We start from the raw sequence: 55,339 nt of genomic DNA on the forward strand, positions 1-55,339 counted from the left end.
GACAAAATGAGATTGCTGGCTCTCTTGGCTGCAGCCCTTTTGCTGACGGCCTTTCAGGCCCAAGCCCAGGTTTACGGGCCTTATGATGGATACGACGACTATGGTGGCTACGGNTATGACGACCCGTACAGCCCTTATCCGCCACCGCTGGATTACGAGCCAGTGCCTCGCTATCGGGAACCTTGGCAAGAACGTCGGGAGCCATCGACGCGAAGCGCAAGGGGAACCATCGTCATCGCCACGCGTGAGCACACCCTTGTTTACATCACCTCACAAGGCGAGCAGTTCGCCTACCCCATCGCAGTCGGCCGCGAAGGCAAGCAATGGTACGGAACCACGCGGGTAGTGTCGAAGCGAGAGCATCCAGAGTGGCGGCCAACGGCGAGCATGCGCCAGAAGAACCCAACGCTTCCAGCCGTCGTGGAGCCTGGCCCCTCAAATCCGCTTGGAACCCGCGCGATCTACCTTGCCGACGGGCTACTTCGCATTCACGGCACCAACGATCCCTCCTCCATCGGCACCAATGCGTCGAGCGGCTGCTTTCGGATGTACCGTCAGGACGTCGAGGAGCTTTACGAGATGGTACAGCCGGGAACGCAAGTGATTGTTCAACGGTGACCGAGACCGATCGTCGCCTACCGATTGATCGTGCTACAGCGGTTCCCGGCACCCCGAAGAACGGTCCCTCGCTTGTCGAGGGGCTGCCGGTCAAGAAGATCCATGGGGTTGGACCGGCAACGGCCGAGAAGATGCGCCGTCTCGGCATTGAATCCGGTGCTGACCTCCGCAGCAAGACGTAGAGTTCCTGCTCGAACACTTCGGAAAGGACTATACTTTTACGGCATGGCGCAGGCGCATCGCAAAGACAAGTCAAACCGGACCAGGTCCGCAGATCGGTCGGGGCGGAGGATACTTTTCCCGAGGACATTCGTGCCTATTGAGCTTGCTCGCAACGGCGTCCAACCCCTGATCGAAAAGGTCTGAGCTACTGTTAGGCAAACGGAATCTAGGCAAACGGAATCGCCGCGAAGACGGTGACATCAAAAGCGAATTACTCCGACTTCGCGAAAATTACCCGCAGCAAGACAGGGCCTTCTCCGCTTGCCAACTGCCGAGCTCGAGCGAACAATTGATTTCATCGGGCATTCGGCTTCTCGCCGTTCCGCTGGCTTCGCTCGTACTTAAGACGCCGGCGGGCCATACTGATCAACAAAAAAGCCGATCTGCTCAGAGGCGCTGTTTTTTCCCCGCGCTCTTGCCGTCGGAGCTTTTCGACCGCTCCTCAAAGCGTTCTGCCCCCTTTGCAAGATCAGAACCCTTTTGGGCTTCGACTTTCTTTTCTTCTTTTGCGGTGCTCTTTCTCAGTCCGCGTGCGGCTTGCCTACCCTTTTCTGTCGGGGCTTGCTCGATACCCATTGTGTTTCCTCCGCGTCTTGCTGCCGCAAGTTCAACGGTTGAATTCTGACTTCGTTCCACCGCCCTCCCTCGGCTAACTTATGCGACTGCACCCTGAGAGCGGCGCTGGAGGGATGAGCCGCCTTGCCCGCCAGATCCAGCGCGAAAAAGCCAGCATCTGAGCTGTAAACGTGGATCGTTATGACCCTTCGCCGCGCGCAAGCGCGGCTGCCTGTTCCAGGCTGACGCCGTTGACAAGAGGATCGGCATGTCGATGTGCCAGCCGCCATTCGACGCCTTCGCGGCAGTAGACCAACGTAACACGCAGCGGCCAATCCTGGGATGGCAGGCCGCCGACCTCGACATGGCATCGTTCGATGATCACAAGAACCGCCATGTCGACTGAACCGTAGGTTTCGACCACTTCCTGCTCGAACGTGCCGTTCCTGAAGAAGCGGCCGACCGACTCCCAGCGCTCATCCGTCATCTGCGAACCGTGCGTGGGTGTGCCGCCGAATGGAGACATCAGCACGTAGTCGTCGGTGTGAGGGTTCAGCGCACGATATCCGTCGATGTCGCCGCGCATGAGCGCGGTGTTCGCTTCCGCGGATTGTCGGACAAGCTCTGCGATCGCCTCACCGGGATCGCATCCTTCACCATCCTCGAGGGAAGTGCTCCTGGCGATTTGCGAGAACGCGGGGCCGTTGCCGTGTGCGTCGAGAATGGGACGTCGCGTGGCTGACATGCGGGTCACTCCTGTCTGTTTCCACCAGTGCGGGGCAACCGTATGCCGCCTCGCCTGCTCAGGAGAACACTTCAAGGATACTGAATCTAATGATATTATTTCACCGATATGCTGAAGCTGGTTGACCTATCGCGCACAGATCTCAACCTTCTCGTCCTCTTCGAGGTCGTGCTGGACGAACGGCATGTCGGTCGGGCCGCCGATCGGCTGAACCTGTCGCCTTCGGCGGTGAGCCACGGACTCGGCCGACTGCGCCGGCTTCTGAACGACCCGCTATTTCTTAGAACGCCTAAGGGTGTCGTGCCGACGGCGCGCGCGGTAGAGCTTTCCGCGCCGATCGCAGAGGTCTTGGCCCGGGTAAGGAGCGTCATTTCGACAGCTGAACCGTTCGATCCCGCGAGCTCCGCTCGCCGGTTCACGATCGGCGCTCCCGACGGCGTCTCGGCGGTGTTCCTGCCCCCGCTTCTCGACGAGCTGCGGCGTACCGCGCCCAATATCGACCTCGGCGTGCGTCAATTGCTTCCTGTTCCGGGAGAAACGTCGCCCGAGCGCGCATGGCGCAACGCCTTCGCTGATCTGGAGGTTCGCGCGATGGACATCGCGGTCGTCCCCTCTGAGCACATCCCGACGCGCTTTCATTCACGCGGCCTCTACGAGGAGGATTTTGTCGTCGCCATGCGCGCCGGACACCCGTTCGCAGTTGACCCTACTCCGGAGCGATATTGCGAGATGCAGCATCTGGTGGTCTCACTCACCGGCGATCCTCATGGCTTCGTCGATGAAGCTTTGGCGAAGCAAGGCTATTCACGGCGCGTTGCACTGACGGTTCCGAATTTTATGTTCGCGCTCGCTGCCATTGCCGGGACCGACCTGATCTCTGCGCTGCCAAGGCGGTTTGTCGCGATCCATGCGGCACATTTCGGAGTCGTCACCGTCGAAGCTCCTTTGCCACTCCCGCGCTTCCGGCTCAATGCTGTCGCTCCCAAAGTCGCGATGATGGATGCCGGCCTGGCGTGGCTCTTCGGGATCCTTGGAAAAGCGCAGGCGTCCGAATCGGAGCAGTATAGGCATCCACCTCGACGAACTCCAATATCGTAAGGTTCGAGACCTGCGAGCCTAAAAGGGCGGCCTTTAACTTCGGCCAACTGGCGCAGACTGTGAGACATCCAAACAAAAAGTATAGTAGATTCGGTGACTGTAAAATTGTCCCCATCTTTCTGAAAATCGTTGATTTCTCACGCTTTCCGAACCTCTTCTGGGCACCGTGAATCCAGGGCCTTTAGACTCTGATCGTAATATCGGAATCTAGCTTTCGTAGAGGTTCGGAGGTCTTTGCTTTTTGGTCGTTCAGGCAGCGCTAGGGGACCGATGGGATCAACCAAAAGGCGTACCAAAGGGAACCAAGAGCGAACCAAAACGGTAGCTTTTTAGTCCATGCTAACTGACCTAATGTGTTCCGTGGGCGTCGTTTTGGCGTGTTCATTAGGCGCAGCTAACCGTCTAACCTTAACGCCATGGAATGGATACGGGCAAAGGGGCAGACATGGCAGACATTCAATCTGCGAGCGTAGGTGGCGTCACTCTCCGGAAGGACTGGCTATCGGCCATATCCATTCTATTCGTTGCGGGCTCTATCGCTCTGTCCTTGTGGGGGCATGGCAGGAACGAGCCGGGTGAGGGTAATGCGGTCCTATCGATCGCGCCTAAGACGTCGATAAGCGCACCATGACGGGAGCCGAACCGCTCGTCTCTTACTGCCGCCTTAATCGCTTCCTCTTTCTGGCGAAGGCATCCTTGATGACAGCAATTATGGGTACGAGCGGCAAACCACTTTGGCTAACCCCTACCCTATTCAACTGACTTCGTCTCCCCTTCGCACGCTCTAGTACGGTGACGAATGGCGGTTTTCTTAGATTTGCGTCCGGATTGCAGAGTTTCCGCGTCACCCTACTTTGCGGTAGGAACCTTGAAGGAAATAGGTGCAGCTGTCATGACCCACATCACCGAAATCGAATGTGTGACCGCGCGGGAATGTGACACCGCGGTGGGTACTTATGCAAGGTTCTAGAGTGCATCATTCAGCCTCGTTCGAAATGTCCAATTCTTCTGGCGGCGACCCGTGGTCGCGGCTTAGAAGCGGAATGCTATGCCCAGGATCGGACCCTGCTCGACGACGTCGAAGACGAATCCATCGTTGTCGTAATTCACGCCCAGCGCGCGGTAGCCCGCGACTGCCGAGATCGCATCATTGAATTTGTAGCCGACCCCCAAGGCCACGTCCCAGTCAACGTCGGCGCCGCCTCCACCGACGAGTCCCCATCCGGTGAGATAGATCTCCGGTGTGAAGAAGTAGTTGCCCCTGATGCCGACGACGGCATCGGCCCAGGTCGCATTGTCGTTCGCTTCGATCCCGCCGAGGAGGCCGCCGTTGAATGAGATGGTTGTGTCGACCGACCACACCTTGATCCCGCCGACGACGTCCAGGTGCCCTGTTTGATCTTCGAGAACCGAGTAGCCCACACCCACAAGGCCAGAGAACACCTTCGACGTCACATCGACGCTGTCGGCCAGGATGCCGTTTCGGGTGTTCCCGTCTGCTCCAAGCTTGGTGTAGATAATGTCGCCGAAGATGCTGTACCGCTCGTACCGGGCTTCACCCGCCCCCATGAAGGCGAAGTCCAGGTTCTTCAAGAGGTCGCCGAAGTCAGCATCCACCTGAACTTCCGGCAATCCGAACTGCGCGATGTCGCCGGAAATTCCGGCGCCCCAGAAGTAGGGCGCGACGGTGAACGTCCATCCGCTAGGGCTTTCGATCGCTTTGGCTCCCGGCGCTAGCGGCGTGATGTCCGCCGTGCGACCGGGCGATGCGATTCCTAAGCCCGCGCACAGAATGGCCGTACATACCAAAGCTGCCTTCATGATCATCCCTCACTCATCGGCGATGGACTTGCCCCTGGATGTCCGGCCGAGATTCCCCTACGACACAAGCTGCCCGAATATCAGTAAAATGCTAAGTAACTTACTGTTACATCAGTCGTGGGAAATTGTACTGCGCGACCAATGCAGCTCTTGGTAGCTTGATCAACCGTCAAGGCCGCCAGCTTTCGGGAGCCGGCTGCGTTGCTGTTTTTCAACATGGCGGGCTGTGGTCGATAGGTCGCGCCATTCATTTCTCCCACGAACCCTCCCCTCATCGAAGCCCCGTGATGCGGTTCGTCGTCGTTGGGGACTATCGTCTTGCCAAACACAGCAAACAGTATCAGTATTTCAGCGGATTTGAATATTCTCGATCCCGCCTCTGACAATGCCTCGTGAGCAATCCTGCATCTGAAGGGATGTCCTGTGAACCTCCTCAGGGAACCACTGCTCCACTTCGTCGTCGGCGGCGTGATGTTGTTTGCCGGATACGCATGGCTGGACCGTGAACAGACCGATGCCAGCGGCCTCGAACCGGTCCGGATTGGTGAAGGCGAGCTACGGTGGTTGAAGGAGACCTGGGCCAACCAGTGGCTTCGCGCACCGAGTTCTCAGGAGCTGCAAGAGCTTGTCGCCGATCTCGTGTCTGAGGAGCTGCTCGCCCGCGAGGCGCGGGAAATGGGACTTGACAGGAACGACACGGTCGTGCGCCGCCGTCTCGCACAAAAGCTGAAGTTCATAGTCGAGGATACCTCGCGTCTCGTCGAGCCAAAGGAAGCAGAGCTTCGACAATTCTATGAGGCCAACGCCGCCCGCTTCCAAGAGGGCGCGCGGGTGTCTTTCACGCAAATCTTCTTCAACCCGGCGCTGCGCAACGACGCCTCCTCGGATGCGAAGGCGGCGCTTGTGGAGCTCAAGAGCACGCGCGATACCGACCTTGCGGCGATGCTTGGCGACAGATTGTTGCTTGACGCCGAAGTCCGCGATGCAGACGAGCAGGCAGTAGCCGGCATGTTCGGGCCGGATTTTGCGCGGGCGGTTTTCGCCCTCAAGCCCGGAATGTGGAGCGAGCCGGTCAAATCTGGATACGGCTTTCATCTCGTCTCGATAGCTAACAGCAGCGCCGGGAGGCAGGCCCCCTTTGAGGAGGTTCGCGATGAGGTCCTGCAGGAATGGCGACTTGAGAAAGAAAAAGGCGCAAATCGGGACTACATTGCTCGACTTCGGGAGAAATACGGAGTCGTGCTCGATGATAGCGTGAAGGAATTGCTCGGCGCGGACCGTGTCGCTGACACGGCAGCAGCACCATGAGGCGGATCTGGAACTCCAGCGCCGTGTTAGTGCTGTTGACACTCAGCATTGGCCTTCTGTCCCTAGTCGCTGCCTCCGCACATGAAGTACGTCCCGCCTACCTCGAACTCCGCGAGGAGATGCCCAACGAGTACAGCGTTCTACTCAAGACGCCAATGCGTGGCGACGCACGGCTGGCGCTTTCTGCGGTATTCTCGGGCAAGATTGAGAACATCACGCCGATCGTCTCGCGCCCGACTGGCAACGCTATGGTTCAGACCTGGCGCATGCGAACGATCGAGCCGCTCCAAGGCCAACAGGTCTTGATCGACGGGCTACGGAGCACCATGACAGACGCGCTGGTGCGGGTCGAGTTTGCCGCGGGCAGGGCATGGATCGCGCGGCTAACGCCCAGCGCGCCGGAAGCCACCATTCCTGTGGCACAAACCCGCGGGATGGTGGCCGCGACTTACCTCCAGCTCGGGATTGAGCATATTCTGCTTGGATTCGATCACCTGCTATTCGTGCTTGCCCTTCTCATCATCACGCAAGGGAGCTGGCTGCTCGTAAAGACCGTCACTTCATTTACGGTTGCCCATAGCATCACGCTGGCGCTGGCGACACTCGGCTTTGTTCATGTACCCTCGCCGCCCGTGGAGGCCGTGATCGCATTGTCGATCGCCTTTGTCGCGGTCGAGATCGTTCACGTTCGCCAGGGGCGCAGACGTCTTTCTGCCCAAGCGCCTTGGCTGGTGGCTTTCGCCTTCGGGCTTCTCCATGGTTTCGGCTTTGCCGGTTCCCTGAGTGAGATCGGATTACCAGTGGGACAGATTCCATTGGCGCTGCTTTTCTTCAACGTCGGGGTTGAAACCGGTCAGCTTCTTTTCATCGGAGCAGTGCTTGCACTTGTCGCGCTCATCCGATTGGCCAAGCGGCCTTTGCCTACCTGGCTTAACCTCGTGCCGCCATACGCCATCGGCACGATCGCTATGTTCTGGGTCATCGAAAGGGTCGCGGCGTTCTAAGGTCATCAGGGGGATGGCACATGGACATCTCATTCGCGTTAGTTGCAGCTCGCGGGCCAATGAGCGCCATCCTGGCCCGGCTGATGCCCATGATTGCTGCTGCTTTCCTCGTCGTCCAGACGCCCGCTCACGCTTGCGTGCTCTGCTTGCCCTATCCTCAAGAGACGAATGCCGATCAGGTCATTGGAAGTGGTACGGCGGTTTTCGCCGGCGAGAATCCGGTAAAGCCTTTCTCCTACGTGGTCCAGGAAACGTTCAAGGGACATTACGACGGCAGCGCGATCCCTCTGTTCCTCGATTCGATGACGGGCCGCGCCCTCAGGCTCAATCCGACGCTTCGGGTCATTCTCGTTCAAAACCACCCCGGCGGGATCTGGACGGGCCTAGGGCTGGCGGGAAGTGAATATCAAGGTGTGATGCGCCAGCTCGCTGATTGGTATGCGGACTCGAAGACGCCAGCCGAACGCGCGATATTCTTCGCCCCTTACCTTCGGCACGAAGATCGCAGGCTCGCGGAGCTGGCTTTTCTGGAGGTCGGGCGCGCGCCCTACGCAACGCTGCGCAATCTCAAAACAAATGTGGGGCGAGATGATATTTATCGGATCGTCAACGACTTCTTTCATGTCGAATGGCATGGGCTTTACATCCTCATGCTCGGCACGTCGGACCGACCGGACGACGTCGCTTTCGTGCGCGCAAAACTGAAGACCGCGGCGAAGTATAGGCTGACGACCAATCTCGCTGCTTACGCCACGGCGCTCATCGAGATGACAGGCGCGGACGGTGTGACGCGGCTTGCGGAAGAATATTTCGTTAAATCGGGACGAAGTAACGGTGAGTTGCTCGAAATTGTGAAGGCGCTGTCGGTACAGGGAACAGGCGGGGCAGTCGAATTGCAGCCCTCGATCATCGACGCATACGGACGTTTGCTGGCGGTTCATCCCGAGCTTGCCGGCTATGTCGCAAATGATCTGTTCGCCTGGAAAGTGACGCGTTTCGTGCCCCGGCTGCGTGAAATCTTGAATACTGGCATCGGGCTCGACGAAGCATCGCGTTTTGCAGTCGCCGCATACCTTTCAAGGTCCGATGAAGGCGGGAGCTCCAAGGGTGGGCTCGCTCCGCCCGATGATCTCCGATGAGCAGTTTCCAGGAAAAAATTGGCTTGGCATGCACCAACCGAATAAAATGGAGGAAACAATGAAAACCTATCACCTATTGCTGCTTGCTTCGGCCGCCATCCTTGTTGGAGCCCTGACAGGCATTTCTCCTGCCGTGTCGCAGGACGACACGCCAGCCCTCGATTCTGGAACTCTCAACAAGGATACCGCCGACCAGCTCTATCCGACCAAGCGGCCCTACTCGCCCTATGCGGGCCGTAAGTTCCCGACCCGGCCGCTTTTCGGCGACACGCATCTGCATACGTCCTTCTCAATGGACGCGGGCGCCTTTGGCGCCCGGCTGGGACCAAGGGACGCCTATCGCTTCGCCAGGGGCGAGGAGGTCACATCGTCCACTGGCCAGCCCGCAAAGCTGTCGCGACCACTCGATTTCCTCGTCGTTGCCGATCATTCCGACAATATGGGCTTCTTCCCCGACCTGTTTGCCGGCAAGCCCGCCATGCTCGCCGATCCGACCGGCCGCAAATGGTACGACATGATTCAATCTGGCAAGGGGGCCGATGCAGCGATTGAAATCATCGTCGCTTTTTCCCATGGAACCTTCCCCAAGGATCTGATGTATTTTCCCGGCACGACCGCCTATCGGGGCGCCTGGCAGGAAACTATTGCAGCGGCAGAGGAGTACAACGATCCGGGCCGTTTCACCGCTTTCATCGGCTACGAATGGACATCCAATACTGGCGGTAACAATCTGCATCGCAACGTCATCTTCCGCGACAATGGCGACAAGGCGAGCCAGGTTGAACCGTTTACGGTCTATCCTCCCATGGGCAGCGACAATCCGGTCGACCTCTGGAAGTGGATGGAAGCCTACGAAAGCAAGACAGGCGGAAACGTGCTGGCCATTGCTCACAACGGCAACCTCAGCAACGGCACGATGTTTCCGATCGTCGAGGCTTTGGGAAAGCGACTCGACAGCCAATACGCCGAAACCCGGCTGAAGTGGGAACGGCTCTACGAGGCGACGCAGACCAAGGGCGATAGCGAGGCGCATCCGTTCCTATCGCCGAACGATGAGTTCGCCGATTTCGAGCGATGGGACAAGGGGAACCTCGACGGAAGCGTCGCAAAGACCAAGGAGATGCTGGAGTTCGAATATGCGCGTTCGGCGCTGAAAAACGGCTTGAAGCTTGACAGGCAACTCGGGGTCAATCCGTACAAGTTTGGATTGATCGGCAGCAGTGACGCGCACACCTCGCTGAGCGCGATGGAGGAAGACAATTTCTTCGGCAAGACAGTGCCCCAGGAGCCAAGCCGGCACCGTACCACCGCCGCGTTCATCGATAACAAGCAGACCGGCGTGAAGATCATGGACTGGGAGGTTTCCGCGTCGGGCTACGCAGCCGTTTGGGCCATGGAGAACACGCGCGAATCCCTGTGGGATGCGATGGAGCGGCGCGAAACCTATGCCACGACCGGTCCACGCATGGCGGTGCGCCTGTTCGGCGGATGGGATTTCAACGCCGATGACGCCAACACCAGAAATCCGGCCATCGCCGGCTATCTTAAGGGCGTGCCGATGGGCGGCGACTTGGTGTCGGCGCCCGAAGGCAAGGCACCGACCTTCCTGGTTGGCGCCCTCAAAGACCCGATCGGCGCGAACCTCGACCGCTACCAGATCGTCAAGGGCTGGGTCGACGCCGCCGGCGAGGTCCATGAAAAGATCTATGACGTCGCCTGGTCGGGCGACCGCAAGCCCGGCGTCGACGGCAAGCTGCCGGCAGTGGGTACCACGGTCGACATCAACAATGCGACGTGGAAGAACACGATCGGAGCGCCCGAACTGGTCGCCGTCTGGACCGACCCGGAATTCGACCCAGCTCAAAGCGCCTTCTACTACGGCCGGGTGCTGGAGATCCCGACGCCGCGATGGACCGCCCATGACGCCAAATACTACGGCATTAAAGTGCCGCCGGAAGCCAAGATGGAAATCCAGGAGCGCGCCTACACATCGCCGATTTGGTATTCACCTGCGCCTTGAACAGGCTATCGGCTTTGCGGGTCGCGCTGCTCTTGTGTGCGATGCCGCCGCTCGCCTCGACGGTTGGATGACGATTTTAAGCGCTTCACACATTCCTCTCGACCGAGGCCGAGGAATGTCGGAAACAGCCTATGGACGGAGCTGCATTTGCGGAGTACGTTTAGTAGCAGATGCTTATATGCCAAAGGCATTTCGGCCAATGGGAAACAACTAAAGCCGCTGCCGAGTATGTGGCCGGTTCGATTAGCCTGCCTACATGCCTGGGTGACCTCTCACTGCTCAAGATACACACGCTGAACTGGTGTTGTGCCAGTGATGCGTTCAGCGAAATGTGGTCGGGGAAACCATCTCCGGGACTGGGTCCGAGGTCAGGCGGCCATCGCGTCGTTCAGCCTCAACCACAGATGCATATTCGAAGCCTGCACAAAATGACTCCGGATCAGGTCGATACCTGACGAACGTTCAAGGGAGGCTACCTCGATGAGGACGATAGCGCAAACGGCTATGCTGGCACTGATCATTGTGTCTGGAACGGGTTCGAACGCAAAGGCTGGCGAAGCGGAGGCCAAGGAGCTGGTCAAAGCCATGTCCGACTATCTGGCGGGACAAAAAACCGTCTCGTTCGCCTACGATACCAGTTTCGAGGTCGTCACCACAGAACATCAGAAACTGCAATTGGCGAGTTCAGGCAAGGTTGGAATGGCTCGTCCCGACAAGATTCGCGCCACACGGTCCGGCGGGTTTGCCGATGTCGAGATAACCTTCGACGGCAAATCCCTGACGCTGATGGGCAAGGACGTCAATCTCTACACCCAGCTCGAAGTGCCCGGTTCGATCGACAATCTGATCGAGGAGTTGAGAACGAAGCATCACCTGCCCGTACCGGGCGCTGATTTACTTCTGTCAAACGTCTACGACGAGCTGATGCGCGACGTTGTCGATGTGAAGGATCTCGGCAGCGGTGTGATTGCTGGCACTGAGTGCGATCATCTCGCGTTTCGGACAAAGGACGTCGACTGGCAGATATGGATCGCCCAAGGGGAGCACCCGTACCCATGCAAATATATCATCACGTCCAGTCAAATAGACCAGGGGCCACAATACAGCGTCCAGTTCAGCGACTGGAAGAGCGGTGCAGAATTGGACGCGGAGGATTTCAGCTTTAAGCCCCCGACGGACGCCAAGAAGGTCGACGACCCGAAGCAACTTATCGATATCGATGAGCTTCCAGATAACTTTGTCGTAGGAGACGCCAAATGAACATATCGACGAAACTCAAAATCGCCGTGCTGGCGGGGATGGTGGCGTTGTTCGGGCTGGAACTGGGATCGGAGCTTTCAATTCCGGGCGTGCACAGTTTTGTGGCGACCAGCGAGGCGAGGGTTGGACGACCGCGTACCCCAGTCAGCGTCGCCGGGGTGGCGCGGCGCACGGTGCGGCGCTGCGCGGCCGGTGTTTACTACTGCTAGGGTTTTGCCTCAATGCTGAGGTTATGAAACCGTCCCGGAGGGCTCCGATCGGTGAGGTAAACGCGCCATGAACCCGGAAACAACAGAAGAAAAGAGCATACGTGATGAAGCTGGCGCTGGTCAGCGGCCGATAAGTCGCCGCGAGGCACTCAAGGCAGCAGGACTGGCCGGAGCCGCGGCTCTGTCAACGGCTACCGTGTCATCGGCGCAAACGGCTGAGGAAACACCAGCCGCGGTCCAGGCGAAAAATCCTTATGGTGGGGTGCCGAGCGGCGGGATCACGCTTCCACCCTACTACCGACCCACTCCGAGCCTGGTGAGCAATAACGTGTATTATCCGGGCCAGGAACAGCTCGGACCCGATGAGATGCGGATTGCCTTCATCGGCAGTACGCCGATCCCGGTCACCCGTGCACAGGCCGGCACCTGCATCATGGTGGAGCTCGGAAACGGGAAGCGGTTCTTCTTTGATTTCGGCTCCGGCTGCGTGCGCAACATCATTGCGATGGCCGTGCCGTTGTCGGTCGTCAACGACATCTTCTTCACTCACCTTCACGTGGATCACTACGCAGACCTGCCGTATCTATTCGCTTTCGCCCCCTGGATGGGGCGCTGGAAGCCGCTGCGCGTGCATGGTCCATCTGGCCGCACGCCCGAGGACGGCATCAAGACGATGATCGAGGGCATGAAGATGATGACGCGTTGGCATACGGACTCCTTCAACGCGTGTCCGATCGGCGACGGCTACGAGGTCGAAGTCAACGAATTCGATTTCCGGGACGACAACGGCGTCTGCTATGACAAGGATGGCGTGACCATCCGCCACTGGCGGCGATCGCACACCAAGGACGGCGCCTCGGCTTACAGGCTCGACTGGAACGGGTTATCGTTCGTCTGGACCGGCGACGGTCGACCGGACGAACGCACTTTGGAATTGGCGAAGGGGGTGGACGTCTTTGTGACCGAGGTGCAGCCGGACACGGCCAATCTCCAGGCGATGAAAATGGGCATGCCGTCAGTCATCATGAGTACGACGATCGACCAGGCTCATAGCCCCCACTACGCGGTGGGCTATATGTTCGACAAGATCCAGCCGCGCCTCGCGATGGTCACGCATACGACTTACGACGAGGAGTTGATCCCGGAGATCACGGCCGGGATCCGTGTTCACTATAAGGGGCTGTTCCAGTTCGGCGCGCCAGACGTCGTGGTCGTCAATGTCACAAAGGATGCAATTTGGTCACGCAAGGCAGCAATTCCCGATTCCGGCAATATGACACGTCCAAGCCCTGCGGAGGCGGTTGAGCTATTCGGCCTGACGCCGACAAATCTGAAGGTCACATTTCCAAATCCCCGAAATCCGCTTGCTGATCAATTGGAGCCGGAAACTCTCAACGGGGACATCGACCCCAAGAAATATTACCCACCGGATGTGTATCGCGAACCGCATAAGGATTACCCGAGGGACTACACCATCGATGTCCGCGAAATGGCTCTGGTGAAGGCAAAACAGGCCCAGACGAAGCTCTCGGAAAAGGCCGCGCAAATCCAGGCCATCATCGACGCTATTGAAGGAAGCAGGGAGTAGCGATGGATCGTGACATCACCTTCCCGCCAAGCGATACCGAAGCGGCGTCGTTCTACGCGCTCCAGCAATCTGCCGCGCAGGCGGTGCCGTTGACCGTCCTCACTGGCTTTCTCGGAGCAGGCAAGACGACACTCCTGAACCGCATTCTCAATGGCGGTCATGGCCTTCGAGTCGCGGTGCTGGTGAACGACTTCGGTTCGATCAACATCGACGCCGAGCTGGTTGTCGGCATTGAAAGCGACGGGGATGTCATCAATCTCGCCAACGGCTGTGTATGCTGCAACATCCGCGAGGATCTGGTCGCAGCGGTGACGCAGGTGATGGCTCGTCCTGAAAAGCCCGAATTCGTCCTGCTCGAGGCCAGCGGGGTGGCCGATCCTTCCGGAATCGCACTGGCTTTCATGAACGAAGATATGCGCGACCGCATCAGGCTGGACAGCATCATGTGCGTCGTGGACGCAGAGCAGATCTTTGCTGCACCGGAGATGATGGAACTAAAGCTCCGCCAAGTGGCATTTGCAGACATGCTTATCCTCAACAAGGTCGATCTCGTCACCCAGAAGGAGATCGAGCGGATCAAGGCATGGCTCGACGACCGGTTCCACCGCTATCGGCTCGTCCAGACATCCCGCGGAGACGTGCCTTTGGAAATCCTGCTATCGGTGGGTCGGTTCGATCCCTCCCGGCTCGATGGCACATCTTCTCGTGACCAGAGCAGCCATCCTCACGACTGTGATGGACATGATTGTGAGCATAGCGCTCACGGCCATCGGCATGACCACTTGCAAGCCTTCAAGACATGGAGCTACGAGACCGACGCGCCACTTTCCCTGGAACCATTGCGGGAAGCGGCGCGCAAGCTTCCTGCCAGCGTCTACCGATGCAAAGGCGTGGTGCATACGGCCGAAGAACCGGGCCGACGGGTCATTCTTCAAGTTGTCGGCAAGCGAGTTGATATCACAGTCGGGGACGAATGGAATGGCAAAGAGCCACTAACCCGGATAATCGCCATCGCAGCACGTGATGGCTTGGATGGAGTGGATCTCCGCGCGACTTTCGACAGATGCCGTTGTAGCTCCGTTTCATAGCAAAGCAGCCATGTCGGAAGGTGGGATCGTTCCTGTCGAAGCCAGCTTGTTATTGATCAGGAAGGCTACACGACGGGTTTCGGCGGGCAAGAGAGCAACTGGATTCAGACAGTGCCGGGCAAGGAATGGTTCACGATGCTGCAACAGTCAGGGTCGATGCCTGTCGACCAATGGCGGTTCTGCGATTGACCTTCAGCGTGTCGACGTACCGGTCCGGCTCATAGCGATCTCGCGGCCGTGCCGAGAGCTTGGGACGATCCCGCAGATCCGGCCTCCGCCAATCTTATACCTGACCCTGACGAGATGGCGACGTACCGCCCTTTCCTAGCCTGCTCGGCCTTGGCCCGGTGTCGATTCTAACGCCCCCATGGGGCGACAACGAGTATGCTAGGGCGGCCCGCAGCCGGGCCACAACCCGAATGCAAGCCTCCAATAGGACGGGCGCGAGCGTTCGAGCAGACTTGGCGAACCGGCGAGATTTAGTGTGCGAGTGCTAACATTAGCGTCTTGTGATATTGTGCCAGAACTGTTGTCGGTGGCCAAATTCACGAGAACGTGCGTCATGATGACAATGACGATTTTATTACTCACTGTGTCGTTTGCTGTCGCGTGGGTTCGGCTTGGCGACATCGGCCATCCCGAACAATTTCTGCGCAACGTCCAGCGAGAAGCGGGCAATTCACAAAGGGACGTGCCAAATATCTTTGGCCGCATCGGCTGGGAGATCGCGGATATTGGAAAGGAATTGGATCGTGTTCGCTCGGAAGCCCAAGTCTTGACCGCAGCTGCGGCATTGGAGCAATGGATCATCGCATCACGAAATAGTGCCCGCTCCAGCGGTGTGATGCCAATGCCGCCGGCGCTTCGTCAAGCGCTCGGAAACTTTTACGACAAGCAGATCTATGACATGGTGGGTTTCAAAATTGGTGGTAGCGCGCCCCTGAACCTCGCAGACCTGGCCATGCGATATGGCGATGCAGACGCGGTGACATTGATCGACACCGTTATTTTCAGAGATGAAGCTACAGCAAACGATCCTGGGCTATGGGTTCATGAGCTTAAGCATGTTCAGCAGTTTCGGGACTGGGGAACCCGTAGTTTTTCCATACGGTATTTGAGAGACTGGAAATCTGTTGAGGACCAGGCATACGCCGCCACTGACCGATTCAATACGATCCAACAAAGGACAACGCCACAGACCCGCTCGCCCAACGTCATTCAGCCGACGCCCACTGTACCTCAAGCCGTACAGCCTCGGCCTGAATGCAGCCCGTTGTAGGATAGGGAAATTTCCGGCGCCTCAGCCGAGGCCCTGCGCTCACCCATCCGAACCACTGCGCGGCGGCTGGTCGCCGCCTAGCTGCGCGACACGCGATTTGTCCGCCATCGCTTCGAACGGATGTCGCGGACTTGTTTCGACGCATTACTCAATCGAAATACACGATCACCAATGACGAGCTGCAGGATTGACGCGCGTTAGGCTATCGGTTCAAGACTGACTGTGAGTGGAGTCGTCGTATTGGTTCATCGTCTCCCGAACGAGGTCCGCGCTGCATATTCAACAATGCAATCCTTGGCTGATCCGTTCCCAGATGTCTGAACCTCGTAAATCCGAAGGGCGCTCGACCCTTTCGGGGAGCGCCCTTCGCCGACCCGGACAGCTTCAAACGCGCGACAAGATCGCTGCAGGATGCCATCACATTTGGGTGGTAGCCTCCATATGTGTCGTCGGAAAGAGAATTCAATAGCTCGCCGGCTCCCGATCTGGTTTCACATAATGCATGATCTCAATGGTCTCGCCGGTCATGCGGTGATCAACGTCCAGACAGCCACCCAGATGGCATCCTCAGTGAAGAAGCAGGCGTTTCTTTCAAACAAAACCAGGGGTCATGACGGCTGACCGACATGTGTCCCAAGCGCTCATTTCCGATGCACGTCATCATTGTGGTTTGCGCGTCTCCGCCAGGCCTCGCAAGCTGCGCCAATGAGCGCCGCATAAATGTCGAAGACGGGATTTGATAGCCGGTTGGGGCGCATGTACTGCCGGATGTTCTCGACCGGTTCAGTTCGCGCGACACGGCAGAAAGCGCGAGCTTCCTCAGCGGACATGATGGCTGCTCTTGCAATATGCAGCTACATGGGACGCGGGCGGCATCTGCTCGGCCTACGCCGTCAAACACCGCCGCGAGCGAAAGCACCAGGCTGCCCTTGCTGCGCGCCTGTAAGCGTGAGCAACCGCTCTGACAGGAAGAAGCTTATGCCGGGTCAGGAATGCGAGCGATGACCTTGATTTCGAAATCAAAACCGGCAAGCCAGTTCACACCGATTGCGGTCCAGTTGGGATAAGGCGGACTGCTGAAGATCTGGTTCTTGACGGCCATGATGGTCTCGAACTGGTTTTCGGGATCTGTGTGGAACGTGGTCACATCGATAATATCGTCGAAGGTGCAGCTTGCCGCTTTCAGTGTTGCCCTTAGGTTGTCGAAGGCCAGTTCGACCTGACGCCCGAAATCAGGTTCGGGAGTCCCATCGGAATGACTGCCGACCTGCCCGGAGACGAAGAGGAGGTCGCCGGAGCGGATCGCGGCTGAATAGCCATGTGCTTGGTAAAGTGCATGCCTATCGGCAGGAAAAATTGCGTCGCGTTGCGTCATGTGTCGATCTCTCTTCATTTTGGTGGGTGGCACTCGATGAGCAAAACGCTGCTTGCGGAGCTTCACAGGTTGTCGCATCACTGATATACGCCACGTATGCAACTACCAGACATACGCCACGTATGTCAATACATATACGTCACGTATGTGAAAAGCGGGAGTCATGATGATGGCAAAGCGACGCGTCGAGATGATGGAAGAGACCCGCGCAAAGCTGGTTGCGGCCGCGCGAAAGGCATTTGCCGAAAAAGGCTACGCTGCCTCCATGGACGAGCTGACCGCCGAGGCCGGCCTCACTCGGGGAGAGCTTTATCACAACTTCGGCGACAAGCGTGGACTTCTGGCTGCCGTCGTCAACCAGGTAGACGCTGAAATGGCCTCGCGAGCGCAGGAGATCGGCGGCCGAGCAGAAAACGCCTGGGAAGGGCTGCCTACTGAGGGTACAGCCTATATCGAAATGGCGCTCGATCCCGAAGTACAGCGGATCGTTCTGCTCGACGGGCCAGCGGTCCTCGGAGATCCATCGCAATGGCCTAGTCAGAGCAACTGCTTGCAGGCGACAAAGCAGACGGTCCAGCAGCTGATCACGCAAGGAATTTTGAAGCCAGTGGATGCAGAGGCGGCCGCCCGGCTTCTGAATGGCGCCGCGCTCAATGCGGCCCTCTGGATTGCGGCCAGCGAAGATCCGAAAGATGTATTACCGAAAGCCGCCCAGGCCTTCCGTTACCTGGCCACAGGTCTGCTTGCAAATTGATGATATCATCCGCGCTGCCCCACGCCGCGATCGTGCGCCTGCCCGGATGGCAAAAGATCCTTCATAGCGGCCCTGCCGCCGGTCGCTCGACCCTTGGCGTCGCGTGCTCTCTACGGCCCGGAACCGCACGAACCGCGATCACGCAATGGTAGCAGGAAATACGAAATTTCTTCGTTACCCTTTTGCTTCAATGCAACCGCAACACCTGCCCCTGCCTGGAGAAAGGGCAGGTGCGGGATTGTTGAACGGACCGTGAGGTTAGGAGCGCAACCCTCCTTCGTCCCGAGAAATCGCAATCAAGCCGCCAAGGAACCTAATCTGCGCTGCTGGCATAGTGGGTAATGAGGTGTCGAATTGCCTCGGTGAAAGAAGTTCCTTGCCGCTTGCACCTCTTCGTTCTCTTGAAAGCCGCACGGATGGCTTTTTTTGCGGAATTATGTAGCAAATGCCACCAGCCGGTGATCGTGCGCGGTGACCGCTTTGCGCCGCCAACAGCGGTCATGCGTAGTTTCAGCGTGCACGCTGAAACAGTCAGGCCGACAGAAGCTTTCCGATGTCTCGGCGTGGCGGAGCCCCGAACAGCCGGGCATATTCCCGGCTGAACTGTGAGGGGCTGGCATAGCCCACCTCAAATGCGACCGTTTCCGCCGACATTTCGCGCGACAGCATCAGCCGGCGCGCCTCCATCAGGCGGATCTGCTTTTGAAACTGCACCGGCGTCATCGCGGTCATTGCCTTGAACTGACGATGGAAGGCTGTCGGGCTCAGGCCGGCGAGCGCGGCAAGATCATCGACGCGCACCTGCTTGTCGAAATTGCCCCGCAATGCGTGGATCGCTTCGACCAGACGCCGGTTTCGCTCCGCGCCGACGACCATGCGGGCGAAGACACCGCCATGTGGCCCGGCCAGCAGGCGGTAGCAGAGTTCGCGCTTGACGCCGGGATAGAGCAGCGGGATTGCCTGCGGCTCGCCAAGCAGGCTGACGGCGCGCGCGGCGCAGCCGAGGATCGCCTCGTTGAGCTCCATAACGAAGGCGGCGGCATGCTCGTCGGGGGCCGGAGTGGGCGGTGCCTCCATGCTTTCATAGACTTCGCGTAGGATCGCCTGGTCGAGTTCGATCACGGCGCTGAGATAGGGCGCATCCGGCGCGCCGTGCACCACCTGGCTTGCACCCGGCATCTCGACGCTGACGACCATGGCCTGGCTGGTGCGATAATGGAGCCTCCGTTCGCCGAACGTCGTCCATTTCGCGCCCTGCACCACGATGCAGAGCGCTGGCCGGTGGATCAGGTGGTTCGGATGCCGCTCGGAGAAGGATCGGAGCAAGGCCAGTCCGTCGATCGCGGTGAAATAGGGGCTCCCGTTTCCATGAGCCGCAAACGCGGCGACGACGGCATCATGCAACATCGAAAGAGTGCTCAATCGGATCCCCCGCAAATCTGGAATTCCAAATTAACGCTGGAGGCAGGATCAGGCAAGAAAGAAGCCGGTTCCGGCATGTTCGCCCGTGCTTCGCCCTCTTATGTTCACCGTCATCACAAAGGAGAACGGCGATGACACAGAATTCCCAACGCAAAATCGCAATCGTCACCGGCGGCAGCCGCGGGCTGGGCCGCAACACCGTGCTCAACCTCGCCAGACGTAGTGTCGACTCAATCCTCACCTACAATTCCAGCAGGGCGGAAGCCGAAAAGGTCGTGGCCCTGGTTGCTGAAGCCGGCGCCAAAGCCATTGCCCTCAAGCTCGACACCGGCGACGCCCACGGTTTCGACCCTTTCGTCGACGCCGTAAAGCAGGCGCTTGCCGATCTGGGCGCCGCCGAGCGCTTCGACTACCTCGTCAACAATGCCGGAACCTCGCACCACAACAGCATCGAGGCGACGACGGGAGATGAACTGGACATGCTTTACAATGTGCACTTCAAGGGTGTTTTCTTCTTGACGCAGAAGCTCTTGCCGCTGATCAATGACGGCGGCCGGATCGTCAACCTGTCGAGCGGCCTGACTCGCATCATTGTTCCTGGCAGCGCTGCTTACGGTGCGATGAAGGGAGCGGTCGAGGTGCTGACCCGGTACATGGCAAAGGAGCTGGGACCGCGTCACATCGCCGTCAATGTCGTCGCGCCCGGCGCCATCCAGACCGACTTTAGCGGCGGTATGGTCCGCGACAATCCGGGTCTGAACCAGCGTGTCGCCGAAATGACGGCGCTGGGCCGCGCCGGCCTGCCCGACGATATTGGTCCGATGATTGCCTCGCTGCTCTCTGAGGACAACCGCTGGGTCAATGCCCAACGCATCGAGGTCTCCGGCGGCATGTCAATCTGAGATGCCGGTCCGGACCGAGTTCAAATAATCCTACCGCTTCGCAAACGATGGAGATTCGATCATGATGATGAACAGACGCACATTTTCGAAAACTTTGCTCGTCGGTGCTGCCACGTCACTTGTTGCGACACATGCCGGTCTGGCCGCCACCCACACGCCTCCAAAGGCGCGCAATGTCGTTCTCGTGCATGGACTTTTCGCCGACGGATCATGCTGGACCGAGGTTATCGCCCTGCTGCAAGCGAAGGGCCTAAACTGCACGGCGGTCCAGAACCCGCTCACTACGCTGCCCGATGCCGTGGCGGCCGCCCGGCGCATCCTCGACCGGCAGGACGGTCCAACCGTCTTTGTCGGCCACTCCTTTTCGGGGATGATCCTCACCGAAGCAGGCGTACATCCGAACGTCTCTTCACTGGTTTATGTCGCTGCCCGAGCACCGGATGCAGGTGAGGACTATGCAGCTTTGGCAAAAACCTACCCGACACCACCCGCAACCGCGGGCATTGTCTTCGACGGCGACGAAGGACGGCTGACGGAGGAAGCGTTCCTGCGCGATTTCGGGGGCGACCTTCCCGAGGCCAGGGCGAGGGTTCTCTATGCCGTTCAACAACCATTCCAAAAGGCGTTGCTCACCGGCAAAACCTCAAACGCTGCTTGGCGTTCCAAGCCAAGCTACTACGCCGTTTCGACGCAAGATGGAACGATAAATCCAGACCTGCAGCGTTTCATGGCCAGACGCATGGGCGCTAAAGCCATCGAACTCAAATCCAGCCATCTGTCGCTCATTTCACATCCGAATGAGATCACCAAGCTCATTCTGGAAGCTGCCGGGCAATCATGACATTGGATCCCCTGACGCCGCGCGAGCCGATATTCCGAGCCTAATCGCTGCCGGCAAGGCCAACGGGGAGATCGCCGAGGCACTCGGAAAAACGCCGGCCCGGATGGCCGCGAAGGATGACGAATTGCGGCGCGGATATCAAAGCCTGAAGCTAGAGTTGGAGTCGACAAACGAGAGCGGCATCGAGGAATACCTAGCCCAGAACGCACCGTTCATCGATGCCGTGGTAAGACCACCACCAAAGACCTTATGACGGACGGCTCCGGGCCGGAAGCGGCCGCTGGTGGCATTTGCTACCTAATACCGCTTTTTTGTGAGCCGCTGTCGGATCGGATTTTCCTCCAACGTCCTTTGAATGCGACCACGAATTCAATGATGGGAGGAGAATGAACATGCTGATTGTCGCGGGCCATTACAACGTTCCGGCCGCTCGGCGGACGACTGGCGTGCAGTTCCAAGTTGGAAATGTCCAGACGCATCACATCAGTCACTCGGGGGCCTCGGTTCTGACAGCTTAGGTGGCCGAAGCGTTCTGCTTCCCACCCCCTCGCACTTGTCAACACCGTGACGCTGTCTTTTTGAAACTGGAGGAAATCAAGATGATGAAACTATATGGATTAGGTCCGACCCGCTCGCTTCGCGCACTTTGGGCCCTTCAAGAGCTTGATGCGGAATTCGAGTTTGTGCCCGTCAATCTCCTGGCTGGCGAAAACCGTCGCCCCGACTTCCTGCGCCTCAATCCCGCCGGAAAACTCCCAGTGCTGGTTGACGGCGACCTTGTACTTACAGAATCCGCCGCGATTGTCATGTATTTAGCAGAGAAGTATGGCGCCAAAGGGCTTATGCCCGCCGACCTAAGGGAGCGGGCGCGGGCGTATCGCTGGTCTATGTTTGCGGTGACCGAACTTGAACAGCCGCTATGGCGGATCGCCAAGCACACCTTTATATATCCCGAAGACAAACGACTGCCAGAAGACATAGCTCTCGCCAGAGAGGAGTTTATGGCGATGGCGGCAATTCTTGAGCGTCACATGGACGGGCGTGAGTTCATCGTTGGCGACAAAATAACCATCGCTGATTGCGTCACCGCCTATGTTGTGGACTGGGGCAATGAAAATGGGCTGGTTGACGGCTACCCAAATCTCAAAGCTTATCTTGAGCGGATGTACGCGCGTCCCAAGGCGCCTCAGCGGATCGCCGAAGCCCTCGCAAACCTCCAACCTGTTGCCTGATAGAGATCTTCGGAAGTGCGCTCGGTGGCAGGCGGTGCTTGCATGCTATCCGAAGGGCAGCCTAGGATAAACACTGGTTGAGGACCATCGCAGGTCTCCTTCTGAGCGGAATCGTCACAGCGAACTCGGTGACACCGGCAGCGTCTTGCGCTTGAACGCGAGCGACGGATAGATCCCCAACGGATCCTTACCAATCGCGATGTTCGATTGAGGCGGCGCAGGCAAGGAGGCGCGGAAACTGATCACCGCTGCCGTGACCTGAAGAATACGACGAGGGCTCGTCCAAAAGGTTCAAAATGGCGAGCCCTGTCGCACCTCGTGCCGCGGGAGCTCATCTCAATTCCCGCTGCACTTGGAATCACGGTCTTTGTGTCCCTGTGAAAATGATGCCAAAAGTCAACACGGGGGCAAACTAGCTAAAAAGGATTAGTACGCTCGCGCACGTTCAGCGGAGGCGCCGCCGGGTTCTTCAGAAGCTAAATGCCTCTTGCTCAGGCATCAACAATCTCCATTGTCGTGGCTTCATCAAAGTATTTGAGCGGCAGAGTTTCAGCAATGACGGACCCTGCGCGTCTCCATGTCGCCAATCCACCAGGTGATGCCATCTTCGTCGCGTTTGACGTAATATTGCCGGCTTATTCGAATTATCACATTGGTCTCTGTTTTTTGGTGAGCGGAATCACGGTCACGTCAATTTTTATCGCCGGCGATGCTAGCCATTAGCCGCTCCAGGCTTTGTTCGTTGGTAACACCGTGCTGATAGAAATAGATGATCTGGCTTGCGAGGTGGTCGCGCTCAGGATCGCTCGTTATGTGATGGGTAGTACAGACGCGATCGAAGATTCTCTTGCAGATTTCAACATCGTCGTTCTGCAAAGGCATTTCACGGGCATAGAAATGGTCTCTGGTCATGGTTGGTTCCTCAACACTCCCTAAGAAGCCAACAGAAACCCCGCCAAAAGCGGGGTAAGGTACCTCACGAAGTTTTTGCGACAAGGGCTCGTCTAGAGAGGGGTCGAAGGCGAGCCCAAGCCATCAGTCTGGTGCTCGAGGGATGACCCCACATTGCACTAGAGCGCACGTCGACTTCAGCGACTGGAGGGCGCTGAAAAAGCGTGCACCTAGTAACGCGCATGAGAAGGAAAAGTTCCCACCTCTTCAGCGCAGGCCTTTAAAGGAGGGGCCGAAGAGGTGGGAAGCTTCTCCTGTTTTGCCGGCACGGCGAATAGAGAATGACCTCCTTACGTCGATCTCGCTCCAACCGGCCCATTCGCCTGCTGCCCAAGAGGTTGGAAGCGAACGCAGGGCCACCTCGTTCTCCAGTATTGACGGGGGTTCAACGGAAGAGTAGCCGGAGATAGCCGGTACCTCGGCTGTTTGACGACAGTCCTCGGCTTGCAACTCGGTGTCGAGGAACCAGTTCGACAGCGCATGCCATACGGGAGCTTCTCTCAACATCGAGCGCGGTTAACATCGACGCCAGTATGAGGTCTCTGGGCTGACGTGGCGAGCGCGTTCAGCGTCCTGCCCGCAAGACCTGTCTTGCCAGATCGATGAAGGCGCGCAGCTTCGGTTGGGCTTGAGCGCGCCGCGGAAAATAAAGGAAAAGACCAGGCGTCGTCGGCAGGAACTGCTCAAGGACAGGAACAAGTTCGCCGGCGCGCAATTCCGCTTCTACGGCGATATCGGCGACATAGGCGAGGCCAAGGCCGGCCCGTGCCCAAGAGACGAGCAACGCACCGTCATTGACGATCAGGCTACCCGGCGGGTCGACGGAGAAGCTCCGGCCGTCGCGTTCGAATTCCCACCTGTAGAGCGCGCCCGAATTCGGAAAGCGATACCGAATTGCCTCATGGCCCGCCAGGTCCTGTGGTGCCTCCGGTCGTCCACGAGCGGCGAGATATGCGGGGCTCGCCACGACCGCCCAGGTAATGTCCCGGGAAAGTCGCACCGCGACCATATCGCGCTCGACATACTCGCCGATGCGGATGCCGGCATCGAAACTGCGTGCGGACAGGTCGACTGTCGCATCTTCGACCGCCACGTCGACTGCGACCCTCGGATACGCGCGCCTCAGCGCGGGAACGACAGGCTCCATAACCAACGGCACCGCCATGCGCGGCACTGTGAGGCGCAACAATCCCGAAGGTTCGTGCACTGAGGCGACGTCCTCGACAGCGGCGATGATTTCGGCGGCCGCAGGAGCGGTGCGCGCCACCAGAGCCGCGCCGGCTTCCGTCAGGCCGACGCGCCGCGTCGTGCGGATGAACAAAGGCGTCCCAAGCTTTTCTTCGAGGGACTTCACCGCCTGGCTTACGGCAGCTGGCGACACACCCAGTCGCGCAGCCGCTGCGGTGAAGCTGCCCGCCGCCGCCGCCGCAAGGAAAGCTGAGAGGCCGTAGAATGGATCCGGTCGCAAGCTCATGCGCCGATTATTAACCCATGCTTTAAAATGCTGAAAGGAGATCGGGATTTTTCCCGGGAATTTCCTCGGTTAGGCTTTGCCCACCGACGGTAGAGGAGATAGGACATGACCGACACAATTATATCCGACACAATGGTTCTGCCACGCCGCGACATTCTCACTGGCATGCTTGTTGCTGGCGCAACGGTTGGCACGGGGTTCGCCGCTCAACCGGCAGCGGCGCAGACTCCTGGTGTCCTTCAAGGTAAGGTCGCAATCGTTACCGGGGGAACGTCTGGCATCGGCGCGGTGACCGCCGGCGTCCTAGCTCAGGCCGGAGCCAAGGTTGCGTTCAACGGCCGGCGAGAAGCACTCGGGCACGAAGTGGAGGGACGGATTCGGGCCAATGGCGGCGAGGTCGTCTATATCAAATCGGACGTGCGCGACGCCCGTCAGGTCGAGCGTTTCGTGGCTGAGACAGTCGAGCGTTACGGCCGCCTCGACATCGCCTTCAACAATGCTGGCATCGACCTGCCGCCAGCGCCAATCGCCGACACCGATATTGCCGGCTTTGATGATCAGATTGCCACGAACCTGCGCGGTGTCTTCGTCGCAATGAAATACGAGCTGCCGCATCTCGTCCGCTCCGAAGGGGTGATGATCAACATGGCCTCGATCGGCGGCCGGCATGCCTTTCCAAACATCGTCGCCTACGGAGCTTCAAAGGCTGCCGTCATCCACATGACTCGCGCCGCCGCACAGGAGTATGGACGGCACGTACGCATCAACGCCATCGCGCCCGGAGCGATCGAGACGCCGATGCTCGAGCGCGTGCGGCGCGACTGGAAAGTCACGACCGAACAACTCGTTGGCCCCTACCCTATGCGGCGCGCCGGCACGTCGGAGGAGGTTGCGTCCCTGGTCGTTTTCCTCGCCAGCGATGCCAGTTCCTATATAAGCGGACACGTCATCGGGATCGACGGCGGCGATCTTGCTTAGTTTTCTGGCTCCGAAAGCGGACGTCACCAATCCCCACGGGTCATGTTAACATTATGAAGTTGGCATTGAGGGTGAACTTTGGTCGAACCTATTTCGCAGGAGCAATTCTCGGCGCTGAAGCGGAACGCCGTTCTTTCGAATGGGGTCCGGCTTGCCTATGTCGAGATCGGCGACCCTGACGGCGTGCCGATCCTTCTGCTCCACGGATTTACCGACAGCGCCAGAAGTTGGAGCCTCGCCGCACCATATCTCGCGACAGGCTTTCGCGTGGTTGCGCCGGACCTGCGCGGCCACGGGCATTCTGACAGACCTGAGGGCTGCTACACGATACCCGAGATGGCAACTGATGTCCGGTTCCTCATAGAGGCGCTGGGGCTTGTGCCGACCCACGTGGTCGGCCATTCGCTTGGTGGGCGGCTTGCGCAAGCGGTCGCTGAGCGCTGGCCTCGTCTCGTTGGCAAAATCGTTCTCATATCGACCTCAGCCGCGCTGCGCGAACGTCAGGGGTGGTTGTGGGAAAACATCCAGATGCTCCGCGATCCGATCGATCCAGAATGCGCATTCATACGGGAATGGTGTCGTGGAAAAACTCCGGTCGACGAGAATTTTCTTGCCCATGCTCGACGCGAAACCGCCGCGTTGCCGTCACGTATCTGGCATTCGATTTATTACGAGCAGCTTGCCTATGACCCGTCGCCACTTCTCCGGGATATTTCCGCGCCGACCCTCATCCTGCGAGGTGAGGAGGATATGATCGCGACTAAGGCACATCAGGCCCAGATGCTTGAAGCGATCGCCGGCGCGGAGCTCATTTCTCTTCCCGGCCACGGCCACAACCTCCACTGGGAAGACCCTGAAAAAGTGGCCGGCTTAGTTCGGACTTTTCTGGAACGCCCATGATAGGCCGGAACTGAGTTGCATCGAGACCCATGTGACGGATTCCCTCGGGCACCTCAATCCGCACGCAAGCTGTGTCAGAGGAACGATCTCCCGACCTAAGCTCCATTTCTAGGTGCTGTTCCTGGCCTATCCACCATCCGGAGTCGGCCCGGACATAACGCTCGTCATCAGCCGCGGAACCGGCCATATCCTTCGAATATGGCAGCAGCGCATTGCGGGCAGCACCTGATTCGCATCGGCGCGAAAGAGGCCGGGTGCGAGGACGCACCGGCCTCTTTCGATGGCGAAATGGCAGAGGCCTCTATCGCGCGGCTTCTTCGATCAACTCGGCGACGACTTGCGGCTTCGAGGTCATCACGACATGGGAAGCGCCTTTGACCACGACGGTGTGCTTGGAGCCTGCCCGCTCCGCCATGAAGCCTAGCGCCTTTGCCGGGATATTCTTGTCACCATCGCCATAGATGAACCATGAAGGCAAGGTTTTCCAGGCGGGCTCGCCGGATTTCTCGGTCAGTGCCGCCTCGGCGATCGGGCGCTGTCCCGCCGCCATAAGGGCGGCTTGTTCCGACGGTACGTCGTGTGCAAACTGCTGGTGGAACTTTGCCTTGTCGATGTAAAGGTCTACGCCGCCATCGGGCAGTTTGACGGGGGGCGCGAGCGCTTCGCCAAGGGTGCCACCCGGAAATTTACCAGCCAGGTCCGCTGCCGCTTCTCCAGCTTCCGGGGCGAAAGCTGCGACATAGACGAGCGACTTGACGTTCTCATGACCCCTTGCCGCGTTCGAGATCACTTGCCCTCCATAGGAGTGGCCGACGAGGACGACGGGGCCTTCGATACTGGTCACGAGGTTTGAGACATATGCGGCATCACTCGAAACACTGCGCAGTGGGTTGGCCGCGGCGACGACCGAATAGCCGTCTTTTTCGAGAATTTGGATGACGCCGTTCCAGCTCGAAGAGTCGGCGAATGCGCCATGCACGAGGACGACGGTGGGCTTGGCCGACTGTGCGGCAGCATTACCTGCGAAAAGAGCACCAATAAGGGCGACGGCGGTAGCAAACTTGGACATGTCATTTCCTTTCTAGCGTTGGTGGTTTCAGGCCCCCCGGAATGGCTCGGCCGTTTTTAAGTGATGTTCGGCTTTTTGGGCGAACACGTTGGCACCGAAGTTGGCGAAGCAGCATCCCGTATATGAATTTCGTACAATTAATTTGTGCACAATATAAATAGACGAGCTTGGTTTTGCAGTCAATAGCTTGCAAACAGATCGCGCACAAAATATTATCAGAAGGAAGGAGGATGCCATGAACGCCAACGCAGCCGATACTGAACGGGACCTCCCTGACATCGGTAAAATGCTATGCTTTTCCATCTATTCGGCGGGCCACGCCTTCAACCAGCTCTATCGGCCCCTGCTTGCCGATTTTGGTCTTACCTACCCTCAGTATCTGGTTTTGGTTTCGCTCTGGAGCCGCGACGGACGCACCGTCAAGGAACTCGGAGAGGCTTTGTTCCTGGACTCCAGTACCTTGACGCCCTTGCTGAAGCGACTGGAGTCTGCGGGTCTTGTCACTCGCACACGCAATCGGCAGGACGAGCGCCAGGTGCTTCTTAACCTCACGGCTGAGGGTCAAGCGCTTAAGGTTCGTACCGCGCCAGTTTCGAAGTGCATCAGCGAGGTTGTGGGGATTGATGCCGAGACAGCGCAAAAGATTAAGGTCGCAATCGAAGCTATTCGCGACGCAATCTACAAGAGGGCGTAGAATGAGCCAAATCGCATGGAACGATGCCGATTGGAAGTGAAGAAGCGCTAGGGCGCTCCGAGCCGGGCCGCAATCGCGCTGATCGGCGCGATAAAAAGCAAAGGCTCCTGCCTACCATATGAACTTTGTTTGCGTCTCCAGACGGCATTTGACCGCGAAGCTGGCTTTGGTGGATACCGCACTTTTCCATATGCCGGCGGGATCGCATCATCATCTGAATGAAGGCCGATTCCGGACACTTTCTTTTCATTTGACGCTCCCTAGTTGTTATCTTGCTAACCAAAGCGAAACCTGATTGAAAAAATTACCTCCAGCATGTTAGCAATGACTCAACAGCCTGAGGTGGGAATGAAAGATTCTAATGTGGCTGCGTTTATGAACGGTCAAGCTGATGAATTTGTTTCTTATTATGGGAATAGCCTAAGACTGGTAAAATGCTCTGCAAAGGTGGCGCAGGCCTACAGAATCGTAGCCGCCGCAGATGCGACTCTTTGGCAGGTGTATCCAGAGCTGTTGACCCCCGACCGCAAATCGCGTGTCGAGGCCGTGCTTGCCGGCGGTATTCCGTGCAACATTGCGATTGAACCTGGCGCGTCCAACGAGGGGCGCAATCTTCTCCTTTTCAGCACAGAACGGGGACTCGGCGTCATCGAGACGCGAAACGAGACGGCTCGTTCGAAGGCGCCGAATGCAGATGCAGATCGAGCTTTGCTTCTTCATCAGGCGAGGCATGACGCATTGACGGGACTGGCCAACCGTCGCCAGTTCAGCAGCGACCTTCAGGCGAATCTCCTGATGCTTGCCGGGTACAAGCTTGCATTGATGCAGATCGATCTCGATGACTTCAAGCCGGTCAACGACACCCTTGGTCATGGCGCCGGCGACGTCGTGCTCAAGATGACGGCGGAACGGATCCAAGCCGTTCTTCGCGACGGTGAGACCGCCTACAGGCTCGCAGGCGATGAATTTGCCGTCATTCAATCCTGTGACGACCAGCCCGCTGAAGCAGAGCGTCTGGCCGAATCCTTGGTCCGGGCGTTCAAAGATCCGTTTACCATCGACGGAATCAGTGTGTTTGTGGGCGCAAGCGTAGGAATTGCCATTGCCCCGATTGACGGCAACGACGGCGAACAATTGATGAAGGCCGCCGACATTGCGCTCTACGCGGCCAAGAATGACGGACGCGGCCGCGCGAGAACGTTCAACCGCTCGATGATGATTATGCTGGAACAGCGTGAGATGCTGAGGCGCAGCTTACGTGTTGCCCTCCAAGAACAACAGTTCTTCATTGAGTATCAGCCGCTCGTCGAGATTGCGGACGGGATCATAGGCTTCGAGGCCCTCCTGCGCTGGCGTCACCCTTATGCTGGCGTTGTTCCGCCGAGTCTTTTCATTCCCATGGCCGAAGCCGACGGCCTGATGGGCGATATTGGAGCGTGGGTACTCGAACAGGCTTGCCGTGAGGCGTCGACCTGGCCCTCGCATTTTATTGTGTCGGTCAATCTTTCTCCGGCGGAATTCCTGCGCGCCGGCTTCACCGACCGAATAACCCGGATCCTCGACGAGGTCGGGTTCCCGGCCGATAGGCTGGAGCTCGAAATAACCGAAACGGTCTTGCTCGAGCGCACGACCAACAACCTCGATACGCTCCACACCCTTGAGGTCTTGGGCACCCGGATCGCGCTCGACGACTTTGGCACTCGCTATTCGTCGCTGAGCTACTTACAGAGCTTCCCGTTCGACACGATCAAGATCGACAAGCACTTCATCAATGATGTCGAGACGAACCCGAAGAGCCAGACGATCGTTCGCTTCATCATCGGCCTTGCGCATGGATTGGGGATGCGGGTTACGGCAGAAGGCGTCGAGACAGCCGGTCAAGCGGGTTGGCTTAGCAGAAAAAAATGCGACCGACTGCAAGGAAACCTCTTGGGCGCCCCGATGTCTGCCGATGCGATTGGCGATTTTCTGCGTCAATCGTCGTTCGAGATGCTTTAAGCTCTACCAAGCTCGCTCCCGCCCGGCAGGTGCGTCCTTCGACGTCAAATGACGCACAGGCGACGCGCGCACCTTTTGATCGTCAAGCGGCAAAGCCGCGAGACAGCGGAAGATGCGGCGATATCCGCGCCATCCGGCGCGTGCCCGCAGCAACAGCTCCCATCAGGACCTCTTTTGACGGAGCCCCTGAATTACATATTGATCAAAATTTAGACCGCGCTCGACAAGCGCCGCCCACTGGCGTGACGATCGCAGTTTTTGTCAATCGCGGATTTCTATCCAAACTGGCGCGTGATCACTCGCGTGCGGTAGCGATCGGACAGACTTGTCGACGCCCGCAGCTACCAGATCGTCGGCCAACGATGCGCTTAGCAGGAAGTGATCGATGCGAAGGCCGGCGTCGCGAGCGAACGCGTTCCGAAAATATTTCCAGAATGTGTAGATGCGTTGATCAGGATAGAGATGCCGGATCGCATCGGTCCAGCCCTGCGAAACAAGATCAGCGTAGGCCGCCCTCACCTCGGGCCGGAACAAAGCGTCGTCTCGCCATCGCTCAGGGGCGTAAACGTCGATATCGGTCGGCATGACGTTGAAATCACCTATCAGCGCGCTTGGAACATTCAGTTCCAGAAGCTCGGCAGCGTAGCTTTTAAGGCGCTCGAACCAGCGAAGCTTATAGTCGAATTTCGGGCCTGGCGCCGGATTGCCGTTGGGAAGATAGATGCACCCGATGATGATGCCGTCGATGACCGCTTCAATATACCGGCTTTGCGTGTCGTCAGGATCGCCGGGCAGTCCACGCCTGGTTTTTACAGGCTCTTTTCCTTTGGCCAGGATGGCGACACCGTTCCAGCTTTTCTGGCCATGCCAGATGGCGCCATATCCCGCCTTCTCAAGCGCCCGGTGTGGGAACTTCTCGTCAGGCGTTTTCAGCTCCTGGAGACATGCAACCTCCGGCGAGGCTTCCTTCAGCCAACGCAGGAGAACATCGAGCCGGCCATTTATGCCGTTGACGTTGAAGGTGGCGATTTTCACGGCCAATCAGAGCTCGGTGCGGCGGTTGCGCGGTCACATTCGCCGGCCTTTGCCTCGTCCTTCGCCTTGTGACTGCAATCGGAGGAAAGCAAGCCGCCGTCGTCGACGCTCCCCGCAAACTGTCCCTTCTCATTGCGTCGAGCGTAGCGTTCCTCGGCGTTGCCATCGGTGAGCTTGCGCTTGATCATGTCATTTCATCCTCCTGGCTGCAGCACTATTCACAACGCATGTCGAGACAATAAGATGCATTGAATCAAAGGCATGTTCTTGGCTTGGAAAGCGCGATACCAAGTGCCGCCGTTGCGGGGCTTTTTGTGTTAAGATATCCAGCTCTCTGGAATCGGTGCTGCCTTCCCAACGGGAACCGTTGAATGCCCGAACGTTGCTTAATGGAATCCGGCAGGTCAAGATGTTCACCCCTTGTAGGCGGCTGTGCCCCTCCTCCATACCCACAATCGGCTAGCGCAGGAACTATCGTTTTTGTCGTGCGTTCATTTTCCGGACGTAGTCGCTAACGTCCCTCTTCGTCCCACTCGCCCGCATTAGCGGGCCCTTTTTTGTGCACCATACGAGATAGCTTCAAGCCTTAAAGATTGAGTGGGGGGTGATCGTTCGTCGTGCTTCCACAAATATTGCGCTTGGCCGCCTGGATGGGGCCGAAGCATCGCTTGCGGTCGGATCGCGGGAGAATTCCAAGCGCCACGGGCACCTTCCTGCGCCGTTCGTGACCAGGTTGCGTCCGCGAAGGTGACGTCCTTTCAATTGGGCTAATGCCGATGAGGAGCGTGCCATCACCCACCGGATCCGTGCCCTTGTGTACAACGCTTACGCAAGAGAGCGTACGAAGTCGTTAGAGGGGCAAGGCGGGTATTTGTGAAGCTGCAAAAAATGTGGGGACAATTACCCAAAAGAGGTAATTCGATTTGGCGGTTCTCATGTTAGAAAAAACTAACGCGGCAGTTGTATTTGGTCGTCGCGAGTTGGGCGGGTCGCATCGGCGGATGCGGCCTGTCTCGTTTTCAGCCCACCTTCGGGCCGGCTGATGTCCACAAGCGTCGCAATCAACTCCTCCAGCTACGGAACTGCTCAGCCGTTTTCCACCGCAGGTGGATCGCACATCGAGGCCCCGCCGCACCAAGCAATGAAAGCTTGCGCCTCGGCCACGATTGCGGGTGGCTCTCGCCGCGGGGAGCCGATCGTGATGTGGAAATCGGATTGGCCGAACTTCATCGGGGCACGTGCTCACAGTGTTAACGACGTTGAGGAATCGTGACTCGACTCATCCCTGACCCCAATGGTTCTATTTGAGAACAGGCTGGGGAGTTGGTCGATGGGATATGAGTGGGATGACGCCCGCGAGCGCCGGGCTTACGCTATCAAGGTCGTCTCGATAGTGCTGGCGTCAGCAGTGACGGCAGGAGTTCCAACTTGGATCGTTGCAAAAGCCATGGGGCTTTGAAAGCGTCGCGATCAGTGTCCTCAAACGGGAACTTTGACCGTCTTGACCTCGACCAGCCGGCGGACGACGAGCTTGCCAAAATCCGCACCATTGGGATGATGCACGTGCAGGTGCATATAATCGCGGCGATTACAGCGCTCGCACCGGAACTTGCTCACCAGGCGGTCAAGGCTCATATTGTCGCGGAACTGCAGAATATCGCGCGGCTTATAACAACGCGTCGCGTTGCAGTACTGGCAGGTGATCATCAGGAGCTGCCCGGCATGTGCAGCGTCCGCTAGCGTCCATCGAGATAGCTTTTGCATGTAGTTCATTTCGGGCATGGATTAGTCCCGGTCGAAACTCGGGCGCCAGCCGCGCACCAAGCCACGGCTCAAGGCGCTTTCTGCCAATGCGAGCTGCAGCCGCAAGTGATGATTATCGGCCAGCAACGTCGCCGTCGTCGCCTTGGGGTCGTCGTCGTGAAGCGCGAGGGCCGCTTCAACCTCATGGTCGATGTCTTCCTTCCGGCCAGTCAGCATCAGAGAACCCAGCCATCAGTCTGCGCGATCCGAAAGACCTTATCGATAGCAAGTTCCACATCGTTCTCGCACGGGAACCACACCGGCTTGCTGGTGATGTCCTCGCCTTCGAATATCGTCCTGAATACTCCCACGCCCGCTCGCTGTCCGGGTCGAGGGCGATCTCAAAATAACCTACAGGGCCGCCTGAAGCCGCGTCGTAGGCGCAGGCAGTCATGAGGCGAATGCGTTGGAAGCCTAGCCGAGGTGGCAGTTCAGCAATCAAGTTGGGATGAGCCTCGCTAACCGTCATTGGTCCAGCCGGGGTCCAATACGTGCCTTGATCGTCATCGTCAGCGTCAATCTCGACCGCCTCTTGCGAAAGGACGCGGCCTATCGTTCGGATGTAGGAGCATATCCGTTCTCCGGTTTCAAAAGGTATGGCGATGGCGGCCGCAACGCCTTATGTTCTTATTATGTTCTCGTGAAATGAGAGTCAAGACATGGGAATCGTCCAGATTGCCGTTTTCGCGGGAATAGAGCCAATGCCCTGCGCCATCGCATTCAAGCGCGCGTACAAGGGGGACGTCGCTGTGGTGGTCGCGGATGATCGTCGTTGCTTCGATCGATATTGACCGTCAGAACGAGGTCCCACATGTCGCGCATGTCGACATTGTCGAGGTCGATAGGCTTGCTCCTGATGAAGTTTCGGCCGGTTTCATCGATCTGCCGGACGATTTCGTGGATGTCCTCCAAAAGGCTCTCGTAGAAAAATGCGGCAGACGCCACCGAGAGGGCTTGTAGGACGGCTGAGCTTCCGCTCAGCGAGTGACATGTTCATGGATCGGCAAATCTCACCGTCGCTTTAGGCGCGTCGGGCAGTTGAAGCAGGCACCCTCAACAACCATCGGGTATGAAAACTATCCAAGCGTATAATGTCCTCGGCAGCCGCCTTGTCTTACACTCGAAGCGATCCTGGAATAGGGAGCGGTCATGATGGTATACCCGCGTCCTCGGCATCCAACACCAGGAAAGCCAGTGTGTTGGTCGCGGAGCCGGAGATCGACGTTTTTTCTCCTCTTGTTGCACTTCTGAGGAGCTGGCGGTTCGGCTGCCTGCCTATGATGCAGCCGCGGGCTGCAAGCCGTACGAGATCGGCAACGCCTGTGCGCCTTCGACGTGGTTGATAAACAGCTCTCTTACGACCTCGAAAGGGGGGCGGAGATATGGAGAGGCGGCTCACCGCGATACTTTCTGCCGATGTGGTCGGCTATAGTCTCCTCATGGGGGAGGATGAGGGCGGCACGCTGGATCGCTTGAAAGCCTGCCGCCGGGAGTTGGTCGATCCCGCCATAAAGGAGTTCCACGGCCGCATCATCAAGCTCATGGGCGATGGTACGCTGGTTGAGTTCGCGAGCGTCGTAGACGCCGTCCGGTGTGCCGCAGTGATCCAGCGGGAAATGGCAGGCCGCGACCAAGGCCTATCCGAGACAAAGCGAATTCAGTTCCGGGTCGGCGTCAATCTCGGCGACATCATTGTCGAAGGGGATGACATCTATGGCGAGGGCGTCAACATCGCCGCGCGCCTGCAGGGTATCGCCCCGCCAGGGGGAATTTGCATATCCGGCACTGCGTTCGATCACGCCGCGCACAAGGCCGACGTCGGGTTTTCAGCCCTCGGTGAGCAGCACCTGAAGAACATAGCCGATCCGGTTCGCGTGTATCGCGTTCTGCTCGATCCCTCCGAGGCGGGCAAGATTGTCGCCGCCCCCGTCCGCCGGGCCGGACGGCGGGCTATCGTCTTGGTAACGCTCGCAGCGCTGCTGATCGCGATCACCGCGATTGTGCTGGCATGGCAATGGCCGTTTGCGCCGCAACGTCCATCGATCGCGGTACTTCCTTTCGCCAATTTGAGCGGCGACCCCCGCCAGGATTATTTCACCGATGGAATCACCGACGATCTGATCACCGATCTTGCCAAGCTTTCGGACCTTGACGTCATCTCCCAGAATTCGGTGTTTGCCTACAAAGGCAAGCCCCGCGTTCTGGCAGACATCAAACGCGATCTCGGTGTCCAGTTTGTCGTTGAGGGCAGCGTGCGGCGGACCGACGGTCAAATCCGCGTCAACGCGCAACTGATCGATGCGGCAAGCGGCGACAATCTGTGGGCCAACCGATTTGCCCGCGGCGGGGCGGACGTGTTTGCCGTGCAGGACGAGATCAGCCGGCAGATCGCCGAAGCGCTCGGCCTGAAACTCACTCCGTCCGAGGCCGAGCGGATTGCCCGGCCGCCGACAGCAAATCTCGAAGCATACGACTACTACCTGCGTGCCGAGCAGGCGACGCGGACCGGCCGCCGTTCCCGGCTGCTCGAGGCGCTGGCGCTCTTCGACAAGGCGCAGGCCCTCGACCCCGGTTTTGCGGCGGCCTTCGCGGCGGACGCGCACGCTACCGCCTATGTCTGGCGGAGCGCCTACGACGACGTTCTACAGAGCGCGCCGGCGCGAAAAAGGGCCTACGACAAGGCAAGTCGCGCGCTGGCTCTTGACCCCGAACTTCCATCACCGTACGCTGTCCTTGCCGTCATGCAGGTCGTGGACCGCCGTTACGAACAGGCAATCATTTCGGCGCAGAAGGCGGTGTCCCTTGGATCCGCCGATGCCGAGGCTTATATGGCGCTCGCATACGTTCAACTGGTCTCCGGTAAGCATGACGGAGCCGCTGCGGCCGTCGAGACGGCGCTCCAGCACGATCCGAACCTCTCCGCCATCGACCGATACACTGCTGGTCTGGTTTTTTATCTGCTGCGCGACTACGCGAAGGCCATCGACAATTTCGAACGCGCCCGAGATGGTTCGCCGGGAAACGGCGAGTTCGTTACCCCTCTTGCCATGGCCTATGTCCGTGGCGGCCGCCTTGATGACGCCCGCGCGGCTGTCGCCGAGGGAATCCGCCTTCAGGCCGGGCGCGATTGCCTGGCAGGCTGGCGGCTCAGCTACGCCCACTTCCGCAAGCAGGATCTTGCGTTTATCCTCGATGGCTTGCGCGAGGCCGGCCTGCCGGAGTGGCCGTTCGGTTTCAAAGGCGACGAGCGTAACCGGCTGCACGGGGACGAAATCGCAAGCACCGTCATAGGCAAACTGCTGCGGGGCAAGACCGAGCCCTCAGGAAGCCAGGCACTCATGCAAATCGGCCTCGATGGCAACGCGGCATTCCGCTCGTCGACGCAGTTGATGACCGAAACGGTTTCCATCAATGGAGACATGCTCTGCGAGCAAAGCGAGAATGCATTCGGTCAAGCAGATTGCGGCCCGGTCTACAGACGTGCCAACTCGGACGACGAGACCAGCTATGCCTATGTGAACTCGACCAAGGTCTTCTATTTCTCGCCCGTGAAATAGAAGACCTTGGTCGATCTTCTGTCAGTGATACTGATCCATTTCGAGATCGGCCGCGACCTTCGGCCAATTGCCGTTTGCCCTCGCCACGGCGTCTTCCGCGTGGGCGGCGAACCCCTCCGCATGCTTCTTGTCGTAGATAAGGTAAAGCTTGCCGTCGATGATCTTGAAGGCTTCCGGATCGATGTTGACCGTGACCGACCCATTGATCACCTCGCCCGCGCAGTAGCCGCCATACTGAGGCGCGTATTTGAGAGGCTCACTTATGAACATGTCGCGGTGTTCGGCGTTGGCGAAATGCCACGGCGTCCCCAGCCATTCGTAGGAGAATTTCTCTGATCCCTTCGTCGCCTTGCCTGCGGTGAAGTAGGCGACCGTGTCGTATCCCATGATCGCCACACCGCCGAAGTAACCCGTGTTCACCGAGTCATCGGCGAAGGCAGGCGACCCACCGACAACCGCTGCCACTGCCAGGACGGTCCTCGCCACAGAGCGTCCAATGCCTCGTGCGCTGCTTCTGGTCAGTACATCCATCTGAACCTCCTGTTCAATCGTGGATTTCCATGCATTTCGCGTAACCCTGGTCGCCGATGAGGCTGGCCGGAGGGCACGTCGCGCCGTGCCGCTTGAACAGCCGGACGATGTCCGTGTTGCCCTTCCAGAATGCCCGCGCGACCGGCGTGTAGCCGTGAACCTCCGCGTGACCGACATCGGCCCCCTTGGCGAGCAGAAACTCGGCGAGGGCTGCGTGGTTTTCCTCACCGGCCACCATCAGCGCCGTCACCCCCGCCTTATTGGCCGCGTCGTCAAGCGTCGCACCGTGGTCGAGCAGCAGCTTGCTGATCGGCAAGCTGCCGGAAAAGGCCGCAGCATGAAGCGGCGTAAAGTCGCCAGAATTGCGAGCCATGACGTCGGCGTCTTTGCGGATCAGCAGTTCGGCTATGGCGAGCTTATCTGCGAGGGCGGCGTTGATGAGAGGCGTCGCCTGGTCTCGTGCCCGACTGTCGACATCGGCACCCGCAGCCAGAGCCCGCTCGACGGCGGCGGTGTCTCCCGTTGCAACGGCATCGAACAAGGGATCACCTGCGGCGGCCATTGTCGCCGCAAAAAACAACGCTACCGATGCAAGCAACGGGCGCATGACTCCACCTTGGATGTTTCTCGTTTAAAATGGCACAAATGTAAGACAAGCCTAAAACAACCTAAGCGCGATAATGGCGGGTTGTCAAATCAACTTTTCAGAAAGATCGTGTGCTCGAAGGTGTCAGGGCGGGTACCGGAGAAGAAGGTCGTCCGTCACAAGCCCGAAGTCTCCGAGCTTCACCGTACCCTTCTTGTCGACGAGTATGTTGCCTGGCTTCAGATCTCGATGAAGCATGTCCCGGTGATGCAGTGATCCGAGGCCGTGGCATACATGCGTAGCGATCTTGTGAACCTCGCCGGACGTCATCGGCCCGGCATCGTACTGACCCTGCAGCGAGCCGCCTTCGCAGAGTTCCATCGCGAGATAGATGGCGTCTTCGGTCGGGGCCTTGTTGATGTAGTGAACCTGGACGACATGTTCATGCGCTGCCTTTTGAAGGTTAGATCCCTCTTTGATGAGATTGGCCTTGCGTTGCTCCCACCGCTCCGGGGTGTCATTCGCCTTCGAACGAATCACTTTCACCGCTAACTGCGGACGTACGTCATCGCTGCCCCGGAAGACCTCCCCGAAGTGTCCGTTGCCAAGCTTGTCAGTGATCTTGAGGCTGGAAAGAAGGTCTGCCATCAGCGGCTCGCGAGAATGAGCATGGCGGCTTCGCGGCTGCCGCTCCGCATGGGCGCTCCCGTCAGATTGTCCTTCCAGAAGCCGTCGTCCTTGATGTAATCGTCGGCTTTCCGCTCGCCGAAGTTCCGGCTGATGGCCGCCTTGGACACCTGCTTGACGTCGCAGGCCGAAGCGAGGGCGCAGGTGGCGACGCCACGCAGTTCGGCAGCCTGCAAATGGGCTTTCTCCAGACTGATCGCGCTTTCCTTGATCACCACCTGGGCGATCTTCTGTTCGGTGGCGTAGTCGGCAAGCCGCGTGTACATCGTCCGAAATGCCTTCGAGCGGTCACCGCCCTGCAATTTCCACGTTTCATCGGCGACGATGGTGATCGGCCCAGTCTTCTCGACGTCGGCGCACACGATGGTCACCGCATCGCCCGACACATGGACTCCCAGCCAACGCTCAGCCATCTCGCACTCCTCTGCGCAGCGCCCGATACAGCATGTGGCAGCGCGATCGGAATGAACGATGCGATAACTTCAAATGGTACTGTGGCGAATCCAATTATCGCGAAAGTTGCCGCATTGACGCTTTCGCGTCAAGATCCGCGGTCGCTCATATAAGGATTCGCGGTGGTTCTCGGATTCTCAGATCGACGTCGATCTTACCCTCCGCCTTCAGGCCAAGGTGCCCGGTCGAATCAATGATTGGAACAGCGCGAACTCCATGCAGCAATCTCGGCGAATCCTTCCTCGTACCGACGGACGCGAGGGACGTCTCCTGGCTGTGGATCCCGATCAATTTCAACGAACGACCGTGAAGGCTCGACGCCTGGCGGGAACGTCTCTGAACGCATGTTCAGGGACCGTCGAAACGACGAGAGGCGTCGTCCTCGTAGTCGAAGTCGTCTTCGATCTCGACGCTTGGCGGGCGTTGCCGCCCGTGCCTCATCTTGAGGATGACGACCTCGTCCTCGCCGACCTCATAGTCGACAAGGTAAGAACCCATTACGAAGCGCAGGACGCCCGGAGCGGGCATCTCGTCGGTCTGTCTGCCCATTTCCGGGAATTGAGACAGCGCCTGACGGAGCTTCTTCACATCGTCGAGGAACTGCCGTGCCGCTCCTGGATGCCGCGCCCTGAGATATCTGCCTTCTGTCGTGATGTATTCTCGTGCGTCGGGAGAGACCGTGACCTTCACGCCGCCGCGCCTTTGACGATGCCCTCAAGCTCGTCGATGACGTCGTCGAGATCATGTCCGTTGCCAGCCTCGACGTCTCGCCGGGCGCGGTCGATTTCGATGATCTCCCTTCCTTCGGCGGCGAGATACGATTTCAGCGCCCGGACGAACACCCAACTCCGGGTGCGGCCGCAAATTGCCGCGATCTCTTCCATCTCCGCAAGGACGTCGGTTGGAAGGCGCATGGTGATCGGATCCGAAAGCTCTCGATTTGACACGTCTTTTCACTCCGTTTGTAATACGAGAATAAGCCATCGGCCGTCCGTCGTCAAACTCGGTCCCGCTCTCCGGGTTCGCGCCGCAGTCCAGCGCGTCGAAGCTACCGCTCTTCACCGCGGTACATTATAGCCCGCCTTCACGTCGCGGCCGTCGAGGGTGGCCAGGAGGCGAAAATGCCGGAAAGCCTGCGATAAAGGGTTGTCGCCCAATAAGGAATTTCTGAATCCACGCCAATGGTGTCCACAGTCCACGCTTAACTGTATCCAGTCCGCAATTATGTGGCGATGCAGACTAAAAACAGACGAAGCGTTGGTCATGCTTCGAACCCTTCAACCTTTGGAATCGGAATCGGCAATCTATCTACCTGAGCTACGGGCTTAGTCGTCGCCGCGCACGCAGGCGCATATCGGCTCAGACGCGGCTGTAAGGCACTGATGGGGTGGAGCTGCTCGAGAGACTGAGGCCGAGACGAGGCCGAGCCCGTTCACAATCGTGCGCGTTCCTGACGCCCGTGCACGTCAGGCGCTGAGGCAAAGGAATTCGCAGTCAAATATGATGCAGTATTCATGATACCGTCGCTCTTTGGCGCGTCCCTTGGTAGCAGCAGTATATGTTACCGTGAAACCGACGACGATCCTTCGGCGACTAACTTCGGCGCCGTAACTGCTTTTTCGAAAAGTCACGCCGTCATGGTGAAGACGGCGGTCACAAAGTTTGCGATAATTCATTGCGGACTTTTTGCACGCCCTTGGTTTGCTGAGTAACCTCCACGGCCCTGGAAATCTCGGCGCGGCCGGAGACCCAGCCGGAAAGAGTGATCTCGGCTCCGTGAGCCGATACGAAAATATAGGTCGGATCGATATCGGCGGCACATGCCAAGGCGTCGTAAACGGCCGACTCGATATCAGCCGCCTCTGGAAGTGCCGTTGCGGCGCGAGCTACTACACCCAGATCTTTTCTATTGACTGACATACGCTGTCTCCAGGGCTTATCTAAGGTTCACGAACACACCCGTCCTTGCGGGACATTGACCGCATATAGATCTAGGTTATCGACGGATGTCCTCTGCCGTCAGTGTGTAATTGTTTCTGCGGCTACGGCTATAGGCTTTGGATGCGGCCTCCAGAATCGATGGCCGCTCTGCGTCGAACGCATCGAGGCACTCAATCTCGGATCGACTAGGTTGGTCCGTGGACCGCAGAGCGGTCGCTTCGATCAGAAATCGGACTTCGAACATTCCATCGTAGCCCAAGAAGCGGACCCCCTTACGATTTTCGTCGAAACTGCGACTTTTATTTGGGAAGCTGAGGGGCATTATCACTTCTCTCCATCAGGTTTTGATTGTGTTGATACTTGATCGGAACGAGCAGCCGGGGATGCGGGGGCAGGCATTGCACTTGAGCTCCCGCGCCCCCCATTCATCGAAGGCTTCAGACCACGTATGACCGGCACGGTGGCTTGCTCCCTGCGGTTGAGAAGCGCAAACAGCAACCCGGCCTCGCCGACGCTCGTGTTCAGCACATGGCCGATGAGAAACTTCGTCGCGCTCAGAATGACCGGGAGGTCCTCGATTGGGCGAAGTTCATAAACGCCGGCTTTCGCGAGGACACGATCCATCGTGCTCATAGTGGCGGTCGTAAGATGACTGGAAAGTTTAGGGGACGACATTACCGTCCTCCTGTCGGGGCTTCGAAAAACCGATCCGAAAAGATGGCGCCCGTTCCAACATGCCACCCTCGCCCTTATATGGGGACGCCGACCGGCATTGCAACGACTGCTTGGATCAAATAAAAATTGCACAAGCGGGATAGAGTTCAATTGCCGGTCGCCAGGAAGCTTGCATTCGCAGCTTTGGGACGCATGCCTGTCAACCTGCCCGCGCGCTCGACCTCCAACGGGTTGCCGGATACCGATCTCCTAACTCGGAACCTACGGAACCTTGGGCCGTTTCATAAACGCAAGCGAGGAGGTCAAGCGATGACTAAGACGGCAAATACGACCAATTCGAACCTGGAAAAGGATCCTGAAGACTGGGTCAGTGGCGACGAGCCTATGACAGGAGCCCAGCAATCCTATCTGAAGACGTTGTCCGAGCAGGCGAACGCCCCGGAGCTTTTCTCGGTGAAACTGACGAAAGCGGAAGCCTCGAAACGGATCGACGAACTCCGCTCGAAGCTTGGCCTTCCAGACCGATGAGACCTTAAGGCACCGCACTGTTGCACCCTTAATTTCGGTCTCGATACTCAGTAGCACTCCGCCCAGTTGGCCGAAGTCTGTCCTCTGTCGGCGACGACAGCTCGGCGGCTATCAGGCGACCCGGCATCTCCTTGATCTTGGGCATCGCCGTATCGGTGTTGTTGGGGGACCGTCGTAGGCCTCCGGTTCCCGCGGTAGCGTCGAGGACTACAAGCGGGCCCTCAATGAAGCTGGGGTAACAATCGATCCGGTCTACATCGTTCCATCGACATTCGGCATTGATTCCGGATCGGAGGCCGCCGAAACTCTCATGCGGGTCGAGCCGCGGCCACCGCGATCTTCGCAGTCAATGAATAACACAGCGACCGGTGGACTCTCCGCCTGTCGAGGCCTGGCCCCTCGGTCGCCGATGACCTCTCGCTGGTGGGCTGCAACGACAACCCGATCGTCAGTCACCTGGCAACGCCACTAACCACATTGCGCGTGTCTTTTAATCAGATCGCATCGAATGCCCTTGATCTCCTGGGCAGGGCCATCCTAATGAGGACCGTATTCGGGTGTCAGCACCTACTCTCGCACCTGTCCAATCGCGCAACCCTGTCACCACGGTCATGCCATGAGCCGGAGCCGTCTTGCAATAATCGCATTGGGCTCGTTGCACTGGCATACGAGCGAGATGAATAGCGTCAGACGTTGCTCAAAGGCAAAATGGCGCGTTAAATAGAGCTCTTGAGAATTTCGAGCGGGCCCTGACATGTGCGGACGCGTATTCATCAAAACCGACCTCGAAAGCATGATGAATGCCTTTGCTTTTGCCGATCGCAAAGGCGTGCTCGGCCTGGCCAACCAGTTCCCGCGGTATAACGGCGCACCGTCGCTCGACTATCCGATCATCATCAGGGAAATGGTGCGCGAACCGGATGTCATGGGACCAGTGTTCGTCAGCGCCGGGTGGGGCTTAATACCTGGATGGATGAAACCGGGAGGACGGCCGCAGGTCAATGTCCGCTCAGAAGGCATCGCCAGGACCAGCAAATTCAAGGTTGCCTATCGCGCTCGCCGCTGCCTTGTTCCAATCGACGGCTTCTTCGAATGGAAGGACATCTTGGGCACGGGCAAGAACAAGCAACCGTATGCCGTCGCCTTGAAGTCAGGCGCACCCTTCGCACTTGCCGGCATCTGGGAAGCTTGGCGCAATGCGGCCGACGTCGATGTTCGGACCTTCGCCATCATCACCTGCCCGGCGAATGCAATGATGGCTGCGATCCACGACCGTATGCCGGTCATTCTGCATCCAGAGGACTACGAGCGCTGGCTGTCGCCGGAGCCGGAGCCTGATGATCTGATGAAACCGTTCCCCTCCGAACTGATGACCATGTGGCCGATCGGCGAAGCCGTAGGCTCACCGAAAAACGACACGCCGGACATTATCGAGCAGATCAATCCTGATCCAGAACCGCCGATGTTGTGAGAATTCCTGCGGCGTGGCGGCTGCTTTCAACGATGCAGGGCGTTTGGCCTCGACAGAGTGAGGATGGACGCGTGACAGCTCTTGGTCCTCGACACATTTGGAAAACTTGCTGAGAGAATCGACAGGTTCGCCACGCCCCGCAGCTGGCCGCGATTGGTCGCACCCACCCAATGGATGTCCGGCGCGGGCTCTAGCGCAACAGGAAATTGCCGCCGTTGCGCTTCTGCTGTTCGATGAGTTCGCGGCTGCTACGCCCTTCGTCCTGGCCCGCTGAGTCAGGCGCCCCAAGACTATTAATTAAGCGCTTGCTAAATTTATGATGTTGAAGCAACCTCTAAGGTTCGCCCCGTTTCGTGGGCTTCGCTGCCTTTCAGCGAAAGGAGGTTCTATGTCTTCCGACATCCATTACATGCCATACGGCTGCCGCACGGAACAAGACGGCAAATGGACAGTATTTGACACCGTCACCGGTTATCCCGCCATGATAGGATGCAGACAACTGACTGATCTGACTGAAAAAAATGCCACTGAACTGATGGATATCCTCAACCGGAACACTGTTGGGTCCAAATGGCAGCGCCTTCCCAGATATGCAATCCAGGGACTTCCATCACGGATAAGCGGCAGCGATCGCGACCAGAAGACGCATTCGCCGACACCCAGGCATCAGTGATCGCATTTTCGTAACGTTCGGTGTCGTCTCGCAACCCTTGGCCATCAGTTCAAACGCCCACCACCAGGTCAGACGCCTTTCATTCTGTTCCAGATGTCGTCCGTCGCGCAGAAAGCCGCTTCGCTTCCCGTGCATGTCAGATGATGAGGAGCGCTGCTGCAATTCGCTGCAATCAGGCTGGGGCCTCTTCATAGTCCGCGCCTTGCCAGGGATGCCAGACATTCCCCACTTGCATCGCGCGGCGGTCCATCGTTAACCTACTTTTCTGGCGAGGGGCGGGATATGAGTAACAGACGTTGGGATCACCCCGTAATGATCATCTGCAGGAGGACCGGGCAGCTCTCGACCATCGCATCCACAGCCGAGGCGCTCGAGGTGCTCACGAATTCTTGGCCGGTGTCGGACGGAAAGGCGTTCATGGCCGCGTTGCTGATCTGCTCCGACGTCGAAGCCGGTATCCGAGAGCCTGACGAAGCCCGCGCAGGCTTCATCGCAGCAGCGAAAGAAGCAGGTGTTCCGTTAGACACCATGGACGGTTAATGAAATAGATGCGTCCTGAAGTGCGCTTGACGAGGCACCAAACAATCTTATCAGACGGCGGTGTTTCGCCGCTAAAACCAGCGACTTCCGGTGGCGGCAATGAGGGTAGTCGAGCGGCTTTGTTTCCCTTGGCGAGCTTGGCGCTGCAGCAGTATTTCACTGCTTTCCTCGCCACACGCGGGCATTTCTTCAATGCTGGTCTGATGCCGCCTCCGGTGGAACAGCCAGGTCGCGCCGCCTCGCTTCGGCAATGCTTCGTCCAGCGCCTGGTCGATCAAGAAATACAATATATCCGCGGCAGGCTCTTTGTCTGCCATGGCGCCCTGGGCGTAAATCATCGAAGGTTGGAATTTCGCTCATCGCTCAGCCCTCCCCAAAAGGTTGTGCCTCCCTTATCATAATCTCAATATGTGAGCGGCAGTCACGTTTCGTAAACCAACGCCCGGCTAGGACCAAAGTCCCGCCAATATTCAGACTTCGGTCCAATATCATCCGCCTCAAGCATAATGCATGTTCTGAGTGACCCGAAGTGCGCATTGCGCGCGCGAAGGGTGAGGGCTCTCCTCGTGCAGCCAGGGACGGCCCTTAATTTGTACTGCGTATTCCAAGCGTCGCAAAGCTCCGAAGGCAGCAGCGGCACAAGGTACGGCCAGGGCTCGCCTTAGCCCACTCATCCGAAGGCGAGCCCTCGTCGTAACTAGTCCGTCGGTGCAGTATTCCGCCCGCGCAACCACTGCTTGACACAACCGCAAGATCTGTCTTCCCAAAGGAAGCCCCCGGTTTAGGAGAGATGGGTGTGCATGCCACCTAAGGCAAAGAAGGGCTGAGCACCCTTGATTTCCGAGCTGGGCAGCGTCGGCCGCGACTACTGGCCGTGGCCGGCAGAACGATCTTCAAATGGAACCGAGCACGAGAAAGAGAGCGGCCCAGAACATAGCCGACAGTTCGGCCGCCACCAAGAACCCAATCGTCCGCTCGTACATCCCGTCCTCCTCCAGATGGAACGAGGGCCTGCCGCACATCGGATGACGAGCCCTCCCTACCCGCGAAATCGTCTGCTAAGACGTATCAGGATCGCGTGTTTACCGGTCTTGGCAAAGACGCGATATCGTAAGATCTCAGGATACTGGACTGCCTCTCTTTGTCTGTTTCCCGATATCGTGCGACGGCAACGGAAAACGGCCGGGATTTGTTCCGTCCACCTTTGATCGCCCTGTAGAAGGCCTGGAACATCGACATCCTGCCGCTTACTTGTGGAGTGCTGCGGGAGACAGGAGTATCCTAGCTGCGATCGTGCCGTCTTACAGAGCGGCGCTTGAAAACACCCGCCGTTAGTGTTTGCACGGCATTCTTGTCTAACGCCGAGCGAGATTCAGGATGATCTCCGCCCGATCTCTGCGGCGCGCCAGAGATCTTCAATCGGAGGCGACCTAACAGGGAGGCTGGTTTCATGTTTATCGACAGCAAAGAAATATCCGTCGATCGTCGGCACTTCGTCTACGGTGGCGCCGCCGCCTTTAGCGCCATAGCGGCCGCACTGGCGGGCGCCGGTAGCCCGACGCGGGCCCAAACCTACCGAGCTGACGAGGGAAAGGAGTTGGCGCCGGGTGTCCGGGCTGTGGAGCTCGGCAAGGGGGCTGCGATGATCCCTGGCTACAAGACAGTCTCGCTCATCGATCTCGTGTTTCAGCCGCAGTCGAACCTGCCTGTCAGCGCCATGCCCAATGCTATGATCTGCCACATCACCGAAGGGGAACTAATGCTTCTGCAAGATGGCAAAGAGTTCCAGGCCAAAAAGAATCACGTGTGGACCTGTGCCGAGGGACGAAGGAGGGCGCTCGCAACGACGCAAGCGCACTTGCGGTTATGCGGATTGCCAACCTGCTGACCGTATGACGCAACGAGCAGAAAAGGAAGCCTCGGTGCCGACGCACAAGGTGACGCGTTCGCTCGCCTTGTCGGCACCCAAGCTTTGCCTGGATGGTAACTGATCGGCACGGCTCCGTTTCGACAGCATTTGTTAACAAACTGAGCTCTCGATCTTTCCGTCGGACCAGCCCTGATCTTCCTTGATGTCGCTATGGTTCTGCAGGTGCGGCACTTGGATCATGCCGGTGCAGCCCCATAGGCACAATGCCGCGACGAATGAGGAGCAGGTCCATTTCCTTGGATGGAATCGGACGCAGCTGCGAACTACTCTGTGGAGGTGACTTCGCCGCGGCGTTCGCGAATGGCGTCAAGTCTCTTCAAGAACCGGCCGAAAGCCTCGTCGGTGTCTGAAGGCACGGCAAATGTCGGCAGCGATTGCAACTGCCGAACAAGAGCTTTGTCAGTTTCGTACGGCAGATACTGCAGCACGGCCGGTTCGTCTGGTTCCGATTTCATGCGGCCGAAACGGAAAACAGCCGGGATTGTTCCGCCAACGGGGCGAATTATATTACTAATTCTCACGAGGGCTCTCCCGATCCGTTTTCTATGCGACTCGATATGCAGTAAAAGCCGATGCGCCGCCGCATAGGTATGCTGGATGACCGCTCCTCGCCCCCTCTCGTCGTGATGAGGCAGGATGTTCAGAAAGCCCTCGGATCAACAAGGTGGAAACGCCGAACGCTTCATGGCCGGTCTGGCGTTTTATGTGCGATCGCGTGCCCGCTTGCTGTCCCACGATATCAGATCCGTTTTTCTCGACCTCAATTGCGAACATCTGCTGAAATTTTCTAGTTGAGATTGCAGCCGGAAGATGGTCCTATGCGAATCTGCGTAGCTGTGTGCCCAAGCCCCTCCCCCGATTTTTGACCCGAGCGGCCCATGTCGATTTCAGATGCGATCGACCGTCCCTTCGAGACGCTGGTCCGGCCGCTCGACATCCCCTACCGCCCGGTGCCCTCCGAGGGCCCGCTCGCCGTCCTTCTGCACTTCATCTCGATGTTCCGCGGCGTTCTGATCGTCTTGGCGCTTTCCTCGATGGTGGTCGAGGCCATCAGCCTGACGATCGTCTGGGGGCTTTCGGTCATCGTCGACGGCGTGACGGCTCAAGGCGCCCTCGCCTTCCCGCACAGCGAATGGCCGCTGCTTGCCTTTCTCGGCCTCCTGATCTTTCCGGGCACGCCGGTCGCCTCGTTCCTTGTAAACACCCTCACCTCGCATACGCTGGGCGTCGGCATGCCGGCCGCCATCCAGTGGCAGGGTCACAAGGCGGTGGAACGGCAGGATCTCGCCTTCTTTCACGAACTCTTTGCCGGACAGGTTGCCTCGCGTCTGTCGCAGGTGTCGTCCGCGGTACAGCAGCAGATCATTGCCGCATTCCAGTCCATCTCGCGCTTTCTGCTGCAGATGGTCGGCTCGATGATCCTGCTCAGCACGTTGTCCTGGCAGCTCGCCCTGCCGGTCCTCATCTGGATCATCCTCAACGTCGCGCTTGCCGTCAGGCTTGCGCCGATCTTTGCCGAACGCTCGCGCCGCACCGCCAAGCAGCGCAGCCTGGTCGCCGGCGCATCTCTACAGCAACATGCAGATGATCAAACAGTTCGCTGCTGAAGACAGCGAGGCGGGCGCGCCATGCCGGTGATGACAACGCCGCCCACCACCATCGACGGGCCGGACGCGGCCGAACTGACTGTCAACCGTGGGGAGATCCGTTTCGAGAATGTCCACTTCGCCTATAAAACCGGCAAGCCGGTGATCGATGGGCTGTCGCTGAGGGTGCGGCCCGGCGAAAAAGTAGGTCTCGTCGGCTTGTCCGGGGCGGGCAAGACGACGCTGGTTAGCCTGCTGCTGCGCTTCTACGACATATGCGACGGCGCGATTGATCGACAGACAGGACATCCGAGCGGTCGCGCAGGCAAGCCTTCGCCGCGCGATCGGGGTCATCGCGCAGGACGTCTCGCTTTTGCACCGTTCGGTCGGCGACAACATCCGCTACGGCCGGCCAGAGGCGACGCAGGACGAGATCGAACAGGCGGCAAAGACGGCAAGGGCCGATGCGTTCATTGCCGATCTTGCGGACGGCGAGGGCCGCAAGGGCTTTGACGCCTTCGTCGGCGACCGCGGCATCAAGCTCTCCGGTGGCCAGCGCCAGCCTATCGCCATTGCGCGTGTCCTCTTGAAGAACGCGCCCATTCTGGTGCTCGACGAGCTCCGCACTCGACAGCGAATCTGAGGCAGCTATCCAGGAAAACTCAATCTGGTGATGGAGGGAAAGACGGTCATTGCCATCGCACACCGCCTTTCAACCATCGCCAGGATGGATCGAATCGTCGTGCTCGATCAGGGGCGCATCGTGGAAGAAGGCAGCCCGGACGAACTGGTCGCACAGGATGGCCTGTTTGCTCGTCTTTGGAACCGTCAGACAGGCGGCTTCATTCCTGAAGACATCAATTGACCTTTGCGGACACCGCCTGCGAGCTGGCGGACCACTGCTGCAGCCTCGCAGAGGCTGTGCAGTTCGCCTTCCCGCCCGTGGGCAGACAATGCAGGCGCCGACATTTTGGGTCGTCCAATGCCGGATCTACAGATCAATGAGTCGTTGGGCGGTGAACTTGTCCGTGACAAGCATGTCGATGACCCCAATTCGAAGGGCGCCGGCGATGGCGGCGGTCTTCTTAAACCCACCGGCTAAGGCAATCACGCGATCCACACGTTCGAGGTCTTCGAGCGGGATACCAATAACGCGCTCGTCAAGCGGCGTCTTAACCGCCTTACCGTTCCTGTCGAAGAACCGGAGCGAGATATCGCCAACGGCTCCCGCTTCAGCCAGGTCGGAGAGCTCCCGCGACGAAAAGATGTTGCCCGATCGCGCAAGGAGCTCGGAGGGTTCGACCGCTCCAATTCCGACAATTGCCAGTGTGATGCTGCCGAACAGGTCCATCGTCTCACGGACGAACGGATCGGCCTGCATGAGCAGCTTGGCCTCTCGCGAGGTCGTCACGCCTTGCACCGGAAGCAGCTTCGGCTCGGCGCCGGTCAGACGCGCCAGTCGAGTCGTCAGCTGAGTGGCATGTGTCTGCACCGAGGGATCGCCCATGCCCCCGAGCGTCTGGACAACATACTTGGCCTGAGCGCTTTTCTGCGGGTGAATGTTTTCGACCATCTTGAAGATGGTCTGACTCCAACTCGAAACTCCAATGATCTCGCCAGGGGCAAGGGTGACCTCAAGGAGATGGGCAGCCGCTTCCCCAATCCGTGCCATGACCGCGCCGTCTCGATCCTCACTACATTCGACGACGACGGCTTCGGGTAGTCCGTACTTCTGCCTGAGAGCGCCCTCAAGCTCACTGTACGTACCGACAGGAGGAATGACGCTGGTCCGAACGATGTCCTCGGCCTCGGCACGTTTCAGCATTCGGGAGACCGTGGCCTGCGACAGGCGAAGATGCTGCGCTATCTCAGCCTGCCGTCGCCCCTCGATGTGGTACATCTGGGCCACTCTTGACATGAGGCGGAGTTCGTTGAGGCGAGCCATGGCTGATCCCGGTGGGAATTTTTATTCACCTTTAGCCATTGTTTGGCGCGACGTCGAGCGGGCGAGAGCATCATTCCAGGTATTCAGGAGCGCTGCCCGGTCCACAGGTTCCGGGGCGATGATCTGCGTGCTTCTGGGTATTGCCGCGATGACTTCAAGATCGCGCCACAGACCAAGCGACAGTCCTGCCAGATATGCGGCGCCAAGGGCCGACGCCTCTGGGGCCTCGCATTGGATGACGGTGTGCTCGATAAGGTTCGACACGCACTGCATCAGGAAGCGGTTTTGGCTTGGCCCGCCGTCGACATAAAGGGCGCCGAGTTCGCCGCCACTCTGTGCTCGCATGGCCGCGATCACGTCGTGGACCTGAAACGCGATCGAATCGGTCACCGAACGTGCCATCTGCGCACGCGTCGTACTGAAATTGATCTGAGAGAAAAGGGCGCGAGCGTCAGAGTTCCAGTACGGTGCGCCCAGTCCTACGAAGGCTGGCACGAATCCCGGTCCGCCTGCTTCGGCGGTCGCCGCGAGGTCGATCAGCGTAGCGACGTCCGGAAGGCCGAGAATGCCGGCCATCCATGGAAGGCTCGCAGCAGAAACGAGGATGTTACCTTCGAAAGCGAAAGTCGGCGTTCCGTCGATGCGCCAGGCGACAGTGGTCGTCACACCGTTGCGTGGGGCGATGAACCGCGGAAGGGTCGTCATCACCGAAGACCCGGTTCCAAAGGTTATCTTTCCATCACCAGGTTTAAACGCCCCATGGCCGAACAGGGCTGCATGGCTGTCCCCGATCGCGGCCCTGATAGGGGTGCCGTCCGGTACGCCCTGCAGCCCCTTTGTTGTCCCGAAATCGGCGGAACTGTCGAGCACCTCCGGGAGGAGTGCGGTATCGACACCGAAAATTTCGCCGAGCTCCTTACTCCACGTCTGCTCCTCAAGGTCGAACAATTGGCTCCTGGCGGCGTTCGAGGCATCGCACACATGCCGGCGTGCGCCGGTCATGCAGTGTACGAGCCAACTGTCGATCGTTCCCAACCGCACTGGTCGGCCGTTCGACACACGATCAAGCAGCCATCGGAATTTCGAACCTGGGAACATTGGGTCGAGGGGTAGGCCCGTGAGCGCCTTCACGCGATCCAGATGTCCTTCGACGAGGAGACGCTCGCAATCAGGTGCCGTGCGCCTGCATTGCCAACTAAGGACCGGTCCCAGGGCTTCTCCCGTATCAGCATCCCAAACCGTGACCGACTCGCGCTGATTGGAAATTGCCACAGCCGCAATGGTCACGTCCGGGACCGCTTTCAGGCAGACTTCGATCGCCTCGCAAACAGACGCGTAGAGACGGTTCGGTTCTTGTTCGACCCAGCCGGGCTTCGGATAGGAAATCCCCACAGCCGCCGAGCCTCTGCCGAGGACTTCTCCCTTTTCGGAAACCAGAACTGCCTTTGAATTGGTCGTGCCCTGATCGATCGCCAGAATAGCGAGCATCGTATCCTCCACAAATTGAAAGACCGGGGCGGCTGAGCGTCCCGGCTCGATCGCGTGCGACCGGCTTATTTGCGCTTGATAAGCACTTGGGCGGCATCCGCGATTGCCGACGGGGCCATGCCGAATTCATCGAGGAGGAACTCAGCCGAACCGGTCGGAGCATAGACGCCCGGAACGCCCAGGCGCTTCATCGGAACGGGCGCATGGTCGACCACCACCTCGGCGACTGCAGAGCCCAGCCCGCCGAAGATCGAATGCTCTTCTGCCGTCACAATCGCTCCGGTTTCCGTGGCAGCGGCAATGATGGCATCCTCGTCGATGGGGCGAACCGTCGCGAGGTTGAGGACCCTGGCCTGAATGCCACGTTCCGTGAGGATTTCGGCAGCTTTCAGCATACGGTGAGTCAATGTGCCGTTCGCAATGAGCGTGACGTCGGAACCTTCGCGCAGAAGATTTGCCTTGCCAAGCTCGAACTTGTGACCTTCCGCAAGAAGGTCGGGCACGCCCACGCGCGAAAGCCGGAGGAAACATGGCCCGTGGTAGGTCGCCGCCCACTCGACGGCCGCGGCGGTCTCGATGCGGTCGCAGGGCGCGATTACAGGAAGGTTCGGCAGGACTCGCGTCCAGGCGAAATCCTCGATCGAATGATGGGTTGGACCGAGCTCGCCATACGCCATTCCAGAGGAGATGCCCACGAGCTTAACATTCGCGTTCGAGTAAGAGATGTCCGCCTTGATCTGTTCAAGCGATCTTCCGGTCAGGAACGGAGAGGCGCCGCAGACGTATGGTAGGTGCCCGCCGTTGGCGAGGCCTGCTCCAACGCCGACCATGTTCTGTTCCGCGATGCCGACATTGACCAGGCGCTCGGGAAATTTCGATCTGAAGCCGCCAAGCTTCGACGAGCCTACCGAGTCATTGCAGACCGCTACAACTTTCTCGTTCTCGGTCGCCAGGCGTTCGAGCGTCGCTGCGAACGCATCGCGGCAGTCGTAAAGCTTGGGTGCGTTTACTGGGGCGTTCATTACAGTGCCTCCGACAGTTCTGCCACTGCGATTTCGTATTGTTCCTTATTGGGAACCTTGTGATGCCAGTCGACACGATCCTGCATGAACGAGATTCCTTGTCCCTTGTTCGTGTGCGCGACAATGCAATGCGGGCGGTCGCCTCGATATTCGAGCGCAGGAACGATCTCGTGCATATTGTTACCGTCAATCTCGGTCACCTCCCAGCCGAATGCTTCCAGTTTCGGACGAAGTGGAGCGATGTCGTTGGTGTCGGCAAGTGCCGCACCCTGCTGGAACCTGTTGTGGTCGATGATCAACGTCAGGTTATCCAGCTTGAATTGGGCGGCTGCCATGATTGCCTCCCAGTTGGAACCCTCCTGCATCTCCCCGTCGCCGGTGACAACGTACGTATGATACGTCGCGCCGGAGAGCTTGGCGGCCTTCGCCATGCCCACCGAAACCGGCAGACCATGGCCGAGCGGACCAGTATTCGTTTCGACGCCTGGAACCTTGTTGCAGTTGGGATGTCCATTCAGTCTCGAGTGCGGCTGCAGAAAGGTGGAAATCTCCTCTTCGGGAATGAACCCGCGCTTTGCCAGGGTTACGTACAGCGCGCACGCCGTATGCCCCTTGGAAAGGACGAACCTGTCTCGATCGGGATGCTTCGGCTGGTCCGGCCAGACTTTCAGAACGCGGAAGTAAAGGGCCGTGAGGATGTCGATGACCGACATCTCGCCGCCGATGTGGCCGGCACCTGCTTCAAAAACTGCCCGAAGATCGCGCAATCGGATCTCGCGAGCGAGGCGCTCAAGTTCTGTGGTATCCATGGATTCCTCGTATGCATAAATATTCAGTTGTCAATATTTTTGCACATGATGCCGTTTAGTCAAGCCCCTTACGCGAACATCTCACACCAATGGCGACGGACAAATGCTGTTGACAGCCGCAAACCAACTTGTTAATGAATTTTCCGACGGGTGTGAATAATTATTCTGACCTGCACGAATATTGGCTACCAGCTAGACCCAGGGAGGAACGATGGTGGCGCTCGACATCAATGAACAGAGGCTTTCATCCGGCACCTGGCTGAGCAAGGTTAAGGGGGCCACCGGCCCGCTCGTGGGGCTGCTCGCGCTTTGCGTCTTTCTGAGCTTCAGCACAGACGCGTTTCTCTCGGTTCGAAACGGCCTCAATATCCTCGATCAGATCACCGTTCTTGGCATCATGGCGGTTGGAATGACATTCGTCATCCTCATCGGCGGCATCGATCTGTCGGTCGGTTCGGTTCTTGCCCTTGCGATGATGGTCATGGGCTGGACCGCCAACATCGCCGGCCTTCCGCTTCCCGTCGGAATCGCTTTCGGTCTGATCGCATCCGCCGTTTCGGGGCTGATCGTGGGCCTGCTGGTGACGCAGTTCAGGGTTCCGGCGTTCATCGCCACTCTGGCCATGATGTCCGCGGCTCGCGGCGTTGCAAACATGATCACGGACGGTCAGCAGATCGTGGGATTCCCTGACTGGTTCATGATGCTCGCAATCGATCGCCATTTCGGTGTGCTGACGGCCACCGTCTTTCTGATGCTTGCCGTCGTCTTTGCCGCTTGGCTGTTCCTGCACTTTCGTTCCGAAGGTCGAATGCTCTACGCCGTAGGCGGAAATCCGGAGGTCGCCCGCCTGGCGGGCATCAACGTCCAGCTCGTGACGATCGGCGTCTATGTGATCAGCGCAGTCCTTGCAGGACTAGCAGGCATCGTGCTCGCGGCCCGCCTGGACTCGGTCCAGCCGTCCAGTGGCTTTGGCTATGAATTGGACACCATCGCTGCGGTCGTCATCGGCGGGACTTCCCTCTCTGGCGGCGCCGGCGGAATCGGGGGGACGCTCATCGGTGTCCTCATCATCGGCGTCCTTCGTAACGGTCTCAATCTTCTCAATGTCTCGCCGTTCCTTCAGCAGGTGATCATCGGCATCGTCATCGTGCTTGCGGTCGGCGCGGAGACAATTCGTCGGCGTCGCGCCTGACGAGCCGGCCGCCGAGTTGGCCCGCTCCACGAATTCCGTGCCCAAGGGTTGGGGCGGATCAATACCCCGAGGGGGAGGAATTACCCGAGGGTTCCATCAAACAACGGAGGAATTAAAATGAAAATTGCGCGCACCATGCTCGCGTCTGCCGCACTACTTGGTCTCACGCTCGGGCCCGTACATGCGGCGGAGCTGAAGAAGCTCGGCCTGGCCGTTGCCAACCTTCAGGCAAATTTCTTCAATCAGATCAAGCAGTCCGTCGAGGACGAAGCCAAGAAGCATGGCATCGAAGTCGTCACGGTCGACGCGAAGGGCGACGGACCGACGCAGGTCAACCAGATCC

The 55,339-nt window shown here is 58.6% G+C and carries 57 protein-coding genes and 3 pseudogenes (1 of these 60 cut by a window edge); 32 read left to right on the forward strand and 28 right to left on the reverse strand.

All coding sequences use genetic code 11. The annotated features are described in order from the left end of the window. The first annotated feature begins 6 nt into the window (after nt 1–6). Nucleotides 7–618: a L,D-transpeptidase gene (locus A3C3_RS0100005; RefSeq protein ID WP_028739245.1), complete on the forward strand. Its 612-nt coding sequence runs from the start codon at nt 7–9 to the stop codon at nt 616–618. A gap of 50 nt (nt 619–668) precedes the next feature. Further along, nucleotides 669–1,103 (forward strand): annotated as a pseudogene (locus A3C3_RS44900) (DinB/UmuC family translesion DNA polymerase); the annotation flags it as partial. A 124-nt stretch (nt 1,104–1,227) separates the two neighbouring features. On the opposite strand, the gene A3C3_RS0100020 reads toward A3C3_RS44900, so the two are convergent. Both A3C3_RS0100020 and A3C3_RS0100025 read right to left on the reverse strand, forming a co-directional pair. Next, nucleotides 1,228–1,416, reverse strand: a complete 189-nt coding sequence (locus tag A3C3_RS0100020; protein WP_022712572.1) for a hypothetical protein — start codon at nt 1,414–1,416, stop codon at nt 1,228–1,230. Nucleotides 1,417–1,594: 178 nt separating this feature from the next. Continuing rightward, a complete protein-coding gene (locus tag A3C3_RS0100025; protein ID WP_022712573.1) occupies nt 1,595–2,140 on the reverse strand; it encodes a YybH family protein in 546 nt (181 codons plus the stop codon). A gap of 108 nt (nt 2,141–2,248) precedes the next feature. Between A3C3_RS0100025 and A3C3_RS37315 the strand changes: the two genes are divergently transcribed. Beyond that, nucleotides 2,249–3,238, forward strand: coding sequence for a LysR family transcriptional regulator (locus tag A3C3_RS37315; protein WP_022712574.1), 990 nt, complete (start codon nt 2,249–2,251; stop codon nt 3,236–3,238). A gap of 1,032 nt (nt 3,239–4,270) precedes the next feature. Here A3C3_RS37315 and A3C3_RS0100040 read toward each other — a convergent pair. Then, nucleotides 4,271–5,059, reverse strand: a complete 789-nt coding sequence (locus A3C3_RS0100040; RefSeq protein WP_028739247.1) for a hypothetical protein — start codon at nt 5,057–5,059, stop codon at nt 4,271–4,273. Between the two features lie 423 nt (nt 5,060–5,482). Between A3C3_RS0100040 and A3C3_RS0100045 the strand changes: the two genes are divergently transcribed. From A3C3_RS0100045 to A3C3_RS42430, 9 genes are all read left to right on the forward strand, one after another. Beyond that, nucleotides 5,483–6,367 (forward strand): peptidyl-prolyl cis-trans isomerase, encoded by an 885-nt coding sequence (locus A3C3_RS0100045; protein ID WP_022712577.1) that lies wholly within the window; start codon nt 5,483–5,485, stop codon nt 6,365–6,367. Further along, nucleotides 6,364–7,371, forward strand: coding sequence for a HupE/UreJ family protein (locus tag A3C3_RS0100050; RefSeq protein WP_022712578.1), 1,008 nt, complete (start codon nt 6,364–6,366; stop codon nt 7,369–7,371). Before A3C3_RS0100045 ends, A3C3_RS0100050 begins: the two co-directional genes overlap by 4 nt. A 20-nt stretch (nt 7,372–7,391) precedes the next feature. Continuing rightward, nucleotides 7,392–8,510, forward strand: coding sequence for a hypothetical protein (locus A3C3_RS0100055; protein WP_145611652.1), 1,119 nt, complete (start codon nt 7,392–7,394; stop codon nt 8,508–8,510). Nucleotides 8,511–8,568: 58 nt separating this feature from the next. After that, nucleotides 8,569–10,530, forward strand: coding sequence for a DUF3604 domain-containing protein (locus A3C3_RS0100060; RefSeq protein WP_028739249.1), 1,962 nt, complete (start codon nt 8,569–8,571; stop codon nt 10,528–10,530). A gap of 504 nt (nt 10,531–11,034) precedes the next feature. Then, nucleotides 11,035–11,790, forward strand: coding sequence for a DUF2092 domain-containing protein (locus tag A3C3_RS0100065; RefSeq protein ID WP_233450562.1), 756 nt, complete (start codon nt 11,035–11,037; stop codon nt 11,788–11,790). Next, on the forward strand, nt 11,787–11,999 hold the full coding sequence (locus tag A3C3_RS0100070; RefSeq protein ID WP_022712582.1) for a hypothetical protein: 213 nt from the start codon (nt 11,787–11,789) through the stop codon (nt 11,997–11,999). Before A3C3_RS0100065 ends, A3C3_RS0100070 begins: the two co-directional genes overlap by 4 nt. Nucleotides 12,000–12,066: 67 nt before the next feature. Next, nucleotides 12,067–13,587 carry a guanitoxin biosynthesis MBL fold metallo-hydrolase GntH gene (gene gntH / locus A3C3_RS0100075; protein WP_022712583.1) on the forward strand — a complete coding sequence of 507 codons (1,521 nt, stop codon included), beginning with the start codon at nt 12,067–12,069 and terminating at the stop codon, nt 13,585–13,587. 2 nt (nt 13,588–13,589) lie between these two features. Further along, nucleotides 13,590–14,675 carry a CobW family GTP-binding protein gene (locus A3C3_RS0100080; protein ID WP_022712584.1) on the forward strand — a complete coding sequence of 362 codons (1,086 nt, stop codon included), beginning with the start codon at nt 13,590–13,592 and terminating at the stop codon, nt 14,673–14,675. A 562-nt stretch (nt 14,676–15,237) separates the two neighbouring features. Next, entirely contained in the window at nt 15,238–15,954 is a 717-nt protein-coding gene (locus tag A3C3_RS42430; RefSeq protein ID WP_022712585.1) for an eCIS core domain-containing protein, read from the forward strand. 976 nt (nt 15,955–16,930) lie between these two features. Here the strand turns inward: A3C3_RS42430 and A3C3_RS0100095 are convergent. After that, nucleotides 16,931–17,329: a RidA family protein gene (locus A3C3_RS0100095; protein ID WP_028739251.1), complete on the reverse strand. Its 399-nt coding sequence runs from the start codon at nt 17,327–17,329 to the stop codon at nt 16,931–16,933. Nucleotides 17,330–17,498: 169 nt separating this feature from the next. On the opposite strand from A3C3_RS0100095, the gene A3C3_RS0100100 reads away from it, so the two are divergent. Then, nucleotides 17,499–18,083 carry a TetR/AcrR family transcriptional regulator gene (locus A3C3_RS0100100; protein WP_028739252.1) on the forward strand — a complete coding sequence of 195 codons (585 nt, stop codon included), beginning with the start codon at nt 17,499–17,501 and terminating at the stop codon, nt 18,081–18,083. Nucleotides 18,084–18,614: 531 nt separating this feature from the next. On the opposite strand, the gene A3C3_RS0100105 is transcribed toward A3C3_RS0100100, so the two are convergent. Next, complete coding sequence (locus A3C3_RS0100105; protein WP_022712588.1) at nt 18,615–19,505, reverse strand: AraC family transcriptional regulator; 891 nt, start codon at nt 19,503–19,505, stop codon at nt 18,615–18,617. A 131-nt stretch (nt 19,506–19,636) separates the two neighbouring features. Here A3C3_RS0100105 and A3C3_RS0100110 point away from each other — a divergent pair, with 131 nt between their 5' ends. From A3C3_RS0100110 to A3C3_RS0100125, 3 genes are all read left to right on the forward strand, one after another. Then, nucleotides 19,637–20,407 (forward strand): SDR family NAD(P)-dependent oxidoreductase, encoded by a 771-nt coding sequence (locus A3C3_RS0100110; RefSeq protein ID WP_022712589.1) that lies wholly within the window; start codon nt 19,637–19,639, stop codon nt 20,405–20,407. Between the two features lie 61 nt (nt 20,408–20,468). Next, entirely contained in the window at nt 20,469–21,248 is a 780-nt protein-coding gene (locus A3C3_RS0100115; RefSeq protein WP_022712590.1) for an alpha/beta fold hydrolase, read from the forward strand. A gap of 599 nt (nt 21,249–21,847) precedes the next feature. Next, nucleotides 21,848–22,480 carry a glutathione S-transferase family protein gene (locus A3C3_RS0100125; protein WP_022712592.1) on the forward strand — a complete coding sequence of 211 codons (633 nt, stop codon included), beginning with the start codon at nt 21,848–21,850 and terminating at the stop codon, nt 22,478–22,480. 690 nt (nt 22,481–23,170) lie between these two features. On the opposite strand, the gene A3C3_RS0100130 is transcribed toward A3C3_RS0100125, so the two are convergent. From A3C3_RS0100130 to A3C3_RS0100135, 3 genes are all read right to left on the reverse strand, one after another. Further along, nucleotides 23,171–23,392 (reverse strand): hypothetical protein, encoded by a 222-nt coding sequence (locus A3C3_RS0100130; protein WP_022712593.1) that lies wholly within the window; start codon nt 23,390–23,392, stop codon nt 23,171–23,173. 246 nt (nt 23,393–23,638) lie between these two features. Continuing rightward, nucleotides 23,639–23,938 (reverse strand): DUF7079 family protein, encoded by a 300-nt coding sequence (locus tag A3C3_RS48365; RefSeq protein ID WP_425337543.1) that lies wholly within the window; start codon nt 23,936–23,938, stop codon nt 23,639–23,641. 58 nt (nt 23,939–23,996) lie between these two features. After that, nucleotides 23,997–24,905, reverse strand: a complete 909-nt coding sequence (locus A3C3_RS0100135; RefSeq protein ID WP_022712594.1) for a LysR family transcriptional regulator — start codon at nt 24,903–24,905, stop codon at nt 23,997–23,999. A 105-nt stretch (nt 24,906–25,010) separates the two neighbouring features. Here A3C3_RS0100135 and A3C3_RS0100140 point away from each other — a divergent pair, with 105 nt between their 5' ends. Beyond that, entirely contained in the window at nt 25,011–25,883 is an 873-nt protein-coding gene (locus tag A3C3_RS0100140; protein ID WP_022712595.1) for an SDR family NAD(P)-dependent oxidoreductase, read from the forward strand. Between the two features lie 78 nt (nt 25,884–25,961). Further along, a complete protein-coding gene (locus tag A3C3_RS0100145) occupies nt 25,962–26,783 on the forward strand; it encodes an alpha/beta fold hydrolase (protein ID WP_022712596.1) in 822 nt (273 codons plus the stop codon). Nucleotides 26,784–27,084: 301 nt separating this feature from the next. Here A3C3_RS0100145 and A3C3_RS0100150 read toward each other — a convergent pair whose 3' ends face one another. Beyond that, nucleotides 27,085–27,852, reverse strand: a complete 768-nt coding sequence (locus A3C3_RS0100150) for an alpha/beta fold hydrolase (protein ID WP_022712597.1) — start codon at nt 27,850–27,852, stop codon at nt 27,085–27,087. A gap of 235 nt (nt 27,853–28,087) precedes the next feature. Between A3C3_RS0100150 and A3C3_RS0100155 the strand changes: the two genes are divergently transcribed. Then, nucleotides 28,088–28,546 (forward strand): MarR family winged helix-turn-helix transcriptional regulator, encoded by a 459-nt coding sequence (locus A3C3_RS0100155; protein WP_022712598.1) that lies wholly within the window; start codon nt 28,088–28,090, stop codon nt 28,544–28,546. A gap of 348 nt (nt 28,547–28,894) precedes the next feature. Continuing rightward, nucleotides 28,895–30,544 carry a putative bifunctional diguanylate cyclase/phosphodiesterase gene (locus tag A3C3_RS0100160; RefSeq protein WP_028739256.1) on the forward strand — a complete coding sequence of 550 codons (1,650 nt, stop codon included), beginning with the start codon at nt 28,895–28,897 and terminating at the stop codon, nt 30,542–30,544. A 261-nt stretch (nt 30,545–30,805) separates the two neighbouring features. Here the strand turns inward: A3C3_RS0100160 and xth are convergent, their stop codons facing one another. After that, nucleotides 30,806–31,579 carry an exodeoxyribonuclease III gene (gene xth, locus A3C3_RS0100165; RefSeq protein WP_028739257.1) on the reverse strand — a complete coding sequence of 258 codons (774 nt, stop codon included), beginning with the start codon at nt 31,577–31,579 and terminating at the stop codon, nt 30,806–30,808. Further along, nucleotides 31,576–31,767, reverse strand: a complete 192-nt coding sequence (locus A3C3_RS0100170) for a hypothetical protein (RefSeq protein WP_022712601.1) — start codon at nt 31,765–31,767, stop codon at nt 31,576–31,578. Before A3C3_RS0100170 ends, xth begins: the two co-directional genes overlap by 4 nt. 1,142 nt (nt 31,768–32,909) lie before the next feature. On the opposite strand from A3C3_RS0100170, the gene A3C3_RS47835 reads away from it, so the two are divergent. Further along, nucleotides 32,910–33,038 (forward strand): hypothetical protein, encoded by a 129-nt coding sequence (locus A3C3_RS47835; protein WP_267903798.1) that lies wholly within the window; start codon nt 32,910–32,912, stop codon nt 33,036–33,038. Nucleotides 33,039–33,058: 20 nt separating this feature from the next. On the opposite strand, the gene A3C3_RS37325 is transcribed toward A3C3_RS47835, so the two are convergent. Continuing rightward, nucleotides 33,059–33,361 carry a hypothetical protein gene (locus A3C3_RS37325; protein WP_022712604.1) on the reverse strand — a complete coding sequence of 101 codons (303 nt, stop codon included), beginning with the start codon at nt 33,359–33,361 and terminating at the stop codon, nt 33,059–33,061. A gap of 3 nt (nt 33,362–33,364) precedes the next feature. Next, complete coding sequence (locus A3C3_RS0100190) at nt 33,365–33,559, reverse strand: hypothetical protein (protein WP_022712605.1); 195 nt, start codon at nt 33,557–33,559, stop codon at nt 33,365–33,367. 585 nt (nt 33,560–34,144) lie between these two features. Between A3C3_RS0100190 and A3C3_RS0100205 the strand changes: the two genes are divergently transcribed. Together A3C3_RS0100205 and A3C3_RS0100210 are read left to right on the forward strand one after the other, a co-directional pair. Next, entirely contained in the window at nt 34,145–34,342 is a 198-nt protein-coding gene (locus A3C3_RS0100205) for a hypothetical protein (protein WP_022712608.1), read from the forward strand. A 422-nt stretch (nt 34,343–34,764) separates the two neighbouring features. Further along, a complete protein-coding gene (locus tag A3C3_RS0100210; RefSeq protein WP_022712609.1) occupies nt 34,765–36,939 on the forward strand; it encodes an adenylate/guanylate cyclase domain-containing protein in 2,175 nt (724 codons plus the stop codon). 21 nt (nt 36,940–36,960) lie between these two features. Here A3C3_RS0100210 and A3C3_RS0100215 read toward each other — a convergent pair whose 3' ends face one another. From A3C3_RS0100215 to A3C3_RS0100255, 9 genes are all read right to left on the reverse strand, one after another. Next, a complete protein-coding gene (locus A3C3_RS0100215; RefSeq protein WP_022712610.1) occupies nt 36,961–37,470 on the reverse strand; it encodes a YHS domain-containing (seleno)protein in 510 nt (169 codons plus the stop codon). A gap of 13 nt (nt 37,471–37,483) precedes the next feature. Next, nucleotides 37,484–38,077: an ankyrin repeat domain-containing protein gene (locus A3C3_RS0100220; protein ID WP_022712611.1), complete on the reverse strand. Its 594-nt coding sequence runs from the start codon at nt 38,075–38,077 to the stop codon at nt 37,484–37,486. A 123-nt stretch (nt 38,078–38,200) separates the two neighbouring features. Further along, a complete protein-coding gene (locus tag A3C3_RS37330) occupies nt 38,201–38,704 on the reverse strand; it encodes a protein kinase domain-containing protein (RefSeq protein WP_022712612.1) in 504 nt (167 codons plus the stop codon). Further along, on the reverse strand, nt 38,704–39,156 hold the full coding sequence (locus A3C3_RS0100230; RefSeq protein WP_022712613.1) for a hypothetical protein: 453 nt from the start codon (nt 39,154–39,156) through the stop codon (nt 38,704–38,706). The genes A3C3_RS37330 and A3C3_RS0100230 overlap by 1 nt, the downstream gene beginning before the upstream one ends. Before the next feature lie 388 nt (nt 39,157–39,544). Next, nucleotides 39,545–39,886: a type II toxin-antitoxin system RelE/ParE family toxin gene (locus tag A3C3_RS0100235; RefSeq protein ID WP_022712614.1), complete on the reverse strand. Its 342-nt coding sequence runs from the start codon at nt 39,884–39,886 to the stop codon at nt 39,545–39,547. Next, nucleotides 39,883–40,110, reverse strand: a complete 228-nt coding sequence (locus A3C3_RS0100240; protein ID WP_028739259.1) for a CopG family ribbon-helix-helix protein — start codon at nt 40,108–40,110, stop codon at nt 39,883–39,885. Before A3C3_RS0100240 ends, A3C3_RS0100235 begins: the two co-directional genes overlap by 4 nt. A 739-nt stretch (nt 40,111–40,849) precedes the next feature. Further along, complete coding sequence (locus A3C3_RS0100245; RefSeq protein WP_022712616.1) at nt 40,850–41,116, reverse strand: BON domain-containing protein; 267 nt, start codon at nt 41,114–41,116, stop codon at nt 40,850–40,852. A gap of 76 nt (nt 41,117–41,192) precedes the next feature. Continuing rightward, a complete protein-coding gene (locus tag A3C3_RS0100250; RefSeq protein ID WP_022712617.1) occupies nt 41,193–41,459 on the reverse strand; it encodes a DUF1488 family protein in 267 nt (88 codons plus the stop codon). A gap of 2 nt (nt 41,460–41,461) precedes the next feature. Then, entirely contained in the window at nt 41,462–41,770 is a 309-nt protein-coding gene (locus A3C3_RS0100255; RefSeq protein ID WP_156890765.1) for a hypothetical protein, read from the reverse strand. A 351-nt stretch (nt 41,771–42,121) separates the two neighbouring features. On the opposite strand from A3C3_RS0100255, the gene A3C3_RS0100260 reads away from it, so the two are divergent. From A3C3_RS0100260 to A3C3_RS0100280, 5 genes and pseudogenes are all read left to right on the forward strand, one after another. Beyond that, the gene (locus A3C3_RS0100260; RefSeq protein ID WP_028739260.1) at nt 42,122–42,340 is read left to right on the forward strand and encodes a DUF3072 domain-containing protein; all 219 of its coding nucleotides are present in this window, start codon (nt 42,122–42,124) and stop codon (nt 42,338–42,340) included. 44 nt (nt 42,341–42,384) lie between these two features. Beyond that, nucleotides 42,385–42,960 (forward strand): annotated as a pseudogene (locus A3C3_RS44905) (substrate-binding domain-containing protein); the annotation flags it as partial. A gap of 134 nt (nt 42,961–43,094) precedes the next feature. Further along, nucleotides 43,095–43,811 carry an SOS response-associated peptidase gene (locus A3C3_RS0100270; RefSeq protein ID WP_022712620.1) on the forward strand — a complete coding sequence of 239 codons (717 nt, stop codon included), beginning with the start codon at nt 43,095–43,097 and terminating at the stop codon, nt 43,809–43,811. Between the two features lie 388 nt (nt 43,812–44,199). Continuing rightward, nucleotides 44,200–44,484 carry a hypothetical protein gene (locus A3C3_RS37335; protein WP_033419532.1) on the forward strand — a complete coding sequence of 95 codons (285 nt, stop codon included), beginning with the start codon at nt 44,200–44,202 and terminating at the stop codon, nt 44,482–44,484. Nucleotides 44,485–44,766: 282 nt separating this feature from the next. Then, nucleotides 44,767–45,024, forward strand: coding sequence for a DUF982 domain-containing protein (locus A3C3_RS0100280; RefSeq protein WP_022712622.1), 258 nt, complete (start codon nt 44,767–44,769; stop codon nt 45,022–45,024). Nucleotides 45,025–45,095: 71 nt separating this feature from the next. Here A3C3_RS0100280 and A3C3_RS0100285 read toward each other — a convergent pair whose 3' ends face one another. Continuing rightward, complete coding sequence (locus A3C3_RS0100285) at nt 45,096–45,341, reverse strand: hypothetical protein (RefSeq protein WP_156890766.1); 246 nt, start codon at nt 45,339–45,341, stop codon at nt 45,096–45,098. Nucleotides 45,342–46,474: 1,133 nt separating this feature from the next. Between A3C3_RS0100285 and A3C3_RS41000 the strand changes: the two genes are divergently transcribed. Further along, nucleotides 46,475–46,912, forward strand: a complete 438-nt coding sequence (locus tag A3C3_RS41000) for a hypothetical protein (RefSeq protein WP_145611654.1) — start codon at nt 46,475–46,477, stop codon at nt 46,910–46,912. Between the two features lie 305 nt (nt 46,913–47,217). Here the strand turns inward: A3C3_RS41000 and A3C3_RS0100300 are convergent, their stop codons facing one another. Beyond that, nucleotides 47,218–47,475 carry a hypothetical protein gene (locus A3C3_RS0100300; protein ID WP_145611659.1) on the reverse strand — a complete coding sequence of 86 codons (258 nt, stop codon included), beginning with the start codon at nt 47,473–47,475 and terminating at the stop codon, nt 47,218–47,220. Nucleotides 47,476–47,832: 357 nt separating this feature from the next. On the opposite strand from A3C3_RS0100300, the pseudogene A3C3_RS41005 reads away from it, so the two are divergent. Beyond that, nucleotides 47,833–49,405 (forward strand): annotated as a pseudogene (locus A3C3_RS41005) (ABC transporter ATP-binding protein). A 126-nt stretch (nt 49,406–49,531) separates the two neighbouring features. Here A3C3_RS41005 and A3C3_RS0100310 read toward each other — a convergent pair. The 4 genes from A3C3_RS0100310 to A3C3_RS0100325 form a co-directional block, all read right to left on the reverse strand. Next, a complete protein-coding gene (locus A3C3_RS0100310) occupies nt 49,532–50,485 on the reverse strand; it encodes a sugar-binding transcriptional regulator (protein WP_022712627.1) in 954 nt (317 codons plus the stop codon). Between the two features lie 21 nt (nt 50,486–50,506). After that, nucleotides 50,507–51,973: an FGGY-family carbohydrate kinase gene (locus A3C3_RS0100315; RefSeq protein WP_022712628.1), complete on the reverse strand. Its 1,467-nt coding sequence runs from the start codon at nt 51,971–51,973 to the stop codon at nt 50,507–50,509. Nucleotides 51,974–52,038: 65 nt separating this feature from the next. Beyond that, complete coding sequence (locus tag A3C3_RS0100320; RefSeq protein WP_022712629.1) at nt 52,039–52,995, reverse strand: transketolase family protein; 957 nt, start codon at nt 52,993–52,995, stop codon at nt 52,039–52,041. Further along, nucleotides 52,995–53,804, reverse strand: a complete 810-nt coding sequence (locus A3C3_RS0100325; RefSeq protein ID WP_022712630.1) for a transketolase — start codon at nt 53,802–53,804, stop codon at nt 52,995–52,997. Before A3C3_RS0100325 ends, A3C3_RS0100320 begins: the two co-directional genes overlap by 1 nt. 211 nt (nt 53,805–54,015) lie before the next feature. Between A3C3_RS0100325 and A3C3_RS0100330 the strand changes: the two genes are divergently transcribed. Next, entirely contained in the window at nt 54,016–54,996 is a 981-nt protein-coding gene (locus A3C3_RS0100330; protein WP_022712631.1) for an ABC transporter permease, read from the forward strand. Nucleotides 54,997–55,113: 117 nt separating this feature from the next. Then, a protein-coding gene (locus A3C3_RS0100335) for a sugar ABC transporter substrate-binding protein (RefSeq protein ID WP_022712632.1) crosses the window boundary here: on the forward strand, nt 55,114–55,339 show its 5' end (the start). The gene runs 704 nt beyond the window's last position; the window shows 226 of its 930 coding nt (coding positions 1–226); the start codon lies at nt 55,114–55,116; its stop codon lies off the right edge, out of view.

Source organism: Rhizobium mongolense USDA 1844, from assembly GCF_000419765.1.
Lineage (GTDB): Bacteria > Pseudomonadota > Alphaproteobacteria > Rhizobiales > Rhizobiaceae > Rhizobium > Rhizobium mongolense.

What these genes read in the sequence shown, in the direction of transcription:
- A3C3_RS0100255 (WP_156890765.1), bottom strand. Translation starts at nt 41,770, where the DNA reads ATGAGCACGATGGATCGTGTCCTCGCGAAAGCCGGCGTTTATGAACTT.
- A3C3_RS47835 (WP_267903798.1), top strand. Translation starts at nt 32,910, where the DNA reads ATGGGATATGAGTGGGATGACGCCCGCGAGCGCCGGGCTTACGCTATC.
- A3C3_RS0100230 (WP_022712613.1), bottom strand. Translation starts at nt 39,156, where the DNA reads ATGGCTGAGCGTTGGCTGGGAGTCCATGTGTCGGGCGATGCGGTGACC.
- A3C3_RS0100100 (WP_028739252.1), top strand. Translation starts at nt 17,499, where the DNA reads ATGGCAAAGCGACGCGTCGAGATGATGGAAGAGACCCGCGCAAAGCTG.
- A3C3_RS0100020 (WP_022712572.1), bottom strand. Translation starts at nt 1,416, where the DNA reads ATGGGTATCGAGCAAGCCCCGACAGAAAAGGGTAGGCAAGCCGCACGC.
- A3C3_RS0100170 (WP_022712601.1), bottom strand. Translation starts at nt 31,767, where the DNA reads ATGATCAAGCGCAAGCTCACCGATGGCAACGCCGAGGAACGCTACGCT.
- A3C3_RS0100070 (WP_022712582.1), top strand. Translation starts at nt 11,787, where the DNA reads ATGAACATATCGACGAAACTCAAAATCGCCGTGCTGGCGGGGATGGTG.
- A3C3_RS0100150 (WP_022712597.1), bottom strand. Translation starts at nt 27,852, where the DNA reads ATGTCCAAGTTTGCTACCGCCGTCGCCCTTATTGGTGCTCTTTTCGCA.
- A3C3_RS0100205 (WP_022712608.1), top strand. Translation starts at nt 34,145, where the DNA reads ATGATCGTCGTTGCTTCGATCGATATTGACCGTCAGAACGAGGTCCCA.
- A3C3_RS0100215 (WP_022712610.1), bottom strand. Translation starts at nt 37,470, where the DNA reads ATGGATGTACTGACCAGAAGCAGCGCACGAGGCATTGGACGCTCTGTG.
- A3C3_RS0100325 (WP_022712630.1), bottom strand. Translation starts at nt 53,804, where the DNA reads ATGGATACCACAGAACTTGAGCGCCTCGCTCGCGAGATCCGATTGCGC.
- A3C3_RS0100135 (WP_022712594.1), bottom strand. Translation starts at nt 24,905, where the DNA reads ATGAGCTTGCGACCGGATCCATTCTACGGCCTCTCAGCTTTCCTTGCG.
- A3C3_RS0100040 (WP_028739247.1), bottom strand. Translation starts at nt 5,059, where the DNA reads ATGAAGGCAGCTTTGGTATGTACGGCCATTCTGTGCGCGGGCTTAGGA.
- A3C3_RS0100190 (WP_022712605.1), bottom strand. Translation starts at nt 33,559, where the DNA reads ATGCTGACTGGCCGGAAGGAAGACATCGACCATGAGGTTGAAGCGGCC.
- A3C3_RS0100125 (WP_022712592.1), top strand. Translation starts at nt 21,848, where the DNA reads ATGATGAAACTATATGGATTAGGTCCGACCCGCTCGCTTCGCGCACTT.
- A3C3_RS0100220 (WP_022712611.1), bottom strand. Translation starts at nt 38,077, where the DNA reads ATGCGCCCGTTGCTTGCATCGGTAGCGTTGTTTTTTGCGGCGACAATG.
- A3C3_RS0100130 (WP_022712593.1), bottom strand. Translation starts at nt 23,392, where the DNA reads ATGACCAGAGACCATTTCTATGCCCGTGAAATGCCTTTGCAGAACGAC.
- A3C3_RS41000 (WP_145611654.1), top strand. Translation starts at nt 46,475, where the DNA reads ATGTTTATCGACAGCAAAGAAATATCCGTCGATCGTCGGCACTTCGTC.
- A3C3_RS0100065 (WP_233450562.1), top strand. Translation starts at nt 11,035, where the DNA reads ATGCTGGCACTGATCATTGTGTCTGGAACGGGTTCGAACGCAAAGGCT.
- A3C3_RS0100310 (WP_022712627.1), bottom strand. Translation starts at nt 50,485, where the DNA reads ATGGCTCGCCTCAACGAACTCCGCCTCATGTCAAGAGTGGCCCAGATG.
- gntH (WP_022712583.1), top strand. Translation starts at nt 12,067, where the DNA reads ATGAACCCGGAAACAACAGAAGAAAAGAGCATACGTGATGAAGCTGGC.
- A3C3_RS0100155 (WP_022712598.1), top strand. Translation starts at nt 28,088, where the DNA reads ATGAACGCCAACGCAGCCGATACTGAACGGGACCTCCCTGACATCGGT.
- A3C3_RS37335 (WP_033419532.1), top strand. Translation starts at nt 44,200, where the DNA reads ATGTCTTCCGACATCCATTACATGCCATACGGCTGCCGCACGGAACAA.
- A3C3_RS37330 (WP_022712612.1), bottom strand. Translation starts at nt 38,704, where the DNA reads ATGGCAGACCTTCTTTCCAGCCTCAAGATCACTGACAAGCTTGGCAAC.
- A3C3_RS0100315 (WP_022712628.1), bottom strand. Translation starts at nt 51,973, where the DNA reads ATGCTCGCTATTCTGGCGATCGATCAGGGCACGACCAATTCAAAGGCA.
- A3C3_RS37315 (WP_022712574.1), top strand. Translation starts at nt 2,249, where the DNA reads ATGCTGAAGCTGGTTGACCTATCGCGCACAGATCTCAACCTTCTCGTC.
- A3C3_RS0100025 (WP_022712573.1), bottom strand. Translation starts at nt 2,140, where the DNA reads ATGTCAGCCACGCGACGTCCCATTCTCGACGCACACGGCAACGGCCCC.
- A3C3_RS0100280 (WP_022712622.1), top strand. Translation starts at nt 44,767, where the DNA reads ATGAGTAACAGACGTTGGGATCACCCCGTAATGATCATCTGCAGGAGG.
- A3C3_RS0100320 (WP_022712629.1), bottom strand. Translation starts at nt 52,995, where the DNA reads ATGAACGCCCCAGTAAACGCACCCAAGCTTTACGACTGCCGCGATGCG.
- A3C3_RS0100240 (WP_028739259.1), bottom strand. Translation starts at nt 40,110, where the DNA reads ATGCGCCTTCCAACCGACGTCCTTGCGGAGATGGAAGAGATCGCGGCA.
- A3C3_RS0100060 (WP_028739249.1), top strand. Translation starts at nt 8,569, where the DNA reads ATGAAAACCTATCACCTATTGCTGCTTGCTTCGGCCGCCATCCTTGTT.
- A3C3_RS0100050 (WP_022712578.1), top strand. Translation starts at nt 6,364, where the DNA reads ATGAGGCGGATCTGGAACTCCAGCGCCGTGTTAGTGCTGTTGACACTC.
- A3C3_RS0100055 (WP_145611652.1), top strand. Translation starts at nt 7,392, where the DNA reads ATGGACATCTCATTCGCGTTAGTTGCAGCTCGCGGGCCAATGAGCGCC.
- A3C3_RS0100080 (WP_022712584.1), top strand. Translation starts at nt 13,590, where the DNA reads ATGGATCGTGACATCACCTTCCCGCCAAGCGATACCGAAGCGGCGTCG.
- A3C3_RS0100260 (WP_028739260.1), top strand. Translation starts at nt 42,122, where the DNA reads ATGACTAAGACGGCAAATACGACCAATTCGAACCTGGAAAAGGATCCT.
- A3C3_RS0100210 (WP_022712609.1), top strand. Translation starts at nt 34,765, where the DNA reads ATGGAGAGGCGGCTCACCGCGATACTTTCTGCCGATGTGGTCGGCTAT.
- A3C3_RS0100245 (WP_022712616.1), bottom strand. Translation starts at nt 41,116, where the DNA reads ATGTCAGTCAATAGAAAAGATCTGGGTGTAGTAGCTCGCGCCGCAACG.
- A3C3_RS0100115 (WP_022712590.1), top strand. Translation starts at nt 20,469, where the DNA reads ATGATGATGAACAGACGCACATTTTCGAAAACTTTGCTCGTCGGTGCT.
- A3C3_RS42430 (WP_022712585.1), top strand. Translation starts at nt 15,238, where the DNA reads ATGATGACAATGACGATTTTATTACTCACTGTGTCGTTTGCTGTCGCG.
- A3C3_RS0100270 (WP_022712620.1), top strand. Translation starts at nt 43,095, where the DNA reads ATGTGCGGACGCGTATTCATCAAAACCGACCTCGAAAGCATGATGAAT.
- A3C3_RS0100330 (WP_022712631.1), top strand. Translation starts at nt 54,016, where the DNA reads ATGGTGGCGCTCGACATCAATGAACAGAGGCTTTCATCCGGCACCTGG.
- A3C3_RS0100110 (WP_022712589.1), top strand. Translation starts at nt 19,637, where the DNA reads ATGACACAGAATTCCCAACGCAAAATCGCAATCGTCACCGGCGGCAGC.
- A3C3_RS0100095 (WP_028739251.1), bottom strand. Translation starts at nt 17,329, where the DNA reads ATGACGCAACGCGACGCAATTTTTCCTGCCGATAGGCATGCACTTTAC.
- A3C3_RS37325 (WP_022712604.1), bottom strand. Translation starts at nt 33,361, where the DNA reads ATGCCCGAAATGAACTACATGCAAAAGCTATCTCGATGGACGCTAGCG.
- A3C3_RS0100250 (WP_022712617.1), bottom strand. Translation starts at nt 41,459, where the DNA reads ATGCCCCTCAGCTTCCCAAATAAAAGTCGCAGTTTCGACGAAAATCGT.
- A3C3_RS0100285 (WP_156890766.1), bottom strand. Translation starts at nt 45,341, where the DNA reads ATGGCAGACAAAGAGCCTGCCGCGGATATATTGTATTTCTTGATCGAC.
- A3C3_RS0100160 (WP_028739256.1), top strand. Translation starts at nt 28,895, where the DNA reads ATGAAAGATTCTAATGTGGCTGCGTTTATGAACGGTCAAGCTGATGAA.
- A3C3_RS48365 (WP_425337543.1), bottom strand. Translation starts at nt 23,938, where the DNA reads ATGTTGAGAGAAGCTCCCGTATGGCATGCGCTGTCGAACTGGTTCCTC.
- A3C3_RS0100140 (WP_022712595.1), top strand. Translation starts at nt 25,011, where the DNA reads ATGACCGACACAATTATATCCGACACAATGGTTCTGCCACGCCGCGAC.